Origin of the sequence: Burkholderia sp. BCC0322 (assembly GCF_902833045.1) — a bacterium.
In the GTDB taxonomy this organism is placed as follows: Bacteria; Pseudomonadota; Gammaproteobacteria; order Burkholderiales; family Burkholderiaceae; genus Burkholderia.
Genome location: NZ_CADFDU010000001.1, coordinates 166,638 through 224,308, shown reverse-complemented (window position 1 = coordinate 224,308; position 57,671 = coordinate 166,638). Strand labels below are relative to the sequence as shown.

Here is a 57,671-nt window from a genome sequence, read left to right as displayed (position 1 = left end):
CTGCGCCCGTCAGCGTCTCAAGCGTAATCCGCGGCATCCGCCGCGCGACGCTCACCGAACAACCCTTCTCAAGACTGCCACGATGAAATCCTTGCATGCCATGTCGGCCGTGCTGGCCGCGCTCGCCCTGACGCCTGCCGCCCACGCCGTTACCGTTCCGTCGAACGTCGTGCTCGCTCCTCAACAGGACCTGACGCGACAGGTGCCCGCCGAAGTCGAGTCGCTCGACCCCGCGCACATCGAGTCATGGACCGGCAACACGATCGGCCTCGACCTGTTCGAAGGGCTGGCCCGCATCGATGCGGCCGGCCAGGTCGTGCCGGGCGTCGCGCTCTCGTGGGAGCGAAAGACGCCGCAGACGTGGATCTTCAAGCTTCGCCACGACGCGAAGTGGAGCAACGGCCAGCCGGTGACGGCCGCCGATTTCGTCTATGCGTGGCAGCGCCTCGTCGATCCGAAGACGGGCTCGAAATACACGATCCTCGTCGAGTTCGTGAAGAACTCGAAGGACATCATCGCCGGCAAGGCCGCGCCGTCGACGCTCGGCGTGCGTGCGATCGACCCGTACACGCTCGAGGTGACGACCGACGTGCCGGTCGCGTTCTTCCCGGAGCTGACCGCGATGGTGCCGCTCGCCCCGGTGAACAAGGACACGGTGACGAAGCTCGGCGACGCGTGGACGCGCCCGGGGAACATCGTCAGCAACGGCCCGTTCCAGCTGGTCGACTGGCAGCCGAACAACCGTATCGTGATCTCGAAGGACGCGAAGTACTGGAACGCGCCGAAGGTCGTGATCAACAAGGTCACGTACCTGCCGATCGAAAGCGACGAGACCGCGATGCGCATGTACCAGGCCGGCCAGATCGACTACAGCTACTCGATTCCGTCGGGGATCTTCCAGCAGGTCAGCAAGCAGTTCGGCGGCGAACTGCGCCAGGGCCTGCAGCTCGCGACGTACTACTACTACCTGAACAACAACGATCCGGCGCTGAAGGACAAGCGCGTGCGCCAGGCGCTGTCGATGGTGCTCGATCGCGACGTGCTGACCTCGAAGCTCACGCAGGCCGGCGAAAAGCCGATGTACGGGCTGATGCCGAACGGCACGAAGGGCGTGCAGCCGTTCACGCCGGACTGGGCGTCGTGGCCGATGGCCAAGCGCGTCGACTACGCGAAGAACCTGCTGAAGCAGGCCGGCTACTCGGATGCGAAGCCGCTGTCGTTTACGCTGACCTACAACACCAACGACCTGCACAAGAAGGTTGCGTTGTTCGCCGCGTCGGAATGGCGCACGAAGCTCGGCATCAACACCAAGCTCGAGAACGTCGAGTTCAAGGTGCTGATGAAGGAGCGGCATGACGGCAAGGTGCAGATCGCGCGCGACGGCTGGTTCGCCGACTACAACGACGCGATGACGTTCTTCGACCTGCTGCGTTGCGGCAGCGCGCAGAACACCGTCGGCTACTGCAACAAGCAGGCCGATGCGCTCGTCGACGAAGGCAACCAGAAGCTCGACGACAAGGCGCGTGCCGCGCTGCTCACGCAGGCACACGACCTCGCGCTGAACGACACGCCGATGGTGCCGCTGTTCCAGTACTCGGCAGACCGCCTCGTGAAGCCCTATGTGGGCGGCTACTCGCTGAAGAACGTGATCGACATGCGTGCTTCGCAGGACATGTACCTGATCAAGCACTGAGCGGAGCAATCATGCTGGCCTACGCACTGAGACGCACGTTGTGGGCGGTGCCGACGATCCTCGCGGTCGTCACCGTCTGCTACCTGCTGCTGCACTTCACGCCCGGCGGCCCGTTCGATACGGAGAAGCAGCTTTCCGCGGCAACGCTCGCGAACCTGAACGCGAAGTACCACCTCGACCAGCCGCTGTGGAAGCAGTACCTGCTGTATCTCGACGCGCTGCTGCACGGCGATCTCGGTCCGTCGTTCCGCTATGTCGACTGGTCCGTGAACGATCTCGTGCGCAAGGCGCTGCCGGTGAGCCTCGGCGTAGGCGGCGTGTCGATCCCGATCTCGATCGGGTTCGGCGTGCTGCTCGGCACCGTCGCGGCCGTGCGCCGCGACAGCTTCATCGACCGCGTCGTGATGCTGATCGGCAACGTCGGCAACGTCGTGCCGCCGTTCGTGCTCGGCCCGGTGCTCGTGTGGATCTTCGCGATCCTGCTGAAGACCTCGGCCGGCAACGGCTGGCTGCCGGCGGGCGGCTGGGGTGACGGCGGCTGGCAATACCGGCTGCTGCCGATCGTGCTGCTGACCTTCATCAACATGTCGCTGCTCGCCCGCGTGATGCGCGGCTCGATGATCGAGACGCTGTCGAGCAATTACATCCGCACCGCGCGCGCGAAGGGCCTGCCGGGCTCGACGATCGTGCTGCGCCACGCGCTGAAGCCCGCGCTGATGCCGGTCGTATCGCTGTTCGGCACGGTCTGCATCTCGTCGATCACGGCGGCCGTCGTCACCGAATCGGTGTTCGCGCTGCCGGGGCTCGGGCAGCTCGTCGTGAACGGCGCCATCAACCGCGACTACACGCTGGTGCTCGGCCTCGTCGTGCTGACGACCGTCTGCGCGGTGCTGTTCAACCTGCTGGTCGACCTCGCGTACGCGTGGCTCGATCCGCGCATCCGTTATTGAGCGAGGCACAGCGATGACTCCGACTACTCCTGTCGTCGGCCTGCCCGTGCAGACCGACTCGCCGCCGCGTTCGCGCTCGCCGCTCGCGCTTGCGATGGCGCGCTTCCTTCACAACCGTGCGGCCGTGTTCAGCCTCGTGCTGCTCGCGCTGATCACGCTCGCATGCTTTGTCGGCCCGTGGCTGCTCGCGGCCGACCCCGCCGCGAGCGATTGGGGCTCGATCAGCCTGCCGCCGACCTGGGCGAACCAGCACTGGCTCGGCACCGACGAGCTCGGCCGCGACCTGCTGGTGCGTACGCTGATCGGCGGCCGCGTGTCGATCGAGGTCGGCGTGCTCGGCACGCTCGTGTCGGGCCTGTTCGGCGTCGCATGGGGCGCCACCGCGGGCTTCGCGGGCGGCCGAGTCGACTCCGTGATGATGCGTATCGTCGACATGATGTATGCGATCCCGTACCTGCTGATCGCGATCCTGATGATGACCCTGTTCGGCCGCTCGTTCATGCTGGTCGTGCTGACCATCAGCGCGTTCTCGTGGATCGACATGGCGCGTGTCGTGCGCGGCCAGACGCTGTCGCTGCGCAGCCGCGAGTTCGTCGATGCGGCGCGCGCGATCGGCGTGACGCCGACGTCGATCGTGCTGCGTCACATCGTGCCGAACCTGCTCGGCGTGGTCGTTGTATATGCAACTGTTTCGGTGCCGGGCATCGTGCTGACCGAATCGGTGCTGTCGTTCCTCGGCCTTGGCGTGCAGGAGCCGATGACGAGCTGGGGCGTGCTGATCCAGGACGGCGCGCAGAAACTGGAATCGATGCCGTGGCTGCTGCTGGCTCCGGCCGTCATGCTGTGCGTGACGCTCTACTGCGTGAACTTCGTCGGCGATGGCCTGCGTGACGCGCTCGACCCGAAGGATCGCTGAAATGGCTGCACTGCTGGAAGTAGACAACCTCGGCGTGCGCTTCACGCGCAAGGACGCACCGCCGGTCGACGCCGTGAGCGGCGTGTCGTTCTCGCTCGAAGCCGGCAAGACGCTCGGCATCGTCGGCGAATCGGGCTCGGGCAAGAGCCAGACCGTGATGGCGCTGCTCGGCCTGCTGGCCGGCAACGGCACGACGACGGGCGTTGCGCGCTATCGCGGCGACAACCTGCTCGAGATGGATACGCGCGCGCTGAACAAGGTACGCGGCGACCGGATCGCGATGATCTTCCAGGATCCGATGACGTCGCTCAATCCGTTCCTGACGATCGAGCGGCAGATGACCGAGACGCTGCAGCTGCATCGCAAGCTGTCGCGCAGGGAAGCCACGAAGCGCGCGATCGAGGCGCTCGAATCGGTGCGCATCCCCGACGCGGCGCGGCGCATCCGCATGTATCCGCACGAGTTCTCGGGCGGCATGCGCCAGCGCGTGATGATCGCGATGGCGCTGCTGTCCGAGCCGGAAATCCTGATTGCCGACGAGCCGACCACCGCGCTCGACGTGACCGTGCAGGCGCAGATCATCGACCTGCTGCGCGAGCTGAACCGCGAGCGCGGCACCGCGATCGTGCTGATCACGCACGACATGGGCGTGGTCGCCGGCCTCGCGGACGACGTGATGGTCATGTATGCGGGCCGCACGGTCGAATACGCGCCGGCCGATTCGATCTTCGCGGCGCCGTCGCATCCGTACACGATCGGCCTGCTCAACGCGCTGCCGCGCCTGACCGACGCGGACGATGCGCCGCTCGTCGCGATTCCCGGCAATCCGCCGATGCCCGGCACCGCGCCGGCCGGCTGCGCGTTCGCGAAGCGCTGCACGTATGCGGAAGAACGCTGCGGCTCCGCGCGCCCAGTGCTCGAAACCTATGGCGCCACGGGCGCGGTGCGCGCGTGCCACCGCCCGGTGGCCGATCTGACGGGAGGTCTGCGATGAGCGTCGATGAACGCCGCCAAGCCGGCGCGACGGACGACACGCTGCTGTCCGTCGATGGTCTGAAAGTGCATTTCCGTGTGCCGCTCGGCGGCTATCCGTGGTCGCCGAAAGGCACGCTGCGCGCGGTCGACGGCGTGTCGTTCGACGTGAAGCGCGGCGAGACGGTCGGGCTCGTCGGCGAATCGGGCTGCGGGAAGTCGACGCTTGCGCGCGCGCTGATCGGGCTCGTGCCGATGACGGCCGGCACCGTGAAATGGCGCGGCGAAACCGTCGAGCCCGATCACCTGCGCGGCAACGCGATGCGGCGCGAAGTGCAGATGATCTTCCAGGATCCGCTCGCGTCGCTCGATCCGCGCATGACGATCGAGCAGGTCGTCGCCGAGCCGCTCGTCACGCACCAGGCCGGCCTCGGCCGCACCGAAGTGCGCCGCCGCGTGGTCGCGATGCTCGAACGCGTCGGCCTGAACGCGCATCACCTGCTGCGGTATCCGCACGAATTCTCGGGCGGCCAGTGCCAGCGCGTCGGCATCGCACGCGCGCTGATCGGCGAGCCGAAGCTCGTGATCTGCGACGAACCCGTATCGGCGCTCGACGTGTCGATCCAGGCGCAGATCGTGAACCTGCTGCGCGACCTTCAACGCGAACTGTCGTTGTCCTATCTGTTCGTTGCGCACGATCTGGCGGTGGTGAAGGCCATCAGCCAGCGTGTGCTCGTGATGTATCTCGGCCGCGTGATGGAGTTCGGCACGCGGCATGACGTGTACGGCGTGCCGCAGCACCCGTACACGAAGGCGCTGCTCGATGCGGCGCCGACGCCGGAGCCGGCGCGCGAGCGTGCTCGCCGTCCGATGCTGCTGGCGGGCGAGATGCCCTCGCCGCTCAACCCGCCGTCCGGCTGCGCGTTCCGCACGCGCTGCCCGGTCGCGATCGAAGCGTGCGCGCAGGACGTGCCGCTGCCGGAGGTTCGGCAGGGGTCGGCCGCGCGTGTCGCGTGCATCCGCGCGGGTGTGGCGTGAGCTGAAGTGACGCAGCAAACATAACCAAGGCAGGTCAACAGGGGTAGGTGCGGCGCGAACGATCTTCGCGCCGCGGGTACAGGCGCGTCCTTAACCGGGCGCGCCGGGGGGCCGGGCGCGGATCGCAACCGGCGTGGACGATATCAACACAAGACGAGAATGACGATGAAAAAACAGAAGACGATCGGGACGGCATCGAAAATGCTGCTTGCGTGGGGGTTGCCGGCACTCGCCGGTGTTTCGCTGACCGGCGTCGCGCACGCCGACGACGCGGCCCCCGCACCGCTGACGGTCGCACAGGCCGCACCGGGCACGACCGTTGCGCAGGCAACCACCCCGAACGCCGTTATCAACGCCGAAGCAACCCAGGCCGTTACGCCGCCCGATGAGCCGTCGGCCCAGTCGAAGTCGAAGGGCTTCATTGCCGACAGCCATCTCGACTTCCTGTTCCGCAACTATGCGGACGTGCTCGACGCCAAGGGCGGCCCGCATCGCCACGCGTGGGTCCAGGGCGCGATGGCGAACTTCGAGTCGGGCTATACGACGGGCCTGATCGGTATCGGTTTCGACGCATCGCTGTATGCGGCGCTGAAACTCGACGGCGGCCAGGGCGCCGGCAGCATGGTGCACATCGCGAAGGGCGGCGGTGGCGGCAACCAGCTCGCATGGGCCTATCCCGGCATCTACGACGTGAAGGCGCGCATTTCGAACACGGTGGTCAAGTACGGTCTGCAGGCCGTCGACAACCCGTTCATGGAGCAGCACGACAACCGCGCGCTGCCGCCGACGTTCCTCGGCGCGACCCTCGTCAGCAATGAATTCAAGAACGTGATGCTCGAGGCCGGCAGCTTCACGAAGACCGACGCGCGCGGTCACACGACGCTCACCAACCTGACGACGCAATACGGCGGCACACGCATCAACCGCCTGTCGTACGTCGGCGGCACGTGGGATTACTCGCCGAACGGCGAAATCGCGCTGTACGCGAACCAGGCTGACGACGTGTGGCACCAGTACTACGCGTCGGTGAAGCACAGCATCGGCAGCCCGCAGACGATCAAGTGGACGGGCTTCGGCAACGTCTACTCGACGCACGACACGGGCGATGCGCTGCAAGGCAAGATCAACAACAACGCGTACAGCCTGTCGCTGGCCGCGCAGCACGGCCCGCACGAGCTGCTGCTCGGCTTCCAGCAGGTGCTCGGCGACCAGTTCTTCGACTACCTGAACGAAACGAACGGCATCTTCCTGACCAACTCGATGGACGTCGACTACAACGCGCCGCACGAAAAGTCGCTGCAGCTGCGTTACACGTTCTACGGCAAGGAAGCGGGCCTGCCGGGTTTCAAGGCGATGGTCTGGGGCGTCACGGGCTGGGGTGCGGACGGCAGCGCGGGCGCGGCGAACGACCCGAGCAAGTCGAGCATCTACTGGAGCAACGGCGCGCCGGTGCAGGGCCGTCACCACGAGTTCGGCTTCATCCCGTCGTACACGTTCCAGAGCGGCAAGCTGAAGGACACGAAGGTCACGTTCATCGCAATGTGGCACGCCGGTTCGGCACACTACTCGGACGCGACGAACACCGAGTACCGCCTGGTCGTGAACCTGCCGCTGCACGCGTTCTGATCGCGGGGGGCGCATGCGCCCCCGCATCGCACGGCCGGCCTTCGATCGAAACGATCAGGCCGGCTTGTGCAGCCCCGCGACCGGATCGTTCGCAGCGGGCATGTCTTCCACGAGCGACGTGAGCTGGCGGCCGGTATCGCGCCATGCATCGAGGCCGCCGCGCAGCGCGAGCGCATCGGTGAAGCCGGCGTCGAGCAGGCGCTTCGCCATCAACGCGGCCGTGAACTCGTTCGGGCACGAGCAGTACACGACGAACTTCTGCGTGAACGGATAGCGCGCGACGATGTCGCCGATCTGGCGTTCGTCCGCGAACTGCGCGCCGGGAATCGTGAACGGGTCGAGCTTGCGGTGCTCGGGCGAGCGCACGTCGAGGACCACCGGCGCGGCTGTATCGCGCAGCATCGTGTCGAGCTCATCGACGCCGATCCGCGCGCTCGCGAGCTGGCGGATCAGTGCGCGGCGGCGCATCCAGCGGATCGCCGCGTACACCGCCAGCACCGCGACGGCCACCAGCAGCGCCACGCGGCCGAGCTGGCCCGCACCGGCGAACAGCCAGTCGATCTGGCGATAGAACATCACCCCGATCACCAGCCCGACGATCGTCCACAGCGCGGCGCCGAGCGCATCGTAGCCGACGAACGTGCGATAGCGCGTGCCGAACGCGCCGGCCATCGGCACCGACACGAGCGACAGCCCCGGAATGAAGCGGGCGACGGCGAGCACGCGCACGCCGTAGCGGCCGAAGAAGCGTTCGGTTTTCTTCACGCAGCTGTCGCGCGACAGAGACAGCCGGCAGATCGTCTTCAGCGTCGTGCCGCCGAAGCGCCGGCCGGCGAGATACCACACGGTGTCGCCGATCAGTGCGCCGAGCACCGACAGCGCGACCACCGTGACCAGTTGCGAGCCGATCATCGCCGGATGCATCGCGGACATCGCGCCGAACAGCACGAGCGTCGGCATCGCGGGCACCGGCAGCCCGATGGCTGCCGCGAGTACGTTGGCGAAGACGAGAAGCGGCCCGTATTGGGCGACGAGGTCGCGGAGGAGCATGACGGCTGGCCGAAGTGAAAACGCGTGCGGAAGGCACGCAGATGGGCCGATTATCGGCCTTTTTCAAGTCAGCGGCGGGAATAACGCAAAGCGCCTGACGGCGGCAGGGGGATGTCGGTGAGCCGGCGACCTGCGTGCGGCTCACCGTCCGAGATCAAATCAGGAGGAGGTGCGGGCGAGCGACGCTGCGCCGTGGTTTTCGCCGGGCAGCTCGGCGCCGTGCGAGCGGATCGCCGCGATCAGTTCGGCCGGCGTGATCTCGTAGCGGACTTCGCGGTGGATGCCGGGCTTGCGTTCGTCGATCTCGATCAGCAGCACGCTCTTGCCGTCGCCGGTTGCTTCGAGCCGGAGCGAGCGCAATTCGCGGCCGTCGGCCGGGTCGTGTTCGGTGAGCAGGGTCATTGCCCCGGATGAGCCGGTAGTGCGCATCGAACCTATCCTCGTATCGTGGATGCCGTCGTGGCGAAGATGTCGTTGTTGAATACAGCTTGACGCAGTTTAACGCGAACGGGCTGCAATTCGGAGCATTTTCGTTTGGCGAAATGAGGGCTGAAGCATCGATCCTTCTGATGTTTGAGCCGCGCGGGGCGGGCGTTTGCGCCGGATCGGGCGCAAGCGCGGCCGGCGCCTGAGCGCCGTTCGCGGCCGGGCCGGCCCGGGCGGCGACGCGCGGCGCAACGCGGGTCGCCGCGGCGGCATCGGAAGCGCTCGGCAAGCCCCATCGCCGGGTCGCTGACCGAGTGGCGGCCGGTTTCGACGCGGCGCGAGAAACTTGCGTCGCTGTTCGCGGTGACGATGAAGTCGTACCAGTGGCCGGTTGAGTCGAGTTTCCAGTGCAGCTCGGCCTGGTCGCCGGCGCGCACCGTGACCGTCCACGTGGTACCGGTGCCGTGATCGTGGCCGCGAGCCTGGCTGTTGCCGTCCTCGTTGCCGTGGCCGTGATCGCGATCATCGTGTGCGCCGCGCGCCGGACAGCTGCCTGCAGACCTGGTTCGACTTCACGGTGAAGCGCACCGCGCCGCCGCCGTGGTTGCGCAGCCGCGGATGGAGGTTGCCGCTCGCGCCCGCATGGCCGGCGCGCACTTCCGGATGCGGCGCGCGCGTCCCGGCGAGGCGGCTGAGGTCGCCGATGAAGCGGCGGTGACAGCCGTCCGGGCCCGGCACCCACAGGTCATATTTACCGCCATGGTCGGCGCCCGTGGCCCAATCGCCGTGCAGTGTCTTGCCCGGTTCGACGACGTAGCGCCTCGGCAGGCGGTCGAGCTGCAGCGTGTCATCGACGTGGAACGCGGCGGCGGCGCGTCCCGTGTTTGCGAACTTCAGCGTGACCGTGCCGTTGCCGGCATCGGTACGCGCGCTCGCATGCAGTTCGTAAGGCAGCGCGCGACGGGCGCATGCCGGTCGCCTGCGCGGGCTGCGACGGCACGGCCGGCGGCGCGATCTTCGGCGCGGCCTGTTGCGCGGCGCTCAGCGCGTCACCTGGTTTTTCGTCGTATGGCCCGCGAGCGTCGGCAGCGGTTCGTTGTTCGGCGAGCGGAAGTTACACGCGCTCGTCAGGTCGCCGCACACCGCGCGGCGGTCCGCGCTGATCTGCGGCTTCGCGACGCCGAAGCGTTTTTCGGGCAAGAGCGGCGTCGACGTATGGTCGAACACCTGCGAGTTGACCCAGCCGCCACGGCTCCATGGCGACACGACCCACATCGGCACGCGCGGGCCCGGCGCATGCCCGGTTGGGCGGCGCCCAGTCTAGGGAGGTGGCGTGACGTCGGCGTGATGAAGACATGACATCGCATGTCGCGTGCGTGACGTTGCGTGCGCAACGATCGATCGGAAAGCAATGTGCGCCGGAAGCGGGTTGGGAATTACCGATTGCAGTGTGTGGAATCGGTCGGATTTTTCCTGTTCGCGGTGGCGTCGCGTGATCGCGTGTCGTTGCGGGTGCAACGGCATCGCATGACACCCGTGTTTCAAATGCGTGAAATCGGATAAGCTCGATCCGTTGCTGCGCACGTGCGCAGTCCGCGCGACTGGCGCGACTTTTCGGAACCGGCCCACCCATGACCGACATCACGATCCGGCACAGCGAGACGCATGACGTCGACGCGATCCGGCAGATCGCCGCGCATCCCGCGGTGTACGCGAATACGTTGCAGCATCCGTTTCCGTCGCTCGAGAAATGGCAGAAGCGGCTCGAAGGCGCACGCGAGCACGGCGTGAGCCTCGTCGCCGAAATCGACGGCGCGGTGGTCGGCCATCTCGGCCTGCATCCCGAACAGAATCCGCGCCGGCGCCATGCGGCGGGGCTCGGCATGATGGTCGACGCGGCGTGTCACGGGCGCGGCGTCGGCAGCCGGTTGCTCGCGGCCGCGATCGACCTCGCGGAAAACTGGCTGAACATCGCGCGTCTCGAGCTGACCGTGTTTACCGACAACCGCACGGCGATCGCGCTCTACGAGAAGCATGGCTTCCGGATCGAGGGTGAATCGCCGGGCTATGCATTGCGCGACGGCGTGCATGCGTCCGTGTATCACATGGCGCGGATCAAGGCGCGACAGTGAAGGCTCGGCCGACGCGTATCCGACAGCGCGTGCAGCCGCGATGCCGCGCGTCATATTCATTCGAGAATTCGTTCGTTTTCTCCCGGCTGTGCCCGTCGTATCGTTGAACGATTTGCCGGTCGCCGCGGCCGGCGTGCGCTTTTCCGTAACGATCGTGCGCGGCGTTGCACGCCGGCCGGCTTCATCGTCACCGCTTCATGGCTGTTAATTCAAAGCCATCGCTTCGCGCGCCGCGCCTTCCCGCAACCGTCTCTTTCAACGGACCCGCTTCGATGAAAACCGCTCTCCGCAATCTGACTGCCGCCTGCCTGCTCGCCGCCGCGGGTGCGGCGTTTGCCGCTGCTACGCCCACTGGCGCCCCGGTGGCGAGCGCATCGTCTGATGGCACGCACCTGCCGCCCGGCATCGCGTGGCAGCACGGCGATGTCGACGCCGCCTTCGCGTTGGCGAAACGCACCGGCAAGCCGCTGCTGCTCTACTGGGGCGCGGTGTGGTGCCCGTCGTGCAACCAGGTGAAGTCGACGATCTTCAGCCAGCAGGCATTCAAGGCCCGCTCGTCGTTCTTCGTGCCCGTCTATCTCGACGGCGATACCGAAAGCGCGCAGAAGCTCGGTGAGCGCTTCAAGGTGCACGGCTATCCGACGATGATCCTGTTCCGTCCCGACGGCACCGAAGTGACGCGGCTGCCCGGCGAAGCCGATCTCGATCGCTACATGCAGGCGCTGTCGCTCGGGATGACGGCCGCGCACCCGGTGCGGCAGACCCTCGCGACCGCGCTGAAGAATGGCGCATCGCTGACGCCGGACGAATGGCGCCTGCTGGCCGACTATTCGTGGGATACCGACGGCGCGCTGCCGGTGGCGGCGGATCGCGTCGCCGAGACGCTGCAGTCGCTCGCGCAACGCGCGCGGGCGGCCGGTGCGAAGGCCGAATCGGCGCGCTTCGCGCTGAAGTCGGCCGTGGTCGCCGCGTCCGACGATCCGGCGCAGGCCGGCGCGCTCGACAAGGCGGCGCTTGCCGGTTCGTTGCGCACGGTGCTGCAGGATCCTGCGTTGTCGCGCGCCGATTCGGACGTGCTGGTTGCGGCACCCGCGCGCGTGGTCGCGTACCTCGGCGCGGACGACGCGCAGCGCGCGAAATTGCGCGGCGCGTACGACGCGGCGCTTGAGCGCCTGTCGACCGACACGACGCTGTCGTCGATCGACCGGCTGATGGCGCTGCACGGCCGCGTACTGCTCGCGCGCGGCGATGCACGCAAGGGGGCACCGCTGGCCGCGCCGGCACTGGCCGACGCCGCGCGCAAACAGATCGCCACGTCGGTGCAGGGCGCCGCGAATGCATACGAACGGCAGGCGCTCGTCAGCGAAGGCGCGGACACGCTGACCGACGCAGGGCTGTACGACGAGTCGGATGCGTTGCTGAAGGCCGAGTTGCCGCGCTCGTCCACGCCGTACTACTTCATGTCCGGGCTGGCCGCGAATGCGAAGGCGCGCGGCGACAAGGCCGCGGCGCTCGAGTGGTACCGCAAGGCATATGACTCGGCAAGCGGGCCGGCGACGAAGCTGCGCTGGGGCGCGAGCTATTTCGCGAATGCGGTCGAACTGGCGCCGGACGATTCGGTGCGCATCGAAGGGATCGCCGCGAGCGTGCTCGCGCAGGCCGGCAAGACGCGCGACGCGTTCTACGGCGCGAACCTGCGCGCGCTGACCAAGGTCGTCACGCAGCTGAACCGCTGGCGCGGCAGCGGTGCACACGATGCATCGGTCAGGTCGATCGCGAAGCAGTTCGACGGCATCTGTGGGAAACTGCCCGCCGGCGATCCGCAGGCAAGCGCCTGCGCGCGCCTGATCCAGCCGGTCAAGGCATAGCATCCGGTGGCGCTGCGCAGGCTTTCGGGATGCCGTCCGGCGTTTTTCCCGATACCAGCGAGGCCACCGACACCATGCCCCACCTGACGCTCGAATATTCCGCGAACCTCGACGGGTTCGACGCCGGCGCGACCCTGCGCGCGCTCAATGCCGCGCTTGCCGCGTCCGGCCATTTCGACGAACGCGACATCAAGAGCCGCGCGCTGCGGTTCGATACGTTCGCGGTCGGAACGTCGCCTGCGCCGCGCGCGTTCGTCCACGCAAAGCTCGCGGTGCTGAGCGGCCGGACGACCGACGTCAAGCGCGAACTTTCGGAGCAGGTGCTGGCGGAACTGAAGCGGCACGTCGTCGCGCCGCCCGGCACGCACCTGCAGCTGTGCGCGGAAATACTCGAACTGGAGCGCGAGTCCTACGCGAAAGCGAGCATCGAGCCGCGCTGAGCGGGCGGCGTGGTGCGCGCTGCGCAGGCCGGGAACGCGGCGCTGACGCGCACGCTGCCGGTGGATTCGAAACCGGGCTATTGGCCCGTGGCGTACGCGCCGCGATTGTCGTAACCGGCGCCCGTGGCCCGCGACGCACCCTGCTGCCGGGCGATCTTCGCCTCGGCGGCCTGAATGCTGGCCGGGTAGAACCAGTCGCTCGGCTGGAAGCCGGCCTTTCTCAATGCAGCCACTTCAGCGTGAACCTCGGCCCGCGTGAGCGGCTGGTTGGCTTGCGCGTGCGCGGCGAGGGGAGCGGCGAATGCGGCAGCCAGGGCGATGGTGCGGATCAGCGGATTCATGAGCGGATACCTCCAGGTTTTCGACGGTGCCGATCGCATACGGCGACCGTCGAAAGCAGTGTAGGCCTCGCCCGACTCGCGAAAAATGCCGCTACGCCCAACGTAGTGTTCTGCTGCAGACAACAATGCGTGAGCCGGCGGAGCGTGCCTGGACGGCGCCCGGCAAAAGGGGGGGAGCGGAGGAGCAGCCGGCCGCATGTGCGCAGCCGGCGGACAGCGGCCCGGCGGCGGGCCGCTGTGGCGGGTGTTACACGAGCCCCGTCGTGTAGTACACGGCGATCACGAAGAACACCGCGAGCGTCTTGATGATCGTGACCGCGAAGATGTCGCGATACGACTCGCGGTGCGTGAGGCCCGTGACCGCGAGCAGCGTGATCACCGCGCCGTTGTGCGGTAGCGTGTCCATGCCGCCGCTCGCCATCGCGACGACCCGGTGCAGTACGTCGAGCGGGATATTGGCGGCCTGCGCACCCTTGATGAACAGGTCCGACATCGCGGCGAGCGCGATGCTCATGCCGCCCGACGCCGAGCCCGTGATACCGGCGAGCGAGCTGACCGACACAGCCGCGTTGACGAGCGGGTTCGGGATGCTTTTCAGCGCATCGCCGACGACCAGGAAGCCAGGCAGCGCGGCGATCACGCCGCCGAAGCCGTATTCCGACGCGGTGTTCATCGCGGCGAGCAATGCGCCGCCGACGGCGGCTTTCGAGCCGGCCGCGAAGCGGTCGCTGACGCGATTGAACGCGGTCAGCACGACCAGCACGATGCCGAGCAGCAGCGCGGCCTCGACCGACCAGATCGCGACGACGGTCTTGATCGACGTCGTGACCGGCGCGTGCACGCCAGGCAGCACGTCCGGCGCGACCGTGTACGACGCGGCGCCGTACCACTGCGGAATCAGCTTCGTGAACGCGAAGTTCGACACGCCGACGAGGATCAGCGGCAGGATCGCGAGCGCCGGGTGCGGCAGCGACGTCGCCTCGACGCGTTCCGGCTCGTTGACGAGCGACGTGCCGTAGCCCTCGCCCTTCGCCATCGCCGAGCGGCGGCGCCATTCGAGATACGTGAGGCCGACGACGACGATGAACAGCGAGCCGATCGTGCCGAGCGCCGGCGCGGCCCAGGCGGTCGTCTTGAAGAACGTGGTCGGGATGATGTTCTGGATCTGCGGCGTGCCGGGCAGCGAATCCATCGTGAACGAGAACGCGCCGAGCGCGATCGCGCCGGGCATCAGCCGTTTCGGAATGTTGCTCTGGCGATAGAGTTCGGCCGCGAACGGATACACCGCGAACACCACGACGAACAGCGACACGCCGCCATAGGTGAGCAGCGCGCACACCGCGACGATCACCGCATTCGCGCGCGAGCGGCCGATGTAGCGGATCGCCGCATGAACGATCGATTCGGAGAACCCGGACAGTTCGATCACCTTGCCGAACACGGCGCCGAGCATGAATACCGGGAAATACAGTTTGACGAAGCCGACCATCTTCTCCATGAAGATGCCGGAGAAGACCGGTGCGACGGCGGCGGGTTCGGTCAGGAGCACCGCGCCGAGTGCGGCGATCGGCGCGAACAGGATCACGCTGTAGCCGCGATACGCGGCGTACATCAGGAACGCCAGCGCGGCGAGGACGATCACGAAAGACAAGGGGAGTCTCCTAATGGCTTTGATAGTTGTTCGATCGCGCGACGCGTCGCGGACCGGCTCAGGTTCGTGCAGGTTTCGTGCCATCGGCCGGATTGCGCCGCCGGACGTGGGTCCGCCGGAGACCGGAGGGCCCGCGCCGGTCGTTGTCTGAGGATTCTACATAAAACGTCTCCATCCGGAGACGAAATGGCCGTCCGGCCAGCCCGTGGAATCGGACAGGGCTTTCCCGGGCAACGCCTTGCGGCATGTCTCCAGAGTGAGATAATCCGTCTCGTTCTGGAGACAGCCGGTCGAAAATACACGGAGACGAAGACACGATGATGAACGACTGGGTCCGCCTGCCCGTCAACTACGGCGACGTGTTGCGGCGCGCCGCCGAGTCGCTGTTCCGGACCTTCGAGGATTCGAGTGCGGGCACGGTGGTCGTCGATCGCGATGCGCGCGTCGTGTGGATGAACGAGCGGTACGCGGCGCGCTTCGGTTTCGCCGATCCGCAGCAGGCCGTCGGCCTCGACTGCGAGGCCGTGATCCCGAACAGCCTGATGCGCGAGGTCGTCTCGACCGGGCAGCCGATCCTGCTCGACATCATGGAGACGGGCCGCGAGCCGCTCGTCGTCACGCGCCTGCCGCTGAAGAACGAGGCGGGCGAGACGGTCGGCGCGATCGGCTTCGCGCTGTTCGACCAGTTGAAGACGCTCACGCCGATCTTTTCCCGCTACGCACAGCTTCAGCAGCAGCTGATCGCGACGCAGCGATCGCTCGCGCAGGCGCGCCGCGCAAAATACACGTTCGCGAGCTTCGTCGGCACGAGCGCCGCGAGCCTCGAAACCAAGCGCCAGGCGCGCCGCGCCGCGCAGGTCGATTCGCCGGTGCTGCTGCTCGGCGAGACGGGCACCGGCAAGGAACTGCTCGCGCATGCGATTCACGCGGCGTCGGCACGTGCGCTCCAGCCGCTCGTGACCGTCAACGTTGCTGCGATTCCCGATACGCTGCTCGAAACCGAATTCTTCGGCGCGGCGCCCGGCGCCTACACGGGCGCCGATCGCAAGGGGCGCGTCGGCAAGTTTGAGCTGGCCGATCGCGGCACGCTGTTTCTCGACGAGATCGGCGACATGCCGCTGCCGCTACAGGGCAAGCTGCTGCGCGTGCTGCAGGACAAGGAATTCGAGCCGGTCGGCTCGAACCGGATCGTGCGCGCGGACGTCCGGATCATCGCTGCCACCAGCGCCGACCTGCCGGCGCTGGTCGCGGCCGGGCGTTTTCGCGCGGATCTCTATTACCGGCTGAACGTGCTGACGATCCACGCGCCGCCGCTGCGCGAGCGCGCGTCCGACATCGCGGCGCTCGTCTACGCGGCGCTCGAGGAGCTGGCCGCGCAGCACGGGCGCGCCGCCCATTGCGAGCTGACCGACGATGCGCTGCGGATGCTGTGTGCGTATCCGTGGCCGGGCAACGTGCGCGAGTTGCGCAATACGCTCGAACGCGCGCTGATGCTGTCCGACCGGTCGGTGATCGATGCGCGCGCGCTCGCGCCGTTCCTCGGGCCGGTGCGCGTATCGACGGACGGTGCCGCACCGGCTCAGCCGCTCGTCGTGTCGCCGGTCGACCGGCGCGCGGGCGAGGTGCCTGCTGCGCCGGCCGCCTCGTATGCCGATGCATTGGCGGCGTGGGAGCGCCAGTTCCTGACCGATGCGCTGGCGGCATGCGGCGGGAAGGTGGTGGAAGCGGCGGCACGCATCGGGATCGGTCGCGCGACGCTCTACAAGAAACTGGCGGCGCTGGGCATCGACCGGTAAGCCGATCGGCAAAACCGACGCGCTCGGACGAGAGGCATCGAACAGGAGATCACGATGAAACGGATCGGCATCGCGGGGTGGTTGACCCTGTTGCTGGCGACCTCTGCGTTCGCGCAGTCCGGCGACACCGATGCGCCCGAGGCGCGGCGCAACTGGTACAACGATCCGTTCATCGCGCTGTCGCGGGACGTGGCCGAATGCCCGTTGCCGCTCGGCCCGTGGATGACCCGGGCCGAGATGACGGACGACGCGCACTACCGCGCCGAACGCGGCACCACCTGCTGGCTCGCGCATCGCTGCACGAAGCCGAATTCTTATATGTATGACGCACCGATCGCCGACGCCGTGAAGGCGCACTTCGCCGGCTCCGACCGACTGCATGGCACGAGCCTGTGGATCACCGTGCAGCGACGTTTCATCTATGTCGAAGGGTGTGCCGACACGGCGTTCGATCGGCAGGCGTTGCAGCGCGAACTCGAGGCGCTTCCCGACGTCGAGCAGGTGTTCGTTCGCATCACCGACGATCCACGCAAGAGCTTGCCGTACAAGGCGCGCGGGCAACCCGGCCGTACGCCGAACTGACGGCCGAAGGGCTGCGCATGGCATACTCGCGACATTCAAAAAAAGGTTGACGGGAACAACGATGAAACACATGCTTGCGTCGGTCTGTCGGCGGCCTCGGGCGGCCATCGTGTTGGCTCTGGTTGCAGGGCTCGGCGGGTGTGGCGGCAGCGCGCCGCTGTTCACTTCGGACGGGCGTCCGACTACCCAGGTGCAATGCACCGGGAGCGACTGGAGCAATTGCACGGACAACGCCCGGGCGATCTGCAACGGGGATTTCGAAGTGCTTCAGCAATCGAGTGATGACGCCACGCGAAATCTTCTCTTCGCGTGCAAGAAGAAGAGCGGTTACTGATCCCGAGATAACCCGCCGAGGGGACCACGAGCGGGCGAAGCGTTTTACTGTTGGCTGAGAGTCATCTATTTTTCACGAATAACACTCACGGAGTCCCATCGATATGGCGACCTACAGGCAACTGACCGCGCAGCTCGAACGGCTTCAGGAAAAGATCGACAAGGAACGCGAAAAGGCGATTGCCGATGCGATTGCCGATATCCGCGCGAAAATCGAGGAATACGACATTACGCCGGAAGAGCTCGGGTTTCGTCCGGTGAGCGCGGCCGCTGCCAAAGCAAAGCCGAAGCGTACGTCGCCGCCGAAATACCTGAACCCGAAGACGGGCGAAACGTGGAGTGGCCGCGGGCGCTCGCCGGCGTGGCTCGGCAAGAACCGCGCACGTTTCCTGATCAAGGACTGACTCCCGAAAAACCTCACCTTTCGCGTATTGACTGACGGTGCGAACGGCCATGCGGCCGTCGCACCGTTTTGTTTTTGTGCATTCCCGGCGCGATTTCCGACGGCGTACTGAATGGCGACACCGCGCAATTAACGAATCACGTTTTGCGTATTCGCTGCGATTCGACGGCATATCGCGGCGAATTCCGGTAAACAGCCGCGCAATTGCGCAGCCCATGCGCATTGGCCTGCGCCATTCTCGTGGTGCACGCATGCAGCGAATTCCGATCACCTTTCGCGTGTTTGCGCGTGGCGCCGTGCATTTCCCGAAGATACTCACCATGGCTCCCGTAAATCCTCACCTTTGAGGAAGCGGACGCAGCGTCGCGCCGCATGCCTGCACCGGGTGCGCCGAGCGAATCTGCTCGGCCGGCGCGCGGCGATGGCTTCCGTGCTCGTATTGCAGGCCCATGGTGCAAGCGTTGACGTGGGTCGAACAGTCGGCCGTTCGGCATATAGGCAGCCGCATGCGCTTCGCCTATGCTTGGGGTTCGCGTCGATCGGCGTACGGGCTGTCCGTGCCGCATGCCGATCGGGTCGTCTTTCGTTACCGCAGGGAGCCGATGTGACCGTTCGCCATCTCGACGCGTTGTTCCAGCCCAAGTCCGTTGCGGTCGTCGGCGCGTCGTCGCGCGCGGGCAGTATCGGCGCGATGGTGTGGTCGCGCGTGCTCGACGGTGCATTCGAGGGGCCCGTGTGGCCCGTCAATCCGAAGTATCGCGACCTGCACGGGCATCCGGTCGTTGCCGATGTCGGCCGGTTGCCCGCGCCGCCGTCGGTGGCCGTGATCTGCACGCCGCCCGCGACCTGGGCCGGCATCGTGCGCAAGCTCGGCGAGCTTGGCACGCGCGCCGCGGTGATCGTCGGCGAGGCGCGCACCGACGCCGATCGCGCCGCGCTCGATCGCACGCTGAAGGCGGCGAAGCCGTTCGTGCTGCGTATCGTCGGGCCGGGCAGCCTCGGCGTGCTGTCGCCTGCGCGGCATGCGCATTTCGGCGCGCCGGCCTATACGGCGCGATCGGGCGGCGTCGCATGGGTGTCGCAATCGAATGCGCTGACGAACGCGGTGCTCGGCTGGGCCGATGCACGGGGCCTCGGCTTTTCGCATGTCGTCGCGCTCGGCGGCGAGTCCGATGTCGATGCAGGCGACGTGCTCGACTATCTCGCGAGCGATCCCGGCACGCGCGCGATCCTGCTCGAACTCGATACCGTGTGCGCCGCGCGCAAGTTCATGTCGGCCGCGCGCGCGGCCGCACGCAACAAGCCGGTGCTTGCATTGCGCACCGGTCGCACGGATCCCGGCGACGCACTCTATACGGCGGCGTTCCAGCGCGCGGGGATGGTGCGTGTGGATGCGCTCGACGATCTGCTCGACGAGATCGAGACGCTCGGCGTCGGCCGCGTCACGGCGCGCGGCGCGGCCACGCTCGTGACGAGTGATGCGGGTGTCGCGAAACTCGCGGTCGATGCGGTGGCCGAGGTACGCGACGTGCTGGCCGACTGGTCGCCCGCGGCCACGTCGGCGGTGTCGGCTGCGCTGCCGCATCTCGCGTCACCCGGCAATCCGCTGGCGCTCGGCGACGATGCGCGCCCCGAGCATTTTGCCGCGGCGCTCAAGGCGCTCGCGCCGTTCCCGCAGACAGGCACGCTGTTCGTCGTCCATTCGACTTCCCACAGCGCGCCGGCCGATGCGGTTGCGCACACGCTGATCGAATCACGGCAGTACGCGCATCGCGGCATCCTCGCGTGTTTCTTCGGCGCGGTCGACGCGGCGACGCGCGATGCACTGCACGCGAACGGCATTCCCGTGCATACCACGCCGAAGCGGCTCGCGCGCGCGCATGCGCGTCTCGTCGACTACAACCTCGGGCGGCAACTGCTGATGCAAACGCCGGAGGGTACGCCGCTGCAGCCGGCCGAGCGCGTTGCATCCGCGCAGGCCGATGCGCGCCGGATGGTCGAAGCCGGTCAGCATGAGATGACCGGCGAAGCCGCGCTGCGCTGGCTGTCCCATTTCGGCCTGCAGGGCGAGCCGGTCGTCGAGCCGGCCGGGAGGAAAGTCGTCGATGTCACCGTCGACATGTACGACGATTCGAACTTCGGCCCGGTGTTTCGCTATGCCGTGCCGCCCGCGGACGGTGTATCGGCGCCGTTCGTCGTCTATGGCCTGCCGCCGCTGAACACCGTGCTCGCCCGCGCGGTGATGGAGCGCTCGCCGTATGCACGCAGCACGCCCATCGAGCCGACGCTCGACGCGTTGACGGCGCTGTCGCAGGTGGTCTGCGACGTGCGCGAAGTCGTTGCGATGTCGGTCACGCTGCGGGTGCTGTCCGACCGCGCGCAGGTGATCGCGCCGCGCATCACGCTGGCGGCGGGGCGCAGCCGGCTCGCGATCATGCCGTATCCGCGTCATCTCGAGCAGACGCTCGAGTGGCACGGCGAGACGGTGACGATCCGCCCGATCCGTCCGGAGGACGAGGCCGCGCACAACGAACTGCTCGGCGCGATGACACCGGACGATCTGCGGATGCGTTTCTTCGGTGCGGTGCGCAGCTTCGATCATTCGCAGGTCGCGCGCATGACGCAGATCGATTACGACCGTGAGATGGCGTTCATCGTGTCGTTCACCGATGTGTCGGGGCGCGACCACACGCTCGCGGTGGTGCGCGCGGTGGCCGATCCCGACAACGAAACGGCGGAGTTCGCGATCGCGGTACGACCCGATCAGAAGGGCAAGGGGCTAGGCCGGCTGTTGATGACGCGCATCATCGACTACGCGCGCTCGCGCGGAACCGCATGGATGATCGGCGAGGCGCTGCGCGAGAACTCGGCGATGATCTCGCTGGCGAAGGCGTGCGGGTTTGCGGTGTCGACGACGGAGGAGCCGGGCGTCGTGGGCTTCAGGATGAAGTTGCAGCCGTAGCGGGTGTCGTCGGCGCGACGCACGCAGAGGTTGCATGCAGTCGGCGCCTCCGCCTCCCGGCACGTTGTGGATGGTTTCCGACAGGAATGCAGGGCAGTCGAACCTGCCTGGCGAGCGAAGCAACCGCGAACGTGTCGGCGCCTGTTCGCAACGGAAATATCGACGCACGCATGGCGCCGATCAGGCACCGCGAGACGCGTACCGCGCGCCGCGATATCCGTCCTGCGTCGCTGCTTTCCGCAAGGCGTCTGCACGCATTGACTGCCGCATTCCACCCTCGAAAATTCGAACTTGCCCAAAAGGTGAGATTTTTCGGGAGCCGCCGGTGAGCTTCTCCGGGATGGCGGTGGTGAGCCGATACGGGAGCGCTTGGTGAGCCTTCCCGGGAAGCGCCGGTGAGTGTCTCCGGGAGGCATTGGGAAGCCTTTCCGGGGCGCATTGGTGAGGATCTGCGGGAAGCGTCGGTGAGAACATCCGGGAGACTTGGGTGAGGGTCTTCGGGAGTCTTGGTGAGCTTTTTCGGGAGGCTTGGGTGAGCGCTTGCGGGATGCCAAGGTGAGACTTTTCGGGAGCATCCGGACGCACGGTTCCCGCAAGCGCAGCGCCGGCCAAGGCCGGCGTCACGCAGGGGGCGGGCACGCATGAACCGTGCCCGTGACTACATTCAGGCAGCGAGTTTCGATGCCGCGTCGTTCACCTGGTCGCGCGAAATCGCGAGTTCCTCGAGGTGCGGATCGGCATAGACAGCGCCGGTTTCGCGCTCGAGGCGGGCGATCGTCAGTGCACAGCGCGCGGTGTCCTTCGGCATCGCGATGAAGCGCTTGACCGATTCGCCGGACGTGAATGCTTCGAACAGCGCGCCGCGCACGTCGTCCGGAAGCGTCTTGGTCCACTGGTACGGCTTGCCGTTGAACGTGATCGACGGCGGCAGCGTGCGTTCCTTCTTGGTCGCCGTGATGAGCCCGTAGGTGCGGGCCGCGTCGCCGATCTGCTCGGGCGAGAAGAGTTCGTCGGGCGTGATGTCGAACTGCTCGATGTAGTTCTCGATCGCCTGCATTGCGGCGGCACGATCGTCGCGCTTCTTCTGCGCGCGCGCGACGATATCGCGCAACTCGTCCGCCTCTTCGGGCGTGATCGTGAAGCTTGCCTGCTTCTGCTGAAGTTCGGAGAAACGCTGGAATTCTTGATCGTTCAGAAGTTTGGCCATGACATCCATCGGACACGGCGGCCCAGACAACCGGCCGCCGTAGTTTTTGAGAGGGCCGCTATTTTAGCGTAGCGCCGTGGGCGCACGATATGGCGCCGTGCGCCGCGCCGCGCGCAGGTGTTGCGCGCGACCGGGATCGACGCAACGGCGCCATACCCGGTGCGCTCCGCCGAGCCTGCGCGTCAGCAGGTCTCGTCGCGGCACATCGACAAACGGGCGGCCGTGTCGCGCAACCCTTCGACGACCGCGTCGACGGACGGCGCCATGTGCGTATCGATCCGGCGCATGTAGGGGCACGTCAGCACCGCGATCGCATGGCCGGACGGCCCGAGGATTGGCGCGGTCAGGTCGGTCACGCCGTACGCCTGGCGGCTGTCCTGGCGCAGGTAACCGTCCTGCCGGATCGACTGGCACGCGTGCGCGAGCTCCTGCTCGTTCAGCGGCGCTTCGCCCTTGACCTTGCGGTGCTCGACGAGCATGTGCGCGCGCTGCTCGGCGCTCTGGAACGCCAGCATCACGCGCCCCGATGCCGTATCGGCGAGCCCGACGCGCGAGCCGAGCCGGACCGACACGCCCCACGGGCCGGGCCCGTCGACCTGCGCGATCACGAGCAGGTTGCCGCGATCGTAGACAGACAGGTGGCACGATTGTTCGGAGGCGTCGGCGAAACGCTGCATCGGCGGCAACGCCTCGGCAATGAGCCGGCTCATCGGCGGGTGCCGGTGCGCGAGCGAGAACAGCTTGAGACTGAGCGTGTAGCGGTCGCCGCCGGTCGAGCGCATCACGTAGCGGCGCGCGACGAGGCGTTCGAGCATTCGGTAGATCTCGCTCGCGTTGCGGCCGAGTTCCTTCGTGATTTCGGTGCGGGTGAGGCCTTCTTTCTGCTCCGACAGGAGTTCGAGAATGTCGAGACCCTTGTCGAGCGCGGGTGCGCGATAGCGGTCGATTGCGCCCATCGATTCCCGAGCGTCGCAGCCGGGAAGCAGGTCGTTGGTTGTTTGCATTGTCGGTGTGAGGTTGGGGGATTGCCGTCGGTCGGTTGGCGACGCACGCTGACTAATTCTGCAACCCGCTTGTGTCGAGCCCGCGTGTGGCAACGAAGGCCGCCGTTCGAGCTTAACAACAAACATTTAGTGTGCAATGCAGCGTCTTTTTACCGATCGTTACCGGATAAGAACGGATCAGTTGATTTTCAGGATGACAGGGAAGCCCCGAATACCCAGTATTTGTAACAGGTGGCACCGGTTCAAGGTGTTCGAAAGGAAATCGGGCGGCGGCGCTATCCGTGATGCTGCGCCGCAGCGTCCGCGGGCGCACCAATAGTCGGTATCCGTCGCGCGTCATTTCATCGCGCACGGCCGGTGGTACAAAGGTTGGCGGGCCAGCGACGGTGCGGCCGCGCATGAAGCCGGCCGGTACGGGCCGGACCATGTCGCGGGTGCCGGGCCGTCGTCGCCGATGCGCAGACCGGCGGCCGCCCGTTCGATGTGCGCCATACTTCCGTGCGGCGCCACGATCGCTGCGCCCGCGCGACCCTCGCGTGTCGACGGCATGCCGGATGCGGTGCCGACGCGCGCAATCGACGATCGACAATCAGTCCGGCGCGCGGCCGCGAAGGGCCGCGTCGGCCGGAATCCTGTCCCATTCGACAACAGAGGTTGACCACGATGAAACTGCTTCGCTATGGCCCGTCCGGCCAGGAAAAGCCCGGTATTCTCGACGCGGACGGCCGGATTCGCGACCTGTCTGCCCATGTGCCGGATTTGTCCGGTGACGTGCTGTCCGACGCGGGGCTCGCACGGCTGCGCGCGATCGATCCGGCCACGCTGCCGCTCGTGCCGGGCGAGCCACGCATCGGCGCGTGCGTCGGGCACGTCGGCAAGTTCATCGGCATCGGCCTGAACTACGCCGATCACGCGGCCGAGGCCGGCATGCCGGTGCCGAAGGAGCCGGTCGTGTTCGGCAAGTGGACGAGTTCGATCTGCGGCCCGAACGACGGCATCGACATCCCGAAGGGTTCGGTCAAGACCGACTGGGAAGTCGAGCTCGGCGTCGTGATCGGCGCGACCTGCAAGGACGTCGACGAAGCGCGCGCACTGGATTACGTCGCGGGCTACTGCGTCGTCAACGACGTGTCCGAGCGCGAATGGCAGATCGAGCGCGGCGGCCAGTGGGACAAGGGCAAGGGCTTCGACACGTTCGGGCCGATCGGTCCGTGGCTCGTCACGCGCGACGAGGTGCCCGATCCGCAGCGTCTCGCACTGTGGCTCGAAATCGACGGCCACCGTTACCAGAACGGCAACACGCGCACGATGGTGTTCACCGTCGCGCAGCTGATCGCCTATCTGTCGAGCTGCATGACGCTGCAGCCGGGCGACGTGATCACGACCGGCACGCCGCCGGGCGTCGGCATGGGCATCAAGCCGTCGCCGGTATTCCTCAAGGCCGGCCAGGTGGTGCGCCTCGGTGTCGAAGGACTCGGCGAACAACAGCAGCGCACGCGCGACGCGCGATAACGCGCTGCCCGGCGAAACCGTCGAACGACCGCCGGATACAGGTCGTTCAATGCCAGGGGCCCGAATCCGCGTAATGCGGAATCGGGCCCTTGCCGTTTGTACGCGGTGTACGCGAGTTCGATCACACGACGTTGTCGAGTTCGCAATGCGCTTCCAGCCGATACCCGTCGGGATCGACGACGAACGCCGCGTAGTAGCCGGGGCCGTAATGTTCGCGCTTGCCGGGTCCGCCGTTGTCCTGGCCGCCGTGCTCGAGTGCGGCACGGTAGAACGCGTCCACCTCGACGGGCGAAGCGGCCTTGAACGACAGGTGCATTCCCGAGTCGGGATCAGGGGCGACGGGGCGAGGCGCATATTGCAACCACAGCTGCGGCTCGGTCGCGCCGTATCCGATCGAGTCATCGTCGCTGTACAGCCGCTTGTAGCCGAGCGCGCCGAGCGTGCTGTCGTAGAACGCGCGGCTGCGGCCGATGTGGGCAACGCCGAAGGAAAGGTGATCGATCATCTGTTGGCTCCTTGGACTGAAGGGGGGACGTCAGTGCGGCAAACCCGCCTATAAGCACCATGCCAGCCGCTTGTAGCCGAGCGCGCTGTCGTAGGACGCTCGGTTGCGGTCGTTGTGGATAACTCCGCAGGAAAGGCGATCGATCATCTGTGGCTCCTTGAACTGAAGGGGGACGTCAGTGCGGCAAACCATTTTTAACCACCATGCCGGTTATGCTAGGAAGCGCCCGCGAGCTTGTCAACCGGCATGGTGGTTAGATACGATCCAGGCATGAGCGATACGCAACCTTCCGTCACGATGGACTGCCTGATCCCGACACCGCCCGAAACCCTGAGCCTCGATTTTGCGAACTCGCTGTACTGGCGTGGCAGCGACCCGCCGACGGAAACCTTCGGCACGATGGACGACCTGCTGACGTGGTGCCGCGAGCAGGCAGGCGTGCCGGTTGCCCTGGCCGAAGCGTGCCGCGCACACGGTGAAGAAGAGGGTGAGCCGGCGATGCTGGCGCGCGCGCTCGCATTGCGCGAGGCGCTGTATCGGCTCTTTCGTGCGCAGGCGGAGCAGCATGAGCCGCTCGCCGACGATCTCGCGCTGCTCGGCGGCTTCCTGGCGGAAGCGGCGCCGCGCGTCGCGCTGGCACGTATCGATGGCGGCTACGCGTGGCGGATCGGGGAGGGGCGTGCGACGCTGGCCGGGCTGCTGAGCCCGGTACTGTGGTCGGCAATCGACCTGCTCGGCGGTGCGCGTCTTGCGAAGGTCAAGCGTTGCGCGAACGACGCCTGCCAGTGGCTGTTCATCGACGACAGCAAGAACGGCAGCCGCCGCTGGTGTTCGATGTCGTCGTGCGGCAATCGCGCGAAGGCGTACCGCCACTATCACAAGGCCGACTGACGGTCGGCCCGTTCACTGCGCGTCAGCCGCGCTACTTCGCCGACAACTTCCGCCACAGCGTCGTCTTGCTGATGCCGAGCATCGCGCACGCGCGGTCGCGGTCGCCGCCGCATGCGTCGAGTACCGCGCGGATCTCGTCGGCTTCCGCGCGACGGCGGCGCGCCTGCAGTGTCTGCGCATCGTCGCTGTCGGCCGCGTCGGGTGGCGCCGCGAACAGCTCGGGTGCGATCGCCCGCAGCGCGTCGGCATCGAGCGCGGCGCATGCGGCGGCGGCATCGTTTTCATCGGCTTCCTCGGCCAGCTCCACCGCGATCCGCTCGATCACGTTCTGCAGTTCGCGAACGTTGCCGGGCCACCGGTAGCGCGCGAACGTTGCCTGCGTCGCGCCGAGCACGCGCGCGGCATCGCCGGCGTCGCGCAGGCGTTCGGCGAGGCGCGGCTCGCGCCGCGCGGCCTGCACGAGCAGCGTGGCCGCGAGCGCCGGGATGTCGGCTGCGCGCTCGCGCAGCGGCGGCAGGCCGACGTTCAGGATGTTGAGCCGGTAATAGAGATCCGCGCGGAACGTGCCGGCCTCGACGGCCGCGAGCAGCGGACGGTGCGTCGCGGCGATCACGCGCACGTCGATGCGGATCGGCTCGGTCGAGCCGAGGCGGATCACCTCGCGCTCCTGCAGCGCGCGCAGCAGCCGACTCTGCAGCGACGGCGGCATTTCGCCGATTTCGTCGAGAAACAGCGTGCCGCGATGGGCGGCTTCGAACAGGCCGGTCTTGCCGCCGCGCCGCGCACCGGTGAACGCGCCTTCCTCATAGCCGAACAACTCGCTTTCGAGCAGCGCTTCCGGAAACGCGCCGCAGTTGACCGCGACGAACGGGTAGCTGCGCCGCGCGGACAGCGCGTGTAGGCTTTGCGCGATCATCTCCTTGCCGGTGCCGCTTTCGCCGAGCACGAGCACGGTCGCGTCGGATTTCGCGTAGCGGCGCACGAGATCGCGCACGCGCGCCATCGGCGCCGATGCGCCGACCACGTCGTCGAGCGCGTAGCGCGCCGCGAACTGCTGCGTGGTGGGCTGCGAACGAAGCGCACGATCGAGCCGTTCGACCGCGCGCGATTCCTGGAACGTCAGCACGCTGCCCGACGTGACGCCCCGATCGACGAGCGGCCCGCGATGCACGACGTAGCGCACGCCGCGCACGGTCGCGAGCGCGTCGCCATCCTCGCCGCGCAGCGTGCGCAACTCGGGCCGCAGGTCGACGAGCGCGCGGCCGACGGCCGCCGCGGGTTCGACCCCGAGCGCCGACGCAAGGCGCTCGTTGATCGCCTCGACACGGCCGCGCGCATCGAGCGCGACCACGCCGTCGCGCAGGTGCTGGAGCAGGTTGTCGAGCCGCTGGCGGCGGAACGCTTCGGCATGGGTCGCATACGCGACTTCGAGCGCGGTATCGACCGCCTTGCGTACCGATGCGTGCGAATACAGGAACACCGCGCCCATGCCGACGCTGGCCGCAAGATCGGTGACGAGGCCGGGGCCGACGATCGTCTCGATGCCGCGGTCGCGCAGCTCGTGCACGCAGGCTTCCGCTTCCTGTGCGGACTGATATGACGCAAACTGCACGTCGAGGCCGTATGCGGCGACGAAGCGGCGCACTTCGGGCGGGGTTTCCCCGGCGCTGACGAGCGCGATCCGCGACGCGTCGCGCCGTGCGCGCGCGAGCGCCTGCATCACGTCGAAGCCGGTCGGCGACACGACCACCACCGGCACCGGCGCACGCGTCTTCAGGAAGCCGCCGTTCGAGCCGGCCGCGACGATCACGTCGGGCCGCGCGGCGCCGGCCTCGGCGATCGCGCTGAGCGCATCTTCATAGGCGCGCGTGACGATGCGCACGTCGGCGCGTTCGTCGAATTCGCCGGCGATCTCGCGAAACAGATCGCGCAGGCGGCTGATGCCCATCGCCCAGATGCGCGGGCGCACCGCGCGATCGGCCGGGCCGACGGGCTTGGTCGAGGAGAGGTCCATGGCGGTCGATTATGCGCGCGAGATTTCATTTTTGAAACATGAAATTGCCAAATTGAAATCATCAGCCGCTGTCTCGCCCGTGCCGGGTGCTTAAGAATCAGTGAGTTAGCGACGTTACGTGAGCTGGCCCGGTCCTTGCTGTTAATGGTCGTTCCTTCAGGAGGCCGTTCATGAGCAATACGCATCTTCAGAGCGCCGGCGCGAAATTCCGCGCGGCAGTCGCGGCGGAGCAGCCGCTGCAGGTGGTCGGCGCGATCACCGCCTACGCCGCCAAGATGGCGCAGGCCGTCGGTTTCAAGGCCGTGTACCTGTCGGGTGGCGGTGTGGCCGCGAACTCGCTCGGCATTCCCGACCTCGGTATCAGCACGATGGAAGACGTGCTGATCGACGCGAACCGGATCACCAACGCGACCGACCTGCCGCTGCTGGTCGACATCGACACGGGCTGGGGCGGCGCATTCAACATCGCGCGCACGGTCCGCTCGTTCATCAAGGCCGGCGTCGCGGCCGTGCACATGGAAGACCAGGTCGGCCAGAAGCGCTGCGGCCACCGCCCGGGCAAGGAAGTCGTGCCGATCGAAGAAATGGTCGATCGCGTCAAGGCCGCGGTCGATGCGCGCACCGACGACCAGTTCGTGATCATGGCGCGTACCGACGCCGCTGCCGCCGAAGGGATCGACTCGGCGATCGAGCGTGCGGTGGCCTATGTCGAAGCCGGCGCGGACATGATCTTCCCGGAAGCGATGAAGACGCTCGACGACTATCGTCGTTTCAAGGCCGCCGTGAAGGTGCCGATTCTCGCGAACCTGACGGAGTTCGGTTCGACGCCGTTCTTCACGACCGACGAGCTGCGCGAGGCGAACGTCGACATCGCGCTGTACTGCTGCGGCGCGTATCGTGCGATGAACAAGGCCGCGCTGAATTTCTACGAGACGGTGCGCCGCGACGGCACGCAGAAGGCGGCCGTGCCGACGATGCAGACCCGCGCCGAGCTGTACGACTTCCTCGGCTATCACGAATACGAGCGCAAGCTCGACGAGCTGTTCGCGCAGGGCAAGAAGTAACGCGCCCGCGCGCCGGGACACGATTCCGGAGAGCTTTGCACGGGGCCGCACCGGGCGCTGAAGCGCCAAGTCCGGCCGACGGCTTTGCATCGGTCGGGCCCGGCGCCGCGGCGCCGGTTCAACCGACCGCTGATACCCCCGATACACATTGGAGAACGGAAACATGAGCGAGACGAAAGACGCAGCTGCACCGGCCGCCGCAGGCGCATTCAAGCCGAAGAAATCGGTGGCGCTGTCGGGCGTGACGGCCGGCAATACCGCGCTGTGCACGGTCGGCAAGACCGGCAACGACCTGCACTATCGCGGCTACGACATTCTCGACGTCGCCGAATCGTGCGAATTCGAGGAAATCGCGCACCTGCTCGTGCACGGCACGCTGCCGAACATGACCGAGCTGGCCGCGTACAAGACCAAGCTGCGCGCGCTGCGCGGCCTGCCGAGCGCGCTGAAGGCAGCGCTCGAGCAGATCCCGGCGTCCGCGCACCCGATGGACGTGATGCGCACGGGCGTGTCGGTGCTCGGCACCGTGCTGCCGGAGAAGGACGACCACAACCTGCCGGGCGCGCGCGACATCGCCGACCGCCTGATGGCATCGCTCGGCTCGATGCTGCTGTACTGGTATCACTTCTCGCACAACGGCAAGCGCATCGAGACGGAAACCGACGACGACTCGATCGGCGGCCACTTCCTGCACCTGCTGCACGGCAAGACGCCGTCGAAGTCGTGGGTCGAGGCGATGCACACGTCGCTGATCCTGTACGCGGAGCACGAATTCAACGCGTCGACGTTCACCGGCCGCGTGATCGCGGGCACGGGCTCGGACATCTACTCGGCGATCACCGGCGCGATCGGCGCGCTGCGCGGGCCGAAGCATGGCGGCGCGAACGAAGTCGCGTATGAAATCCAGAGCCGCTACAGCTCGCCGGACGACGCCGAAGCCGACATCCGCCGCCGCGTCGAGAACAAGGAAGTCGTGATCGGCTTCGGCCACCCGGTCTACACGATCTCCGATCCGCGCAACAAGGTGATCAAGGGCGTCGCGCACAAGCTGTCGAAGGAAGCGGGCGACCTGAAGCTGTACAACATCGCCGAGCGCCTCGAATCGGTGATGTGGGAAGCGAAGAAGATGTTCCCGAACCTCGACTGGTTCAGCGCGGTGTCGTATCACATGATGGGCGTGCCGACCGCGATGTTCACGCCGCTGTTCGTGATCTCGCGCACGTCCGGCTGGAGCGCGCACATCATCGAGCAGCGCATCGACAACAAGATCATCCGCCCGAGCGCGAACTACACCGGTCCGGAAGACCTGCAGTTCGTGCCGATCGAGAAGCGCTGAAACGCCAGCCGCGCGCCGGCCCCGCGAGACGGGCGCCGGCGCGCGCCGGACGTCATACCCTGATTTCCCGCCCCACACCATGAATACCGCCCACCGCAAACCCCTGCCCGGCACGTCGCTGGACTATTTCGACGCGCGTGCCGCGGTCGAAGCGATCGCGCCCGGCGCCTACGACACGCTGCCGTACACGTCGCGCGTGCTCGCCGAAAACCTCGTGCGCCGCTGTGATCCGGCGATCCTCGCCGATTCGCTGAAGCAGATCGTCGAACGCAAGCGCGACCGCGATTTCCCGTGGTTCCCGGCGCGCGTCGTGTGCCACGACATCCTCGGGCAGACCGCACTCGTCGATCTCGCCGGCCTGCGCGACGCGATCGCCGACGGCGGCGGCGACCCGGCCAAGGTGAACCCGGTCGTGCCCGTGCAGTTGATCGTCGACCACTCGCTCGCCGTCGAATGCGGCGGCTTCGATCCGGACGCGTTCGCGAAGAACCGCGCGATCGAGGATCGCCGCAACGAGGATCGCTTCCACTTCATCGAGTGGACGAAGAAGGCATTCGAGAACGTCGACGTGATCCCGCCGGGCAACGGCATCATGCACCAGATCAACCTCGAGAAAATGTCGCCGGTGATCCAGGCGCAAGACGGCGTTGCGTATCCGGACACCTGCGTCGGCACCGACAGCCATACGCCGCACGTCGACGCGCTCGGCGTGATCGCGATCGGCGTCGGCGGGCTCGAAGCCGAGAACGTGATGCTCGGACGCGCATCGTGGATGCGCCTGCCCGACATCGTCGGCGTCGAGCTGACCGGCAAGCGCCAGCCCGGCATCACCGCGACCGACATCGTGCTGGCGCTGACCGAGTTCCTGCGCAAGGAGAAGGTGGTCGGCGCATACCTCGAATTCCGCGGTGCGGGAGCGGCGAGCCTCACGCTGGGCGACCGCGCGACGATCTCGAACATGGCGCCCGAATACGGCGCGACGGCCGCGATGTTCTTCATCGACGGCCAGACGACCGACTACCTGCGCCTCACCGGCCGCAGCGACGAGCAGGTGAAGCTCGTCGAGACCTACGCGAAGGCGGCGGGCCTGTGGGCCGATACGCTGGACAACGCGCAATACGAGCGCACGCTGACGTTCGACCTGTCGAGCGTCGTGCGCAACATGGCCGGCCCGTCGAATCCGCACAAGCGGCTGCCGACGTCCGATCTCGCCGCGCGCGGGATCGCCGGCCAGTGGGAAGAGAAGGCGGGCGAGATGCCCGACGGCGCGGTGATCATCGCCGCGATCACGAGCTGCACGAACACCAGCAATCCGCGCAACGTGATCGCCGCGGGCCTGCTCGCGCGCAACGCGAACGCGAAGGGCTTGACGCGCAAGCCGTGGGTGAAGAGCTCGCTCGCGCCCGGCTCGAAGGCGGTCGAGCTGTACCTGGAAGAAGCGAACCTGCTGCCGGAACTCGAGAAGCTCGGCTTCGGCATCGTCGCGTTCGCGTGCACGACCTGCAACGGGATGTCGGGTGCGCTCGACCCGAAGATCCAGCAGGAGATCGTCGATCGCGACCTGTACGCGACGGCCGTGCTGTCCGGCAACCGCAACTTCGACGGCCGCATCCATCCGTATGCGAAGCAGGCGTTTCTCGCGTCGCCGCCGCTCGTCGTCGCGTATGCGATCGCCGGCACGATCCGCTTCGACATCGAGAAGGACGTGCTCGGCCACGACCAGGACGGCAAGCCCGTCACGCTGAAGGACATCTGGCCGATCGACGAGGAGATCGATGCGATCGTCGCGTCGAGCGTGAAGCCCGAGCAGTTCCGCAAGGTCTACGAGCCGATGTTCGCGCGCAGCGCCGATGCGGGCGAGCGCGCGGCGCCGCTGTACGACTGGCGGCCGCAGAGCACGTACATCCGCCGCCCGCCGTACTGGGAAGGGGCGCTGGCCGGCGAGCGCACGCTGCAGGGGATGCGCCCGCTCGCGGTGCTCGGCGACAACATCACGACCGACCACCTGTCGCCGTCGAACGCGATCCTGCTGGACAGCGCGGCCGGCGAATACCTCGCGAAGATGGGCCTGCCGGAAGAAGATTTCAACTCGTACGCGACGCACCGGGGAGACCACCTCACGGCGCAGCGCGCGACCTTCGCGAACCCGACGCTGGTCAACGAGATGGCGGTGGTCGACGGCGCGGTGAAGAAGGGCTCGCTCGCGCGCGTCGAGCCGGAAGGCAAGGTCATGCGGATGTGGGAAGCGATCGAGACGTACATGAATCGCAAGCAGCCGCTGATCGTCGTGGCCGGCGCCGACTACGGCCAGGGCTCGTCGCGCGACTGGGCCGCGAAGGGCGTGCGGCTCGCGGGCGTCGAGGCGATCGCCGCCGAAGGGTTCGAGCGGATCCACCGCACGAACCTGATCGGGATGGGCGTGCTGCCGCTCGAGTTCAAGCCGGGCACGAACCGGACGACGCTCGGCATCGACGGCACCGAGACCTTCGACGTGATCGGCGAGCGCACGCCGCGCGCCGACCTGACACTCGTGATTCACCGCAGGAACGGCGAGCGCGTCGAGGTGCCGATGACGTGCCGGCTCGATACGGCCGAGGAAGTGTCGATCTACGAAGCGGGCGGCGTGCTGCAGCGCTTCGCGCAGGACTTCCTCGAATCGTCGCAGGCGGCGTGACCCGCGCAACTTGAGAACACAGACATGGCTCACATTCCTCAAATCAGGATTCCCGCGACCTATATCCGCGGCGGCACCAGCAAGGGCGTGTTCTTCCGGCTGCAGGATCTGCCGGAAGCCGCGCAGGTGCCGGGCGCCGCACGCGACGCGCTGCTGCTGCGCGTGATCGGCAGCCCCGATCCGTACGGCAAGCAGATCGACGGGATGGGCGGCGCGACGTCGTCCACCAGCAAGACGGTGATCGTGTCGAAGAGCACGCGGCCCGGCCACGACGTCGACTACCTGTTCGGGCAGGTTTCGATCGACAAGGCGTTCGTCGACTGGACCGGCAACTGCGGCAACCTGTCGGCGGCAGTCGGCCCGTTCGCGATCGGCGGCGGGCTCGTCGATCCGGCGCACGTGCCGCGCGACGGCATCGCGACCGTGCGAATCTGGCAGGCGAACATCGGCAAGACGATCGTCGCGCATGTGCCGGTGACGAACGGCGCGGTGCAGGAGACGGGTGATTTCGAGCTGGACGGCGTCACGTTCCCGGCCGCCGAGGTGCAGCTCGAATTCATGGACCCGGCCGCCGAGGAAGAGGGCGCGGGCGGGTCGATGTTCCCGACCGGCAACCTCGTCGACGATCTTGCGGTGCCGGGCGTCGGCACGCTGAAGGCGACGATGATCAACGCGGGCATTCCGACGATCTTCGTCGAAGCGGAAGCGATCGGCTATACGGGCACCGAGCTGCAGGACGCGATCAACGGCGATGCGAAGGCGCTCGAGAAGTTCGAGACGATTCGTGCGCACGGCGCGCTGCGCATGGGCCTGATCGACACGCTCGATGAAATCGCGACGCGGCAGCATACGCCGAAGATCGCGTTCGTCGCGAAGCCGGCCGATTACGTTGCATCGAGCGGCAAGCGCGTGAACGCGGGTGATGTCGACCTGCTGGTGCGCGCGATGTCGATGGGCAAGCTGCACCACGCGATGATGGGCACGGCGGCGGTCGCGATCGGCACGGCCGCGGCGATCCCCGGCACGCTCGTCAACCTGGCGGCGGGCGGCGGCGAACGCAACGCGGTGCGCTTCGGGCATCCGTCGGGGACGCTGCGCGTCGGCGCGGAAGCGCAGCTCGAGAACGGCGAGTGGACCGTCACCAAGGCGATCATGAGCCGCAGCGCACGCGTGCTGATGGAGGGCTGGGTGCGGGTGCCGGGGGATGCGTTCTGACGCATGCCGGTTTCGGCGTGCCAACCGGTATGCGCGCCGGTTTACCCGATCCCTGCAAAGCGGATTCCGCCGCGCGGGGATTTTTCGTTTGACGCGCGCGTGGCGGACGTGATCCGTTGCGCCACGCACGGGACCGGAATCCGTGCCGAAGTGCGGGCGCTGGTCGACCGCGAAGCATGGGACCAGCGTAAGCGCTAAAGCGCTAACGCTGGTCGACAGGAGAATCGCATGCCGCTCGATGCGCCGCTTTCCGGCATCCACATCGTCGAATTCGAAGGCCTCGGCCCCGGCCCGCTCGCGGGCTGGATGCTCGCCGGGATGGGCGCGTGGATCACGCTGATCGCACGCCCGTCCGGCCGCACGAGCGCGCCGGACGCGCTGCGGGGGCGCGACGGCGACCTGCTGCGCGAAGGCAAGACGATCGTCGAACTCGACCTGAAGGCGCCCGCCGGCCGCGATGCGGCGCTCGACCTGATCGCGCAGGCCGACGCGCTGATCGAGGGGCTGCGGCCCGGCGTGATGGAGCGGCTCGGCCTCGGGCCCGAGGATTGCGCGCGCCGCAACCCGAAGCTCGTGTACGGGCGGATGACCGGCTGGGGCCAGCACGGCCCGCTCGCGGCCGCGGCCGGGCACGACCTGAACTACGTCGCGCTGACCGGGTTGCTGTCGCTATCGGCACCGAACGACGGCCGGCCGGGCCTGCCGCCGACCGTCGTCGGCGATGCGGGCGGCGCGCTCGGGCTCGCGTTCGGGATCGTCTGCGCACTGTTCGATATGCGCGGCGGCGGGCCGGGGCGCGTGGTCGACGGCGCGATCGTCGACATCGTGTCGATGCTCGGTTCACTTGCGCTGTGGGCGCGCGCGAACGGGCAGCTCGACGGCGCGCAGCCGAGCCTCTTCCACGACGCACCGTTCTACGATGTCTATCGCTGCGCGGACGGCGAATGCGTGACGATCGGCGCGCTCGAACCGCCGTTCTATGCGCTGCTGGTCGACCGGCTCGGGCTCACCGACGTCGATCCGGCGTCGCAGTACGACCGCGCGCGCTGGCCCGCGCTGAAGGCGCGTTTCGCCGACGTGTTCGCGCAGCAGTCGTCCGCGCACTGGCGCGCGCTGCTGGAGGGCACCGACGCGTGTTTCGCGCCGGTATTGAGCGTGGCCGACGCGGCCGCGCATCCGCACAACGCGGCGCGCGGGATCTATCGGACGGATGAGAACGGCAACGTGCGGGCGCGGGTGGCGCCGCGGTTTCTACCGCTGGCGGGGGGCGGGGCAGAGTAGGAGCGCCAGCATGTCGAGATCATTGAGTCAGTCGCGAAATACACATAAGCGAAAGGCTGCGAGAATATTTGATGCCAATTTGAGATCTAAATTTGGTGCCAAATAGAGTACGGTCGATTTCCTGTTGAAGAAGGAGTCGACATGCCTCATACCATTCTGGCCAACGTTACGGCGAGCGTTTCGGAACTGAAGCGGAATCCGATGGGCACGGTCGCGGCGGGAGAGGGTTTCCCGGTCGCGATCCTGAATCACAACGAACCCGCGTTCTATTGCATCCCGGCGAAGACGTGGGAGGCGATGGTCGAACGCCTTGAAGATATCGAAGACAACGCGCTTGCCGACAAGCGCGCCAAGGAGAAGGTCGTCAAGGTCAAGCTGAATGACCTTTGAGCTTGCCTTTCTCGAACCTGCTCTGAAAGAGTGGAAGAAGCCCGATCGCACCGTTCGCGACCCGTTCAAATCCCGGCTCGCCGAACGGCTCGAGAATCCTCGGATACCGTCTGCAAAGCTGCAGGGTCATCCGGATCGCTACAAGATCAAGCTACGCAGCGTCGGTTACCGGCTTGTCTACGAAGTGAGCGATTCGGAAGTGCTCGTACTGGTCGTGGCGGTCGGTCGACGCGAGCGCGATGCGGTCTATCTTGCCGCGATCAAGCGTTAGAACCACATGTGCCTCGCACGGAGGCGGCAAGCTTGTCCACATATCTGACCGCTCGGCTCGACTACGCGCTCATCGTCTTCTGGATGAACGGGCGATCCTTCGAGCGCGGAGAACTGCTCACGCCGTTTCCTCAGGCGCATCCGGCATCTTGCCGTCGCCGACGCGGTTGATCGTACCCTGCGCGATCGCGACGAGCCGCTCGTGATCGCCGTCGATGACGAACACATGACACTGGCAGGTCGCCTGGTGCCGGCCCGCATAGACGAGCTTCGCGCGGGCGACGAGCGTGCCGTTCACGGCCGGCCGCAGGTAGTTGATCTTGTATTCCGCCGTGATCACGCGCGGGCCGAGCACGAGCGCGCCGGCGAACGTCAGCGCATTGTCCGCGAGGTAGCTGATGACGCCGCCGTGCACGAAACCGTGCTGCTGCCGCAGTTCTTCGCGCACGGGCAGGCACAGCGACACTTCGTTGTCGCCGATGTGCATCAGCTGCGTGCCCAGCAGCATGCTGAACGGTTGCGCACGCAATGCGCCGCGCGCGTGGTCCGTGATGTCGGTCATCGACTTTCCTCGAAATGAGTGCCCGCTTGCGCTGAACTCTAGGAAGGGGGATGCGGATAAGCAAGGAAATTCGTCCGCATTTCGTGCAATTTCCGGCGCGAGGCGACGCGATTATTGCGTCGAATGTCGTAGATTTCCCTGTTTGCGGGCAATTCGACGGGAATGCGCGGGCAACGCGCACTTCGCCGCCGTCCGCACCTAAAGTCCGACGAAGAAATGCCGCTAATGCCGGGGCATTGCCTCATCGTCCGCTTTCCAGGAATCTCCCCCATGTTTGGAAAAATCAAGCTCGCGTCGGGTCTGCTCGGCGTGTTGACCGTGTTCTGCCTTTTCCTGTTCGCGATCGAGGCGCTCGGTTTCTGGGCGCTCAAATCGACGCGCAGCGGGGTCGACGATCTGTCGAACGTCGCGATCACGCAGGTCGAGGCGGCCAGCCAGGCGACCCAGCAGTTGCTCGACGCGCGCATCAACCTGTCGCGCGCCGGCACGCGGATGGTGCGCGGCGGCCCGAAACCCGAGGACATCATTCGCCATGCAGGCGTTTCGCTCGCGGAAGCGGACAAGGCGTTCGCCGCGCTGACGGCCGCGCAGCCGGTCGACGATGCGAACCGCGCGCGCGTCGCGGCGCTCGCCGAGCGCTATCGCGCGCTGCGCGGCGCGCTGGGCGAACTCGTGCAGTTCCTCGGCGCCGACAACATCCAGGCATTCCTCGATCAGCCGACGCAGAGCATCCAGGACGCCTATATCGCCGAGCTGCGCCGCTTTACCGACTATGGCGGCGCATCGAGCCGCACGGCGCTCGACACGATCGACGGTGGCATGCTCTGGTTCAAGTCGGTCGGCATCGTGCTGCTGGTGGCGATGCTCGCGGCGAGCGCGGCGATCTACGCGGCCGCGCGGCGCGCGGTCGTCGCGCCGCTGGAAGAAGCCGGCCGCCATTTCGAGCGGATCGCGCAGGGCCGGCTCGATGAAGTCGTGCGGGCAGGCGGCGTGTTCGAGATCGACCGGATGCTGCGCGGCCTCGCCGCGATGCAGACGAGCATCGCGGGCACCGTGCGCACCGTGCGTCAAGCGTCTGACGCGATCCACCTCGGTGCGGGCGAGATCGCGGGCGGCAACGCCGACCTGTCGGCGCGCACGGGCACCCAGGCCGCATCGCTCGAGGAAACGGCCGCGAGCATGGAGGAACTGACGGCGACCGTCCGGCAGAACACCGACAGTGCGCGCGCGGCGAGCGCGCTGGCCGACGCGGCGCTCGAGGCGACGAGCCACGGCGGCGGCGTGGTCGACAGCGTGATCGACCGGATGCGCGGTATCGCGCAAAGCTCGGGGCGGATCGCGGAGATCATCTCGGTGATCGACGGCATCGCGTTCCAGACCAACATCCTTGCACTGAATGCGGCGGTGGAAGCCGCGCGCGCAGGCGAACAAGGGCGCGGCTTCGCGGTCGTCGCGGGCGAAGTGCGCTCGCTCGCGCAGCGCAGCGCGCAATCGGCGAAGGAGATCAAGGCGCTGATCGAGGATTCGGTCGCGCAGATCAACGGCGGCGCGGAACTCGTCGAGCGCGCCGGCGACGCGATGCGGACGGTGTCGGCGTCGATCACGCGCGTCGTGCAGACGATGTCCGAAATCACGGCGGCGTCGGTCGAGCAGAGCGTCGGGATCGAGCAGGTGAACCAGGCCGTCACGCAGATGGATCAACTGACGCAGCAGAACGCGGCGCTGGTGGAGGAGGTCGCGGCGGCGGCCGCGTCGCTGAACGACCAGACCGCGCACCTGATGCAGGCGGTGTCGGTGTTCGAACTCGGCGATGGCCGCGCCGCACGCGGCGAACGCGCGGCGCCGTCGTTCGCCGACGCGGGTTACGAACCGGCCGGCAGCGCCGCGTAGGCGGTCGCGAGGTGGTAGGGCGTCGTCGACGGCATGTCGGCGCGCGACACCTGCCCGTCAGCCGTCTTGCACTCGAACCAGCCGCGCGGATGCAGGAAGCGCGCGGCGAAGCGTTCGATCTGCCGCGCGAGCGGCGCGGAGGCCGGCGTGCCGCCGTGCGTCGCGAGCGCGCGCAGGTACTCGGTCTGCGCCCAGATCCGCTGTGTGCCGTCGATACACGCGCCTTGCGCGTCGAGCGCCGCGCAGACGCCGCCCGTCTGCGTGTCGACGCCGTATTGCTCCGCGAACGCGAACGCACGCGCCAGCGCGCCGGGGAGCCCGGTCTGCGCGAGCCGCACGCCGGCCGCATTGACCAGATAGAACCACTCGAACTGATGGCCGGGCTCGAAACGGTTGTCGGCCGCGCCGAGCGGCAGCTCGGCCACGCAGCCGGTTGCCGGGTCGACGAACGTGCGCTCGACGGCCTGCGCGGTGTGCGCGAGTGCATCGTCGAACGCCGCGTCGCCGAATGCATCGGCCGCCGCGAGCCACGCTTCGGTCAGGTGCATCAGCGGATTCTGCAGCGCCCCGCTGCCGGATGACGAGAAATCGGCGCGGCGCGCCGCATCGAGCAGCGCGTCGCCGGGGCGTGGCGCGAAACGGTCCTGAATCAGCGCGGCGGTGTCCTCGGCCGCCCGGCGCGCGGCGGCGTCGCCCGATGCCGCATACCACGCGGCGCACGCGAACACGATGAAGGCGTGCGTATAGAGATCCTTGGTCGTGTCGAGCGGTGCGCCCTGCGCGTCCACGCTGTAGTGCCAGCCACCGTGGCGCGGGTCGCGAAAGTGCCGGCCCAGCGCGTCGAACAGCGTGGCTGCGTGCGCGGTGTCGCCGGCCTGCGCGAACACGAACAGTTGCCGCGCGCAGGCCATTGCGCGATAACGGGTGACAGGCAGCGGCGCGTGGGTGGCCGGATCGACGGCCTCGAACGGTAGCTGCAACGCGTGGTCGAACCCTGAACCCCGCCAGATCGGCAAGACGACGTGCGCGAAATGGTGGCGCACCTGGGCGGCCTGGGCGGAAGCGGAGTCGGAAACGGACATGACGGGGTTGAGCGCTTGGATCTGAACGTGTCGGCGCGGCCCGGAGGATCGGCGCGGCCGGGGCCAAGGATAAAACATTCCGCGCGGCCGGCACCAAAAAAGGAGATAAATCGCATGCTGAGCAACCTGGAGCTCGTGACGCGGCTCGTTCTCGCGGCGGCGCTGGGCAGCGTCATCGGCTTCGAGCGCGAGCGCCTGGCGTGGGCGGCCGGCCTGCGCACGCACATGCTCGTCTGTGTCGGTTCGACGCTGATCATGATCGTGTCGGCGTTCGGGTTCGCCGACGTGCTCGGCAGCAACGAGCACGTCGTGCTCGATCCGTCGCGGATCGCCGCGCAGGTCGTGTCGGGCATCGGCTTCCTCGGCGCGGGCTCGATCCTGCTGCGCGGCGAGATCGTGCGCGGGCTGACGACCGCCGCGAGCCTGTGGTCGGTCGCCGCGATCGGCCTCGCGGTGGGCGGCGGGCTCTACGTCGCGTCGATTTCGGCGACGATCATCATCCTGATCATCCTGGCCGGCATCAAGCCGCTGGAGCGACGCTACTTCACGGTGCGACAGCGGCGCCAGCTCGCGCTGACGGTCATGAGCGGCACGCTGAACTTCGATTCGCTGCACGCGGCGCTCGGCCCGGACAGTGCGCGCGTGAAGCAGTTCATCGTGCAGCGTGCCGACGACACGGGCGAGCACGACGAGGTGCGCATCGCGCTCGCGCGCGTGTCGGAACTCGAATACCAGGCGATCTGCGACAAGCTGCGTGCGCTGAACGGTGTGACGCGTTTCGACGAGGGCAACGGGTTGTCGGGCGACGAATAGGCTGAATCGGCAACGGGGCATGCGACAATGGCCGACCACCGATTCCGTTCGACATCCGGGTCCGCGCTTGCGGGCCATTCCATCCGATTTCCATGACCGAATCCGTTTCCTCGCCTCGCTCCCGCTTCCGTTCCAATCGTTCGTCGGCCCGTTCTCGTCAGCGTTCGGCTGCCGCCGCGGGCAGTACATCCGCAAGGGCGACGGCGCGGCCTGGCAGTGCCCCGGCCGGTGAGGCGTCGCGGGACGAACGGACGCTCGACCTTTTTGGCGATCCGGTGCCCGAGCCGGGTGAGCGCGCGCCGGCTGTGGCGCGTGACGAAGCGGGTGCGCAATTCGACGCGGCCGTCGATGTCGCGGACGATGTGGCCTCCGGACGGCAGGCCGCGCTGGACGGGTTCAGCGCGCCGGAAGGGGTGGCCGCGGCAGGACAGGTGGAAGCAGCAGAAGGTGCGGCGACGCCGGCAATCACGACGGTGGCGCATGGCGCTTCGGCGCCTGAAGGCGACGATGTTGCGAACGCCGGCGTCGTGCCGGCTTCTGGCGCCGCTGCGATGAAGGCTGTCGATATTTCCGTGGGCGATGGCGTTGCGACGAAGGGCGCCGATGTGCCTGCGGACGATGGCGCCGCCACGGTGGCGACCAAGCTGCAAGCAACCGATGATGCTGCGGCGAAGGCGACCGAATCTCGAGCGGCTGGCGGTGAAGTCGAGAAGGCTGTGGCTGCTGCTGCCGCCGGCAAATCCCGCGAACGGCAATCTTACGATGGCGCCGTGAAGGAACGTCGTGCGTCGTCGGGCGGCAAGCGCCGGGCGGCGGCCGGTGCAAGCGACGCGACAGCGGGGCCATCCGCGCCGGTCGTGACGAGCGTCGACACGGCGCCGGAGGCGGCCGGCGCGAGCACGACGCCGGACCCGGTGGCGCCGGTCGAGCCGCAGATGTCGACGCAGCCGGCCAAGCCGGCAGTCACCGCGAACACCGCGAACACCCATGACGCCGCGCCGCGTGCCGACGCCACCGTATCCCCCGTCACGCAGCCGATGGCTTCCGCTGCCTCCTTTGTCACGAAGCCGTCGGCGGAGCGCGCGCAACCGGCCGTGCCAGCCTTCGATCCGGATATACACCTGCGCCCGCTGACCGACCGGCTCGCCGCCCTGCAGGCCGACGTGGACGGCCTGACGCGCATGGCCGATCGCGAGATGCGCCGCGTCAACCGCCTGCTGCTGGCGCTGGCCGTCGTCGTGTTGGCCGGGCTCGTCGCGCTGGTGATGCAGACGCGGCAGATCGCGCACCTGAAGCAGGATGCGGCCACGAAGCAGCAGCGGATCGATCGCCTCGCGGCCGATCTGTCGACGCAGCAGGCAACGCTGATGACGCTCGAGGAGCATCACGAAGCGCTTCTTTCGCAGGTCGACAGGCTTCAGCGCAACGCGAATCGCGAGGCGGCCGTCGCGAAGCGTGCTCGCCGTACGCGTTAATCGTTTCGACCCTATCCTGGGAGCCCGACGGCGCAAGGATCGCCGTCATGTACTGGCGATCGGCCATTGCGTCCATGCGGCAAACTGATGCGGTGTGCTGGCAGAGTTCAGGGAAAACCCTTAGAATGGAGTCAATCTAAGGGAAAACCCTAGCCACATCTGTCAGGAGTCTCACATGAGCTTCATCCTCGCCCTGCTGCAAAAGATCGACGACCTTTTCGTGTCCCCGCACCTGCCGCTCGACGCCGAATACTCGTACGCTGCGCGTCGTGCCGAAGCTGAGCGCGTGCGCCGTGCGCACCTCGTGCCGATCGTTCTGTACCGTCGCTGATTCGCTGATTCGCTGATTCGCTGATTCGCTGATTCGCTGTCAGCGCGGCGCTCGGCGCACCTGCCTGCCCGCTTTCCGCCGCCGCATCGCGCGCCGGTGCGACCGTCCCGCTACACTGGAAGTCCGATTCCGTTCAGGGTGACCGGGCCATGCTGCAGATGCGACCGATGACGGCCAGCGAATTCCACGCATACCGCACGCGAGCCATCGACGGCTACGCGAACGATCTCGTTTCATCCGGACAAAATGCTGTCGAAGACGCGGCCGACCGGGCGCGCGCCTGTTTCGACACGCTGCTGCCGGACGGCCTGCGTACTTCCGGCCAGACCCTCGTAGTGCTCATCGACGGCGCCAGCGGCGACGCGGTGGGCGACCTCTGGTACGCGATCGTGCCCGAAGGGCCGAACCGCACGCTGTTCATCTACGACCTCGACATCGCCCCGTCCCGGCGCCGCCAGGGCTGGGCCACGCGCACGCTCGAGGCGCTCGACGCCGAGGCGCGCCGGTACGGCGTCACCGAGATCGGGCTGTCGGTGTTCAATCACAACGCGGCGGCCCGCGCGCTGTATCGTGCTTGCGGTTTCGCGCCGATCACGACGACCTTGATCAAGTCAGTCATTTCGGACTGAAGCCGCCGCCGGCCCCGTGTCGTCATGCGCTGGCGATTCGACTCGCCGCGATCGGCCAGCGCGGGCCCACTCTCTCGCTACTTTCGCCTGCCGAAAGTGTCGAACGGCCATCCGGCCGTTCGACATACGTCCCCGGCACGCGTCACCGCGCGCGCCCCTTCCATCTCCGCAACAGCAGCGCGTTGGTCACGACGCTGACGCTGGAAAACGCCATCGCCGCGCCCGCGATCACCGGGTTCAGCCAGCCGAGCGCCGCGAGCGGCACGCCGACCAGGTTGTAGACGAACGCCCAGAACAGGTTCTGCTGGATCTTCCGGTAAGTGCGCCGCGAGATGTCGATCGCGTCGGCGACGAGCGCCGGGTCGCCGCGCATCAGCGTGATGCCGGCCGTGTGCATCGCGACGTCCGTGCCGGTCGCCATCGCGATGCCGACATCGGCCGCGGCGAGCGCGGGCGCATCGTTGATCCCGTCGCCGACCATCGCGACGATCCCGCCATGCGTGCGCTTCAACTCGGCGACGACGCGCGCCTTGTCGTCGGGCAGCACCTGTGCGTGCACCTCGCCGATGCCGAGGGTCGCCGCGACGGCGGCCGCGCTGCCGCGGTTGTCGCCCGTCACGAGCACGCTCGCGACGCCGCGCGCCGACAGCGCCGCGATCGCGTCGCGGGCGCCCGGCTTCACGGTGTCGCCGAAAGCGATCAGCGCGAGCAGCGCGCGCGGCGCATCGGCGCGCATCAGCCACGAGATCGTGTTGCCCGCGCGTTCGAGCTCCACCGCGCGGGCGTCGAGCGCGGGCGGCACCGCGATGCCGAGTTCGTCGCGCCAGCGCGTGCTGCCGAGCGCGAGCAACTGGCCGCCGACGCGTGCTTCCACGCCGCGTCCGGCCACCGCACGCGCCTCGGCGACGACGGCCGGCGGCAGCACCGCAGCGCCGCGTGCCGCCAGGTCGGCATCGTGCGCGGCGACGACGGCGCGCGCGAGCGGATGGTCGCTCCGGCGCTGCACCGCCGCCGCGAGCGCGAGCGCTTCGTCATGCGGCACGCCGATGGCTTCGAACGCCGTCACGGACGGCTTGCCTTCGGTCAGCGTCCCGGTCTTGTCGAACGCGATCACGGTCGTGCGCTGCGCGAGTTCGAGCGCCTGCGCATCCTTGATCAGCACGCCGTGCCGGGCCGCGACGCCCGTGCCGGCCATGATCGCCGCGGGCGTCGCGAGACCGAGCGCGCACGGGCACGCGATGACGAGCACCGCGACCGCGTTGAGGATCGCGGTTTCCGTGCCGGCCCCGGCGACCAGCCAGCCGACCAGCGTCAGCAAGGCGATGCCGAGGATCGTCGGCACGAACACCTCGCTCACGCGATCGACGAGCCGCTGGATCGGCGCCTTCTCGGCCTGCGCGGATTCAACGAGGCGGATGATGCGCGCGAGCGTCGTTTCCGCGCCGATCGCGGTGGTTTCGACGACGAGCGCGCCCTCGCCGTTGATCGAGCCGGCGGTGACGGCGTCGCCGTCGTCCTTCGGCACGGGCAGGCTTTCGCCGGTGATCAGCGATTCGTCGATGTGCGAGCGGCCCGACACGATCCGGCCATCGACGGGCACGCGCTCGCCGGGGCGGATGCTAACGTGCGTGCCGACGCGCACCTGCGCCAGCGGCACGTCGCGCTCGACGCCGTGCTCGATGACGCGCGCCCGGTCGGGACGCAGCGCGTTCAGCGCGCGGATCGCGTCGGTGGTCTGGCGCTTCGCGCGCGATTCGAGCCATTTGCCGAAGCGCACCAGCGTGACGATGACGGCCGACGCCTCGAAGTACAGGTGGCCGGGATGCGCGGGGTCGCGCAGCAGCATCCACAGGCTCAGCCCGTACGCGGCCGACGTGCCGAGCGCGACGAGCAGATCCATGTTGCCGGTGCGCGCCTTCACCGCATGCCAGGCTGCGCGATAGAAACGCGCGCCGAAGCCGAACTGGACGATCGATGCGAGCACGAGCTGGAGCCAGCCGTGCAGCATCAGGTCGATGCCGAACGGCGCGACGAGCATCGGTGCGACAAGGGGCGCGCTCAGCATGGCGGACCCGATCACGAGGTTGCGTTCGCGAATCGCTTCGCGGCGCTTGCGGGCGTCGGGGTCTTGCGGCGAGCTGGCCGGTTGCGCGGCAGTGCCGGTCGTCGCACCGTCTGAAGACGCGGCGGCGAGCGACGCGCGGTAGCCGGCTGTGGTGACGGCCGCGATCAGCGCGGCGGCATCGAGCGCGCCGGCGCCGTGTACCGACGCACGCTCGGTCGCGAGGTTGACGGAAGCGCGCGCGACGCCCGGCACGGCGGTCAGCGCCTTTTCGACGCGGCCGGCGCAGGACGCGCAGGTCATCCCGCCGATGTCGAGTTCGAGATCGGCGGGGGCGGTGGCGGCTGCCGGTGGGATCGTCCCGCCGGCAACCGGCGTTGCGCCATAGCCGGCTTCTTTCACGGCTTCGGCGAGCCGGGCGGCAGTCACGTCGGGCGCGGCGTCGACGGTGGCCCGTTCGGTCGCGAGGTTGACCGATGCACGCGTGACGCCCGGCACCTTCGCCAGCGCTTTCTCGACGCGCGACACGCAGGACGCACAGGTCATCCCGTCGATATCGAGTTCGATGCTGGCGGGCGCGGCAGGCGACGAAGGTGCGAACGCGGCGACGCCGGCATCCGTTACGGTCGGCGTCGCGCCGTAGCCGGCCTGCTTGACGGTGTCCACCAGTTGCGCGGCGGAAATGTTCGCCGCGGCGTCGACGGTGGCCCGTTCGGTCGCGAGGTTGACCGACGCGCGCGTGACGCCCGGCACCTTCGCCAGCGCCTTTTCGACGCGCGACACGCAGGACGCGCAGGTCATCCCGTCGATATCGAGTTCGATGACGGTACTGTCGGCCGGCCGCTGCCGGCTGGCAATGGCAATGGAAGTGGCCGCAGCCATCGGCGTGGGCTGCGCTTCGACAGGATGGGCATGCGCTGCCGTGGCGGCTTCGAGCACCGACGCACGCACGGCGGCGCGATAGCCGGCCGCGCCGACAACGTCGATGAGTTGTGCGGCGTCGACCGTTTCGTGCGCGGTCACGGTCGCCGTGTGAGTGTCGAGGTCGACCGTCGCTTCGACGACGCCCGGCACCGCGGCCAGCGCCCGCTGCACGCGGCCCGTGCAGCCGCCGCAATGCATGCCGTCGATGCTCAATGCGATCGTATGCAGCGCTGCGGAGCCAAGTGGTTCAGTCATGTCGGATTCCCTGAATGCGCGGCTCTTGCCGCCAATGATCCCAGTATCAACATTCCCATGATGGTAAGGTCAAGCGGTGCATGACGATGCGATGCAAGGCGGGCGGATCGACGCGAGGCCATGACTGTTCACAGGGTGCCACGGACTGGAAAAAGCGAACGCCCGGCTTGCGGGCGGAAAGCCGGGCGTCAAGTGCCTGCCCGCGATCGTTCGGTTCGCTCGAGGGGCGCCTTGCCACCATGTCTTGAAAATGGCGTGGCTTGAACCGGATTGGGGGGCGGTCCGACGTGTGCCTCGCAGACCTCGAACGGATCGTCGAATCGCGGGCTCGCGCCCCATTTGCTCGAGGATCTTCCAATCGCTTGCCGTGCGGAATGGCGTCGATAGTGGCGCCACTGGTCCATCCGGATGCCGGCTCGAGCGGCGCCGAGACAGATCCGAAGCCGGCCGAAACCGCCTCGATGGCACCCCGATTTGCCTGAGGATCCGGCGGAAGATTTCGGACCTGATCGGCCCCCAAATACGCGCGGCCAGCTAATCGGCATATTGGGGGATGCCCTGAGGCGCTATGATACCGCCCTGACATCAGCGCCCACCGTTACGAACCGTACCGAAACGGTTGTCCGGGCAGGCTGGGGTGCCTTGTTTTCGCCATTCGCAAGTCGAACAAGGCGTTGACTGAAAAGAACGATATTCGGCCAGTAATCGATGATTGAAAACCAGCAGGAATCAGTTTCTCTGCGGCGCGTGTGCGCGTCGCTGGCCATGGCGGCGTTGCTAGCAGGGTGCGCGTCGCAACCGGATGCGATCCAGCGGAAAACCGGCTGGATGCGCGCGGAAGTCGCCGACTCCTACGTCTACGCGTATCCGCTCGTGCTGATGGACGTCGCGAAGGAAGCGGCGACGGGCGGCGACGGTGCGCAACCGGGGCAGGCGCCGCTCAACACGCTGCGCCACGCGCAGGCGCTGCCGCCTGTCGGCGCAGTCAATCCGCCGCTGCCGGGCGTCGATACGCTCGACTCGACCGGCTGGCTCGACGTCGCTACCGAACCCGTGATCGTCACGTTGCCCGACACCCGCGGCCGTTACTGGGATGCGCGCGCACTCGACATGTGGACGAACGTGCTGTGGTCGTCGTCGAGCGTGGCCGGACGCGGGGCGCGCGGCGGCGCGCGATCGCAAACGATTGCCTTCGCCGCGAAGGACTGGCAGGGCACGCTGCCGAAGGGCGCGGTCCGGATCGACGTCCCGTCGGCCAACGCGTGGCTCGAAGTCCGGCTGCAGACGAGCGGCGGGCGCGACCTGACGAACGCGAAGAAACTGCAGCGTGCGATCCGCGTGGTGCCGCTGTCTGTCTACACAGGCGCGGCGCGCGGCGCGTCGGTCGCGGTCCATGCGGGCAGCGCGCCGTCCGAAGCGGTGGGCGGCGGCACGCCGGCCGAGCAGGTGGCGGCGCTCGATCCGAAGGCGTTCTTCGCGCGCTTCGCGCAGGCGCTGCAGGACAACCCGGCACCGGGCGACGACGCGCACGCGCTGGAACTGCTCGGCGACATCGGCGTGTCGGCCGGCTACCCGGTGCTGTGGACGGGTGACCGCCTCGCGGCCGCGACGGCCGGCGTCGCCGAGGCGCGCGCGCGGCTCGCGACCCCGCCGTCGAACCTGCTGAACGCCAACGGCTGGAGCTGGATCGGCGATACGGCCGGCAAGTACGGTCAGGACTACACGCTGCGCGCGTACGCGGCCTACACGCAGTTCGGCACCGCGACGCGCGACGACGAAACGCTCGCGGTCGTCCGCGTCGACAGCGACGGCCATGCGCTGAACGGTGCGAACCGCTACGTGCTGCATTTCGCGCCGGGCGCGCTGCCGCCGGTGCACGCGTTCTGGACGCTGACGCCCTACACGACGAACGGCGCGCTGCCCGACGTCGGGTCGGCGCGCCGCTCGCTCGGCGATCGCGACCGCCTGCGCCGCAACCGCGACGGCTCGATCGACATCGTCGTGTCGGCGTCGCCGGGCGGCACGCATGCGGCCAACTGGTTGCCGGCGCCGCGCACCGATTTCGCACTCGCATTGCGCCTGTACGCGCCGAAGCCGCAGGCGAGCGACGGATCGTGGATGCCGCCGGTCATCGTCCGGAAATGAACGGACGACCGGCGGCGTTGTCCGACCGGCGGGCGCGACGGCGCCCGAACCCCGTACCGTCACCTCCTGAGCCTATACTTTCGGCATAGCGTGCGCGGCTGCCCGGTTGTCCGGTGCGGCCCGGCATCCCATCCCGAGACATTCAAGCATGGCAAGCGCAGACAAAGAAACCGTATCATCGACCCTCCATGCCCTCGGTGGCGTTGCACGCTCGCGCCGGACCCGGCGCATCGGCATCGGCCTGCTGATCTTCCTCGTTTTATTCGGACTGCTCGGGTTCTTCGCGGCGCCGCCGCTGATCCGCCATATCGCCGAGCAGCAGTTGAGCAAGCAGCTCGACCGGCCCGCCACGATCCAGCGCATCGCGCTGAACCCGTACACGCTGAACCTCGAAGCCGACGGCATCCATCTCGGCGACAAGAGCGGGCAGGGCGACTTCATCGACATCGCGAAGCTCGTCGTGCGGCCGTCGTGGTCGTCGCTGTTGCGCGGCGCGCCGATCGTCAATGAAGTCCGCCTCGACTCGCCGCGCTTTCATATCGTCCGCTACGACGCGCAGCGCTTCAACTTCACCGACCTGATCGAGAAGTTCTCGACGCCGTCGCCCAAGCCCGAAAGCAAGCCGACGCAGTTCTCGGTATCGAACATCCAGGTCAACAACGGCCGGATCGATTTCGACGACCGCCTGCTGAACGAAAAGCACGTCGTCGACAACTGGACGCTCGGCATTCCGTACATCGCGACGCTGGCATCGAAGACCGACATCTTCGTCGAGCCGAAGCTGCGGGCGCGCTTCGACGGCAGCCCGATCGCGATCGACGGCAAGACCAAGCCGTTCGCGCAGTCGCGCGAATCGGAGATCGCGCTGAAATTCGACGGCCTCGACGTGCCGAAGCTGATCTCGTACGTGCCGGCGAAGCTGCCGGTGGCCGTGACGAGCGGCCTGCTCAGCAGCGACCTCAAGATCGATTTCGTGATGAGCGGCGAGACGCCCGCGCTGCGCGTATCGGGCACCGTCGACCTGAACGACGCGAAGGTGACCGACCACGCATCCGCGCCGCTGTTCGCCGCGCGCGGCGTGCACGTCGCGGCGGCCAGCCTCGAGCCGCTGCGCAACGCGCTGCACTTCGACGAGATCCGGATCGACCAGCCGGTGGTCGACCTGTCGCGCGACAAGCAGGGCGTGCTGAACGTCGAGAAGCTCGCCGCGCAGCCGGCAGCCGCACCGAAGGCTGCCGAAGGCAAGACGGCGGCGTCGGGCGCCGCGGGCGCTTCCGCCGCCGCCGAAACGGCCGCCAGCGGCGCCAAGGCCGAAGCCGTCGCGAAGGAGGCGCCGCCGCTCGACCTGACGATCCGTCACTTCGCGATCGACGGCGGCACGGTCAACGTGGACGACCGCGTGCCGGCGACGCCCACCGCGCTGTCGCTCACGAAGCTCGCCGCGACGCTCGACGGCTTCTCGATGCAGGGCAAGACGCCCGCGAAATACACGCTGTCGACGTCGCTGTCGCGCGGCGGAGACGTGACGGCCGAAGGCGCGTTCAATCTCGCGGAAAAGCAGGTGGAGAGCAAGCTGACGGTCGCCGCGCTCGCGCTGCCGGCGCTGCAGCCGTACCTCGGCGAAGCGACCCGTGCGCGTGTGCTCGACGGCACGCTCGGCGCGACCGTCAACGCGAAGGCCGACTGGGGCAAGACGCCGCTCGCCGCGCAGGTCGCCGACAGCACGGTCAGCCTGAAGTCGCTGAAGATCGCGACGCCCGACGCGAAGGCGCCCGCGATCGTGCTGCCCGACGCGAGCGCGAAGATCGCGAAGATCGACGTGGCCACGCGCACCGCGGAGATCGCGAGCGTCGACGCCAGCGGGCTTGCGCTCGACGTGCAGCGCCTGAAGGACGGCAAGATCGACCTCGCGGCGCTGGCCGAACCCGCGCAGGCGTCGGTGCCGAAGCGCACGGTCGCACGCAAGGCCGCGGCCGCCGCGCCGTCGTGGCATTACCGGATCGACGCGCTGAACGTGAAGGATGCGTCCGCGAACTTCACCGACCTGTCGACGCCGCGCCCGGTGAAGCTGGCGTTCAAGCCGCTGGACCTGTCGGTGCAGAAGATCAGCGACGACCTGACCAAGCCGCTGCCCGTGCAGCTGAAGGCGACGCTGAACCGCAAGGGTTCGCTGAACGTGACGGGCGACGTGACCGCGCAGCCGCTGAAGCTCGGCCTGAAGATCAACGGCAACCGCCTCGACGCGGCCGCATTCGAGCCGTACTTCGGCAGCGCACTGAACGCGACGATCGCCAGCGCGCTGCTCAACGCACAGGGCAACCTGACGTTCGCGCAGGTGAAGGACGCGCCGCGCGCGACTTATCGCGGCGACGTCGCGCTCGTCGACGTGCGGATGCTCGACAAGGCAACCTCCGACCCGTTCGCGGGCTGGCGCTCGCTCGCGCTGACGAACCTGAAGGCGAACTATGACGAGAAGGGCACCGACGTCGACGCCGCGCGCGTGACGTTCTCGAACTTCTACGGCCGCGTGCTGCTCGACGCGCAAGGGCGCCTGAACCTGAAGGACGTGGTCGCGAAGGAGTCGGGCCCCGCGCAATCGCTCACGCGAGACGCGAGCAAGGGCGAGCCGGTGCCGCTGTCGCCGCAGGCCGCACCTGCGCCGGCGGCCGCGCAGCAGGCGTCCGCGCCGGCCGCCGCGTCGGCGACGGTGGTCGTGAAGGCCGCGCAGCCGCCGCAGAACCCGGTGCGGATGCATTTCGGCGAGCTGCTGCTGCAGAACGGCCGCGTCACGTACACCGACAACTTCATCAAGCCGAACTACACGGCGAACCTCGTCGCGATCAAGGGCACGGTCGGCGCGTTCGGCACGGATTCGACGACGTCCGCGCCGGTCGACGTCGCCGCGAACCTCGCGGGCAACGGGCCGATCTCGATCAAGGGTTCGGTGAATCCGCTGATCGAGAAGCCGGCGCTCGACCTCACCGCGACCGCGCACGACATCGAGCTGACCAACCTGACGCCGTATTCCGCGAAGTACGCGGGCTATCCGATCACGAAGGGCAAGCTCAACGTCGACCTGCATTACGCGCTCGAGAACGACCAGCTGAAGGCGAACAACCACATCTTCATCGACCAGCTCACGTTCGGCGACCACGTGGAGAACGACACGGCGACCAAGCTGCCGGTGAAGCTCGCGATCTCGCTGCTGAAGAACACGCGCGGCCAGATCGACGTGAACCTGCCGGTGTCCGGCTCGCTGTCGAATCCGGAGTTCAGCGTCGGCGGGCTGATCTGGCGCGCGGTGCTGAACCTGATCGCGAAGGCCGTCACGTCGCCGTTCTCGCTGCTTGCGCATGCGTTCGGCAGCGGCGGCGAGGATCTCGGCTACGTCGAATTCGCGCCGGGCTCGTACCGGCTCGACGACGCGCAGCAGAAGAAGCTCGACACGGTCGTGAAGATGCTGACCGAGAAGCCGTCGATCCGCCTCGACCTGATCGGCCGCGTCGATCCGGCGAAGGACACGTCCGGGCTCGGCGAAGCATACGTCGAGCGGCTGGTGCGCCAGCAGAAGCTGAAGGACGTGGTCGGGCAGGGCGAGAGTATCGACCCGATGTCGGTGAAGGTCGAGCCGGCCGAGTACAGCAAGTACCTGACGCGCGCGTACAAGGCCGCCGACTTCAAGAAGCCGCGCAACCTGATCGGCCTGCAGAAGACGCTGCCCGACGCCGACATGAAGCAGGCGCTCGCCGAACATGCGCCGGCCGACGACAACGCGCTGCGTGCGCTCGCGCAGCAGCGCGCACAGGCCGTGCGCCAGTACCTCGACGGGAAGATCGATTCGAGCCGCGTGTTCGTCGTCGCGCCGAAGCTCGATGCGAAGGGCATCGAGGACAAGGGCGCGACCACCCGCGTCGACTTCGGCCTGCAGTAAGCAGGCCATCCGCCGCCGCGTCCGGCCATCCGTTCGGGCGCGGCGGCGTGCTTCCTTCAGCGCGCGGCGATCGCCGGTTCCTCGCGCTTGCCCAGCTCCTTCTTCGCGGCCAGCGGCAGACGCGCGTCGTCCCACTGCGCCAGCCATTCGACTTCCTTCGCCGTGAACACCTGTCCGTAGTTGCGCAACGCGTACTGCAACGCGTCGACGACGTGGTGGCGAATGATTTCGGGGGTGCGTGCATCGTCCAGCACGAACCGGAGGGCTTCCAGGGTCGACATACTCGTGCTCCGGGTCAGGGAAAACCCTTTATCACACGCCAATAGTCGCGCGCCAAGCCGGAAAAAAAATCATGCGGCAAGTGACGCCGCGTCAGGTTTGGCCGATGCCTCCGCGCGGTGCAGGCAGGCAAACGCGCACATTGCAGCGTGCGCCAGGTCACCTTGCTTTGCGACCGCTTCGTGTCACTTGCGATTGGTTACGTTTGATAGAAAACAGAAAGCCCCGCTTCATGCGACCGCCGCACGATCGGGCGATATTTTGCGCGCCTGACGGCAAGTCACGCAGTTCAACGTCAATCGATGAGGTGGGGTGATCATGTCTTTCCTTGGTAAGCAGCGGAGGTTGGTGGCGGTGGTGGCGGGCGCGCTGGCGCTTGCCGGCGCGGGTGCGCACGCGGCGCAGCAGGACGGCGACGGTCAGCGCGAGGACCGCGACCACGCGAGCCGCGTCGTGAAGCACGTGCTGCTGATCAGCGTCGACGGCCTGCACGAGCAGGATCTGGCGCGCTGCATCGGCGCGAACACGTGCCCGAACATCGCGGTGCTCGCGAAGAGCGGCGTGACGTACACGAATGCCTATACGCCTGGCCTGTCGGATTCGTTCCCCGGCCTCGCCGCGCTCGTGACGGGCGGCTCGCCGAAGACGGCCGGCCTGTTCTACGACGTGTCGTATGACCGCAACCTGTACGCGCCGGGCGACACGAGCTGCTCGGGCAAGCAGGGCTGGAACGTCGTGTTCGACGAGACGACCGGCATCGATGCCCAGAACGGCGGCGCGCTCGTCCACCTGGACGGCGGCGGCGCGTTCAACCCGCAGGCGATCCCGAACGCGAAGATCAACGGCAAGTGCGTGCCGGTCTATCCGCACAACTACGTGAAGACCAACACGGTGTTCGAGGCCGTGAAGGCGGGCATCCCGAACGCGACCACCGCGTGGGCCGACAAGCACGCATGGGGCTACGACTGGCTGAACGGGCCGTCGGGCACCGGCGTCGACGATCTGATGCGCACCGAGATCAACTCGATCGACCCGGCCACGGGCACGAACTACACGGATGTCTACTCGCACACCGCGCGCTTCGACAACCTGCACGTGCAGGCGCTGATCAACCAGATCAACGGCCGCGACTCGACGGGCACGAAGCGCGCACCGGTGCCGACGCTGTTCGGCGCCAATTTCCAGACGCTGAGCGTCGCGCAGAAGGCGACGGTCGCGACGGGCGGCGGCTATCTCGACGCGAACTTCACGCCGAACGGGCAGGTCGCGAACGCGATCACGTACGTCGACAATTCGATCGGCCATATCGTCGCGGCGCTGAAGCAGGCGAACCTGTATTCGTCGACGGCCGTGATCGTCACGGCGAAGCACGGCCAGTCGCCGACCGATCGCACGAAGCTCGTGAAGAACGGCGACACGCTGACGAAGCTGCTCGAAACGAACAACTACCTCGACCCGAACGGCAACTTCGGCCAGAACAACACGAAGACGGGCAACCTGAACGATGGCTCAGGCCTGGTCGACACGGGCTTCGTGCAGACCGACGACGTCGGCCTGATCTGGCTGCGCGACCGCAACCAGCGCACGGCCGTGGTGCAGACGCTGAAGGCGAACCTGGGCTGCAATGCGCCGGGGATCTGCGCGGATGGCTCGCAGGCCGACATCCTGTACGGCGCGGCGCTTGCCGAGCGCTTCGGCGATCCGGCCAACGGCCGCACGCCGGACATCATCGTCCAGCCGAATCCGGGCGTGATCTACACGTCGAGCACGAAGAAGGACGAGGAGCACGGCGGCAACGCACCGGACGACAGCCACCTTGGCCTGCTCGTGTCGTATCCGGGCCTGCATCGCGCACGCACGGTGACCGACACGGTCGGCACGAAGCAGGTCGCGCCGACGATCCTCGGGCTGCTCGGTGCGAACCCGCGCCTGCTGCATGCGGTGGTGGCCGAGGGCACGGAGGTGCTGCCGGGGCTCGGCATCCGCCGTTGACGGCGGCTGCCGGACGCCGCCGCCCGGCGATGTCCGGCAACGCGGGGCGTGCGGCGGTGCGCGTCCCGTCGGATGACGAATGCGGGCCGGCTTACGCCCGCGCGCATTCGTCCAGCATCCATTCCCTGAAGTGCCGCAACGCTTCGCTCGTTTCTAGGCGATCCGGCGCATAGCACAGGTAGTGCCCCTGCGCGTCGACCTCGACCGGCGCGTCGAACGGTTCGACGAGCGTGCCGGCCGCGAGATTGTCCGCGATCAGGAAGCGCGGCACGAGCGCGAGCCCGAGGCCCGCCTGCGCGGCCTGGATCAGCACCGAATACTGTTCGAAGCGTGGCCCGGCGAGCGCGTTCATCTGCGTCGCGCGATGGCGTTCCGCCCACGCGGACCATGCGATTTCGGCCTGCTCGTGCACGAGGCGCGGCGCCGTGACGGCGTCGGCGGGGGTGCGCAACGCGTGCCGCTCTCGGAATTCGCTGGCACAGACCGGCACGAAGGTTCGCCCGTCCAGGTAATCGCTTCGGACCCCTTCCCAGGCGCCGTCGCCGTAGCGGATCGCCGCGTCGAGCCCGAACGGAAAAATGTCTCCGTGTGCGAGATGGCGGCGAAAGCTCAGCGTGACGCTCGGCGCGACGGCCAGAAAGCGCGACAGCCGCGGGACGAGCCACTTGGTCGTAAACGTCGGCACGCTGGCGATCGTCAGCAGGTCGCCGTTTTCGCGCGCGCTCAGCAGTTCGATCGACGCGTTGCCGATCTCGCGCAGCGGGCCGGCGACACGTGCGTGGTACACCTGCCCGGCGCGCGTGAGCGCGAGGCTGCGCCCCTCGCGCACGAACAGCTTCACGCCGAACAGCGCCTCGAGATTCGCGATCTGCCGGCTGACCGCGCTGGGCGTCAGGCCGAGTTCACGGGCCGCGTAGGAGAAATTCAGGTACTTCGCGGAACAGGTGAATGCGTGCAGTTCCGACACGTTCGGATACAGGTGCTTCATCGCGACTATTCCCTCGGCGCACGGATCGATGCGGGCTTTGTACGTTTTTTTCATGACGATGCCATGTCGGATCCGCACACTCCGGCCATCCGTAAAACGCGTGATGGCCCCGCCCGGCGGGCGTTGCGCGGCGCCTTCGTCTCTTGTCCGCGAGTGTTTCCATGCCTGCGTCTACCGCCCCGGCCCCGGCCGATGGTGTTCCGATTTCGCGTAACAGGCCCGTGCGTCCGAGCGCCGGACGTCTCGTGCTGAACGCGCTCGTCGCGGTATTCGGGCTCTACCTGTTGCTGCCGATCGCGCTGCTGCTGATCGGCTCGGTGGGCCAGTCGTGGACGAACACGCTACTACCGACCGGTATCACCGGGCACTGGTTCGCCGACCTGGCCGGCAATCGCAGCTTTACGCGCGCATTCGGCGTGAGCCTGACGGTGGCGCTGGCGTGCTGCGCGCTCAACGCGCTGATCGGCGTGCCGCTCGCCTATGCGCTGCATCATCGCGCGCAGGCCGGACGCGGCATGGCGACGCGCATCGTGATGCTGATGCCGGTGGCCGTGCCCGCGCTGACGCTCGGCTTCGGCTACATCGCGATCTTCAGCGGCGACACGCTGCCATGGCTCGGCACGCTGCCGCTGATGATCGCGGCCCACGCGGTGCTGACGCTGCCGTACCTGCTGCAGACGCTGCTCAGCGATCTGCGCCACCTCGGGCTCGCGCGCCTCGAGGCCTGCGCGGCGACGCTCGGTGCGACGCCGCTGCGCCAGTTCTTCACGATCGTGCTGCCGAACCTGCGGCACAGCCTGTTTTCGGGGCTCGTGATGGTGGCCGCGCTGTCGATCGGCGAATTCCAGATCTCGAACCTGATCGCCGGCTTTCGCTACCGCAATTATCCGATCGTGCTGCTGCAGGCGTTCTACGGCGCGTCGGGGATGGCATGCGCGGCCGCTGTCGTCCTGCTCGTCCTCGCCGTGCTCGCGACGCTCGTGTCGGTCGGCACCGTGCAACGTATGAAGTGAGTCCGTCATGAGTCTCGAGTTCGAACACGTCAGTTTCCAGTATCCCGGCGCGCGACACGGCGTCGACGACGTCACGCTGTCCGCCGCGCAAGGCGAACTGCTCGCGGTGATGGGGCGCAGCGGTTCCGGCAAGTCCACGCTGCTGCGGCTCGCGGCCGGCCTGCTCGAGGGCGGCCGCGGCCGCATCGCGATCGGCGGCGCCGACATGGCGGGCGTGCCGGTGTGGCGGCGCGAGGTGGGCATGGTGTTCCAGCACTACGCGCTGTTCCCGAACCTGTCGGTGGCCGACAACGTCGCGTACGGGCTGCGGATGCGCGGCGTCGCGGCGGACGCGCGACGGCGGCGTGCGCGCGAAATGCTCGAGCGCGTCGGCCTGGCGGCGCATGCGGAGCGCGGCATCGCGATGCTGTCCGGCGGGCAGCAGCAGCGCGTCGCGCTGGCGCGTGCGCTCGTGATCGAACCGAAGCTGCTGCTGCTCGACGAGCCGCTGGCGGCGCTCGATGCCGGCATCCGCCATCAGTTGCGCGACGAAATCCGCGCGCTGCAGCGGGCGTGCGGCGCGACGACGCTGCTCGTCACGCACGACCAGGACGAGGCGCTGAGCATGGCCGATCGCGTCGCGATCGTCGACGGCGGGCGGGTGCTGCAGGTCGGCACGCCGCGCGACCTGTACGAGCGGCCCGCATCCGCGCAGGTCGCGCGCTTCGTCGGGCATTCGACGCTGCTGCGCGGACGCGTGATCGCGCACGACACGGTCG

Annotated in this window: 46 protein-coding genes and 1 pseudogene (1 of these 47 only partly in view); 33 read left to right on the top strand and 14 right to left on the bottom strand. The window is 67.8% G+C overall.

Annotated elements, in window-relative coordinates:
• Positions 1 to 82 precede the first annotated feature (82 nt).
• The 6 genes from HWX39_RS01040 to HWX39_RS01015 all read left to right on the top strand — a co-directional run bounded on the left by HWX39_RS01040 (position 83) and on the right by HWX39_RS01015 (position 7,195).
• Positions 83 to 1,693 carry a peptide ABC transporter substrate-binding protein gene (locus tag HWX39_RS01040; RefSeq protein ID WP_175965168.1) on the top strand — a complete coding sequence of 537 codons (1,611 nt, stop codon included), beginning with the start codon at positions 83 to 85 and terminating at the stop codon, positions 1,691 to 1,693.
• 11 nt (positions 1,694 to 1,704) lie between these two features.
• Positions 1,705 to 2,643 (top strand): ABC transporter permease subunit, encoded by a 939-nt coding sequence (locus HWX39_RS01035; protein ID WP_175965167.1) that lies wholly within the window; start codon positions 1,705 to 1,707, stop codon positions 2,641 to 2,643.
• Positions 2,644 to 2,656: 13 nt separating this feature from the next.
• A complete protein-coding gene (locus HWX39_RS01030) occupies positions 2,657 to 3,559 on the top strand; it encodes an ABC transporter permease subunit (protein WP_175965166.1) in 903 nt (300 codons plus the stop codon).
• Between the two features lies 1 nt (position 3,560).
• Entirely contained in the window at positions 3,561 to 4,553 is a 993-nt protein-coding gene (locus HWX39_RS01025) for an ABC transporter ATP-binding protein (protein WP_175965165.1), read from the top strand.
• A complete protein-coding gene (locus HWX39_RS01020) occupies positions 4,550 to 5,569 on the top strand; it encodes an oligopeptide/dipeptide ABC transporter ATP-binding protein (protein WP_175965164.1) in 1,020 nt (339 codons plus the stop codon). The genes HWX39_RS01025 and HWX39_RS01020 overlap by 4 nt, the downstream gene beginning before the upstream one ends.
• A 165-nt stretch (positions 5,570 to 5,734) precedes the next feature.
• A complete protein-coding gene (locus tag HWX39_RS01015; RefSeq protein WP_175965163.1) occupies positions 5,735 to 7,195 on the top strand; it encodes an OprD family porin in 1,461 nt (486 codons plus the stop codon).
• A 54-nt stretch (positions 7,196 to 7,249) separates the two neighbouring features.
• Here the strand turns inward: HWX39_RS01015 and HWX39_RS01010 are convergent, their stop codons facing one another.
• From HWX39_RS01010 to HWX39_RS01000, 3 genes and pseudogenes are all read right to left on the bottom strand, one after another.
• Entirely contained in the window at positions 7,250 to 8,245 is a 996-nt protein-coding gene (locus HWX39_RS01010) for a DedA family protein/thiosulfate sulfurtransferase GlpE (protein ID WP_175965162.1), read from the bottom strand.
• A gap of 159 nt (positions 8,246 to 8,404) precedes the next feature.
• On the bottom strand, positions 8,405 to 8,674 hold the full coding sequence (locus tag HWX39_RS01005) for a hypothetical protein (RefSeq protein WP_011353737.1): 270 nt from the start codon (positions 8,672 to 8,674) through the stop codon (positions 8,405 to 8,407).
• Positions 8,675 to 8,946: 272 nt separating this feature from the next.
• Positions 8,947 to 9,982, bottom strand: a pseudogene (locus HWX39_RS01000) (phospholipase domain-containing protein); the annotation flags it as partial.
• Between the two features lie 320 nt (positions 9,983 to 10,302).
• Between HWX39_RS01000 and HWX39_RS00995 the strand changes: the two are divergent.
• The 3 genes from HWX39_RS00995 (at position 10,303) to HWX39_RS00985 (ending at position 13,111) form a co-directional block, all read left to right on the top strand.
• Positions 10,303 to 10,803 (top strand): GNAT family N-acetyltransferase, encoded by a 501-nt coding sequence (locus tag HWX39_RS00995; RefSeq protein WP_175965161.1) that lies wholly within the window; start codon positions 10,303 to 10,305, stop codon positions 10,801 to 10,803.
• Between the two features lie 272 nt (positions 10,804 to 11,075).
• Positions 11,076 to 12,671, top strand: coding sequence for a thioredoxin family protein (locus tag HWX39_RS00990; RefSeq protein ID WP_175965160.1), 1,596 nt, complete (start codon positions 11,076 to 11,078; stop codon positions 12,669 to 12,671).
• A gap of 29 nt (positions 12,672 to 12,700) precedes the next feature.
• A complete protein-coding gene (locus HWX39_RS00985; protein WP_244134866.1) occupies positions 12,701 to 13,111 on the top strand; it encodes a 5-carboxymethyl-2-hydroxymuconate Delta-isomerase in 411 nt (136 codons plus the stop codon).
• Between the two features lie 77 nt (positions 13,112 to 13,188).
• Here the strand turns inward: HWX39_RS00985 and HWX39_RS00980 are convergent, their stop codons facing one another.
• Positions 13,189 to 13,452 carry a DUF4148 domain-containing protein gene (locus HWX39_RS00980; RefSeq protein ID WP_175965159.1) on the bottom strand — a complete coding sequence of 88 codons (264 nt, stop codon included), beginning with the start codon at positions 13,450 to 13,452 and terminating at the stop codon, positions 13,189 to 13,191.
• A 247-nt stretch (positions 13,453 to 13,699) separates the two neighbouring features.
• On the bottom strand, positions 13,700 to 15,103 hold the full coding sequence (locus HWX39_RS00975; RefSeq protein WP_175965158.1) for a GntP family permease: 1,404 nt from the start codon (positions 15,101 to 15,103) through the stop codon (positions 13,700 to 13,702).
• Between the two features lie 317 nt (positions 15,104 to 15,420).
• Between HWX39_RS00975 and HWX39_RS00970 the strand changes: the two genes are divergently transcribed.
• From HWX39_RS00970 to HWX39_RS00950, 5 genes are all read left to right on the top strand, one after another.
• Positions 15,421 to 16,899 (top strand): sigma 54-interacting transcriptional regulator, encoded by a 1,479-nt coding sequence (locus HWX39_RS00970; RefSeq protein ID WP_175965157.1) that lies wholly within the window; start codon positions 15,421 to 15,423, stop codon positions 16,897 to 16,899.
• A gap of 54 nt (positions 16,900 to 16,953) precedes the next feature.
• The gene (locus HWX39_RS00965) at positions 16,954 to 17,481 is read left to right on the top strand and encodes a BON domain-containing protein (RefSeq protein ID WP_011353745.1); all 528 of its coding nucleotides are present in this window, start codon (positions 16,954 to 16,956) and stop codon (positions 17,479 to 17,481) included.
• A 61-nt stretch (positions 17,482 to 17,542) separates the two neighbouring features.
• Positions 17,543 to 17,815, top strand: a complete 273-nt coding sequence (locus tag HWX39_RS00960; RefSeq protein ID WP_175965156.1) for a hypothetical protein — start codon at positions 17,543 to 17,545, stop codon at positions 17,813 to 17,815.
• A gap of 103 nt (positions 17,816 to 17,918) precedes the next feature.
• Positions 17,919 to 18,218: an H-NS histone family protein gene (locus tag HWX39_RS00955; protein ID WP_175965155.1), complete on the top strand. Its 300-nt coding sequence runs from the start codon at positions 17,919 to 17,921 to the stop codon at positions 18,216 to 18,218.
• A 603-nt stretch (positions 18,219 to 18,821) separates the two neighbouring features.
• Entirely contained in the window at positions 18,822 to 21,179 is a 2,358-nt protein-coding gene (locus HWX39_RS00950; RefSeq protein WP_175965154.1) for a GNAT family N-acetyltransferase, read from the top strand.
• A gap of 664 nt (positions 21,180 to 21,843) precedes the next feature.
• Here the strand turns inward: HWX39_RS00950 and HWX39_RS00945 are convergent.
• Together HWX39_RS00945 and HWX39_RS00940 are read right to left on the bottom strand one after the other, a co-directional pair.
• On the bottom strand, positions 21,844 to 22,395 hold the full coding sequence (locus tag HWX39_RS00945) for a hypothetical protein (protein ID WP_034181621.1): 552 nt from the start codon (positions 22,393 to 22,395) through the stop codon (positions 21,844 to 21,846).
• Positions 22,396 to 22,568: 173 nt separating this feature from the next.
• On the bottom strand, positions 22,569 to 23,390 hold the full coding sequence (locus tag HWX39_RS00940; RefSeq protein ID WP_175965153.1) for an IclR family transcriptional regulator: 822 nt from the start codon (positions 23,388 to 23,390) through the stop codon (positions 22,569 to 22,571).
• A gap of 663 nt (positions 23,391 to 24,053) precedes the next feature.
• Between HWX39_RS00940 and HWX39_RS00935 the strand changes: the two genes are divergently transcribed.
• Positions 24,054 to 24,902: an ureidoglycolate lyase gene (locus tag HWX39_RS00935; RefSeq protein WP_175965152.1), complete on the top strand. Its 849-nt coding sequence runs from the start codon at positions 24,054 to 24,056 to the stop codon at positions 24,900 to 24,902.
• A gap of 121 nt (positions 24,903 to 25,023) precedes the next feature.
• On the opposite strand, the gene HWX39_RS00930 is transcribed toward HWX39_RS00935, so the two are convergent.
• On the bottom strand, positions 25,024 to 25,407 hold the full coding sequence (locus tag HWX39_RS00930) for a VOC family protein (RefSeq protein WP_175965151.1): 384 nt from the start codon (positions 25,405 to 25,407) through the stop codon (positions 25,024 to 25,026).
• A 246-nt stretch (positions 25,408 to 25,653) separates the two neighbouring features.
• On the opposite strand from HWX39_RS00930, the gene HWX39_RS00925 reads away from it, so the two are divergent.
• The gene (locus HWX39_RS00925; RefSeq protein WP_175965150.1) at positions 25,654 to 26,298 is read left to right on the top strand and encodes an ABATE domain-containing protein; all 645 of its coding nucleotides are present in this window, start codon (positions 25,654 to 25,656) and stop codon (positions 26,296 to 26,298) included.
• 31 nt (positions 26,299 to 26,329) lie between these two features.
• On the opposite strand, the gene prpR is transcribed toward HWX39_RS00925, so the two are convergent.
• Complete coding sequence (prpR, locus tag HWX39_RS00920) at positions 26,330 to 28,312, bottom strand: propionate catabolism operon regulatory protein PrpR (RefSeq protein WP_175965149.1); 1,983 nt, start codon at positions 28,310 to 28,312, stop codon at positions 26,330 to 26,332.
• A 170-nt stretch (positions 28,313 to 28,482) separates the two neighbouring features.
• Between prpR and prpB the strand changes: the two genes are divergently transcribed.
• The 7 genes from prpB (at position 28,483) to HWX39_RS00885 (ending at position 36,543) form a co-directional block, all read left to right on the top strand.
• Complete coding sequence (gene prpB, locus HWX39_RS00915) at positions 28,483 to 29,376, top strand: methylisocitrate lyase (protein WP_175952661.1); 894 nt, start codon at positions 28,483 to 28,485, stop codon at positions 29,374 to 29,376.
• A gap of 163 nt (positions 29,377 to 29,539) precedes the next feature.
• On the top strand, positions 29,540 to 30,712 hold the full coding sequence (gene prpC / locus HWX39_RS00910) for a 2-methylcitrate synthase (RefSeq protein ID WP_175965148.1): 1,173 nt from the start codon (positions 29,540 to 29,542) through the stop codon (positions 30,710 to 30,712).
• A gap of 79 nt (positions 30,713 to 30,791) precedes the next feature.
• The gene (gene acnD / locus HWX39_RS00905) at positions 30,792 to 33,386 is read left to right on the top strand and encodes a Fe/S-dependent 2-methylisocitrate dehydratase AcnD (protein ID WP_175965147.1); all 2,595 of its coding nucleotides are present in this window, start codon (positions 30,792 to 30,794) and stop codon (positions 33,384 to 33,386) included.
• Positions 33,387 to 33,410: 24 nt separating this feature from the next.
• Positions 33,411 to 34,601, top strand: a complete 1,191-nt coding sequence (prpF, locus tag HWX39_RS00900) for a 2-methylaconitate cis-trans isomerase PrpF (RefSeq protein WP_175965146.1) — start codon at positions 33,411 to 33,413, stop codon at positions 34,599 to 34,601.
• Positions 34,602 to 34,829: 228 nt separating this feature from the next.
• Positions 34,830 to 35,882: a CaiB/BaiF CoA-transferase family protein gene (locus HWX39_RS00895; RefSeq protein ID WP_175965145.1), complete on the top strand. Its 1,053-nt coding sequence runs from the start codon at positions 34,830 to 34,832 to the stop codon at positions 35,880 to 35,882.
• A 141-nt stretch (positions 35,883 to 36,023) separates the two neighbouring features.
• Positions 36,024 to 36,272, top strand: a complete 249-nt coding sequence (locus HWX39_RS00890) for a type II toxin-antitoxin system Phd/YefM family antitoxin (RefSeq protein ID WP_039349647.1) — start codon at positions 36,024 to 36,026, stop codon at positions 36,270 to 36,272.
• Complete coding sequence (locus HWX39_RS00885) at positions 36,262 to 36,543, top strand: type II toxin-antitoxin system RelE/ParE family toxin (protein ID WP_175965144.1); 282 nt, start codon at positions 36,262 to 36,264, stop codon at positions 36,541 to 36,543. The genes HWX39_RS00890 and HWX39_RS00885 overlap by 11 nt, the downstream gene beginning before the upstream one ends.
• A gap of 117 nt (positions 36,544 to 36,660) precedes the next feature.
• Here the strand turns inward: HWX39_RS00885 and HWX39_RS00880 are convergent, their stop codons facing one another.
• Positions 36,661 to 37,104 (bottom strand): PaaI family thioesterase, encoded by a 444-nt coding sequence (locus HWX39_RS00880; protein ID WP_128843463.1) that lies wholly within the window; start codon positions 37,102 to 37,104, stop codon positions 36,661 to 36,663.
• Positions 37,105 to 37,374: 270 nt separating this feature from the next.
• Here HWX39_RS00880 and HWX39_RS00875 point away from each other — a divergent pair, with 270 nt between their 5' ends.
• Positions 37,375 to 38,994 carry a methyl-accepting chemotaxis protein gene (locus HWX39_RS00875; protein ID WP_175965143.1) on the top strand — a complete coding sequence of 540 codons (1,620 nt, stop codon included), beginning with the start codon at positions 37,375 to 37,377 and terminating at the stop codon, positions 38,992 to 38,994.
• Here HWX39_RS00875 and HWX39_RS00870 read toward each other — a convergent pair.
• Positions 38,967 to 40,076 carry an AGE family epimerase/isomerase gene (locus HWX39_RS00870; protein WP_175965142.1) on the bottom strand — a complete coding sequence of 370 codons (1,110 nt, stop codon included), beginning with the start codon at positions 40,074 to 40,076 and terminating at the stop codon, positions 38,967 to 38,969. The genes HWX39_RS00875 and HWX39_RS00870 overlap by 28 nt on opposite strands.
• 114 nt (positions 40,077 to 40,190) lie before the next feature.
• On the opposite strand from HWX39_RS00870, the gene HWX39_RS00865 reads away from it, so the two are divergent.
• From HWX39_RS00865 to HWX39_RS00850, 4 genes are all read left to right on the top strand, one after another.
• Complete coding sequence (locus tag HWX39_RS00865; RefSeq protein ID WP_175965141.1) at positions 40,191 to 40,889, top strand: MgtC/SapB family protein; 699 nt, start codon at positions 40,191 to 40,193, stop codon at positions 40,887 to 40,889.
• 92 nt (positions 40,890 to 40,981) lie between these two features.
• Entirely contained in the window at positions 40,982 to 42,364 is a 1,383-nt protein-coding gene (locus tag HWX39_RS00860) for a flagellar hook-length control protein FliK (RefSeq protein WP_175965140.1), read from the top strand.
• A 175-nt stretch (positions 42,365 to 42,539) separates the two neighbouring features.
• The gene (locus HWX39_RS00855) at positions 42,540 to 42,695 is read left to right on the top strand and encodes a hypothetical protein (RefSeq protein ID WP_006481665.1); all 156 of its coding nucleotides are present in this window, start codon (positions 42,540 to 42,542) and stop codon (positions 42,693 to 42,695) included.
• 149 nt (positions 42,696 to 42,844) lie between these two features.
• A complete protein-coding gene (locus tag HWX39_RS00850) occupies positions 42,845 to 43,324 on the top strand; it encodes a GNAT family N-acetyltransferase (RefSeq protein WP_175965139.1) in 480 nt (159 codons plus the stop codon).
• A 142-nt stretch (positions 43,325 to 43,466) separates the two neighbouring features.
• Here the strand turns inward: HWX39_RS00850 and HWX39_RS00845 are convergent, their stop codons facing one another.
• Complete coding sequence (locus tag HWX39_RS00845; RefSeq protein ID WP_175965138.1) at positions 43,467 to 46,565, bottom strand: heavy metal translocating P-type ATPase; 3,099 nt, start codon at positions 46,563 to 46,565, stop codon at positions 43,467 to 43,469.
• 708 nt (positions 46,566 to 47,273) lie between these two features.
• Here HWX39_RS00845 and HWX39_RS00840 point away from each other — a divergent pair.
• Both HWX39_RS00840 and HWX39_RS00835 read left to right on the top strand, forming a co-directional pair.
• Complete coding sequence (locus tag HWX39_RS00840; RefSeq protein WP_175965137.1) at positions 47,274 to 48,710, top strand: DUF1254 domain-containing protein; 1,437 nt, start codon at positions 47,274 to 47,276, stop codon at positions 48,708 to 48,710.
• 148 nt (positions 48,711 to 48,858) lie between these two features.
• Entirely contained in the window at positions 48,859 to 52,641 is a 3,783-nt protein-coding gene (locus HWX39_RS00835; protein WP_175965136.1) for a DUF748 domain-containing protein, read from the top strand.
• A 56-nt stretch (positions 52,642 to 52,697) separates the two neighbouring features.
• Here HWX39_RS00835 and HWX39_RS00830 read toward each other — a convergent pair whose 3' ends face one another.
• Positions 52,698 to 52,922 carry a hypothetical protein gene (locus HWX39_RS00830; RefSeq protein ID WP_027790361.1) on the bottom strand — a complete coding sequence of 75 codons (225 nt, stop codon included), beginning with the start codon at positions 52,920 to 52,922 and terminating at the stop codon, positions 52,698 to 52,700.
• Between the two features lie 310 nt (positions 52,923 to 53,232).
• On the opposite strand from HWX39_RS00830, the gene HWX39_RS00825 reads away from it, so the two are divergent.
• On the top strand, positions 53,233 to 54,912 hold the full coding sequence (locus HWX39_RS00825; RefSeq protein ID WP_175965135.1) for an alkaline phosphatase family protein: 1,680 nt from the start codon (positions 53,233 to 53,235) through the stop codon (positions 54,910 to 54,912).
• A gap of 91 nt (positions 54,913 to 55,003) precedes the next feature.
• Here HWX39_RS00825 and HWX39_RS00820 read toward each other — a convergent pair whose 3' ends face one another.
• Positions 55,004 to 55,900, bottom strand: a complete 897-nt coding sequence (locus HWX39_RS00820; protein ID WP_175965134.1) for a LysR substrate-binding domain-containing protein — start codon at positions 55,898 to 55,900, stop codon at positions 55,004 to 55,006.
• A 161-nt stretch (positions 55,901 to 56,061) separates the two neighbouring features.
• Between HWX39_RS00820 and HWX39_RS00815 the strand changes: the two genes are divergently transcribed.
• Positions 56,062 to 56,913, top strand: coding sequence for an ABC transporter permease subunit (locus tag HWX39_RS00815; protein ID WP_175965133.1), 852 nt, complete (start codon positions 56,062 to 56,064; stop codon positions 56,911 to 56,913).
• A gap of 7 nt (positions 56,914 to 56,920) precedes the next feature.
• On the top strand, positions 56,921 to 57,671 hold the 5' portion of the coding sequence (locus HWX39_RS00810) for an ABC transporter ATP-binding protein (RefSeq protein ID WP_175965132.1). The gene runs 293 nt beyond the window's last position; only the first 751 of its 1,044 coding nucleotides appear in the window; it begins with the start codon at positions 56,921 to 56,923; its stop codon lies beyond the right edge, outside the window.

Excerpts from the sequence above, each read along its gene's own strand:
- HWX39_RS00935 (WP_175965152.1), top strand. The coding sequence starts at position 24,054 with ATGAAACTGCTTCGCTATGGCCCGTCCGGCCAGGAAAAGCCCGGTATT.
- HWX39_RS01005 (WP_011353737.1), bottom strand. The coding sequence starts at position 8,674 with ATGCGCACTACCGGCTCATCCGGGGCAATGACCCTGCTCACCGAACAC.
- HWX39_RS00985 (WP_244134866.1), top strand. The coding sequence starts at position 12,701 with ATGCCGTCCGGCGTTTTTCCCGATACCAGCGAGGCCACCGACACCATG.
- HWX39_RS00875 (WP_175965143.1), top strand. The coding sequence starts at position 37,375 with ATGTTTGGAAAAATCAAGCTCGCGTCGGGTCTGCTCGGCGTGTTGACC.
- HWX39_RS00865 (WP_175965141.1), top strand. The coding sequence starts at position 40,191 with ATGCTGAGCAACCTGGAGCTCGTGACGCGGCTCGTTCTCGCGGCGGCG.
- HWX39_RS00995 (WP_175965161.1), top strand. The coding sequence starts at position 10,303 with ATGACCGACATCACGATCCGGCACAGCGAGACGCATGACGTCGACGCG.
- HWX39_RS01040 (WP_175965168.1), top strand. The coding sequence starts at position 83 with ATGAAATCCTTGCATGCCATGTCGGCCGTGCTGGCCGCGCTCGCCCTG.
- HWX39_RS01020 (WP_175965164.1), top strand. The coding sequence starts at position 4,550 with ATGAGCGTCGATGAACGCCGCCAAGCCGGCGCGACGGACGACACGCTG.
- HWX39_RS01035 (WP_175965167.1), top strand. The coding sequence starts at position 1,705 with ATGCTGGCCTACGCACTGAGACGCACGTTGTGGGCGGTGCCGACGATC.
- HWX39_RS00955 (WP_175965155.1), top strand. The coding sequence starts at position 17,919 with ATGGCGACCTACAGGCAACTGACCGCGCAGCTCGAACGGCTTCAGGAA.
- HWX39_RS00965 (WP_011353745.1), top strand. The coding sequence starts at position 16,954 with ATGAAACGGATCGGCATCGCGGGGTGGTTGACCCTGTTGCTGGCGACC.
- HWX39_RS00895 (WP_175965145.1), top strand. The coding sequence starts at position 34,830 with ATGCCGCTCGATGCGCCGCTTTCCGGCATCCACATCGTCGAATTCGAA.
- HWX39_RS00830 (WP_027790361.1), bottom strand. The coding sequence starts at position 52,922 with ATGTCGACCCTGGAAGCCCTCCGGTTCGTGCTGGACGATGCACGCACC.
- HWX39_RS01015 (WP_175965163.1), top strand. The coding sequence starts at position 5,735 with ATGAAAAAACAGAAGACGATCGGGACGGCATCGAAAATGCTGCTTGCG.
- HWX39_RS00845 (WP_175965138.1), bottom strand. The coding sequence starts at position 46,565 with ATGACTGAACCACTTGGCTCCGCAGCGCTGCATACGATCGCATTGAGC.
- HWX39_RS01010 (WP_175965162.1), bottom strand. The coding sequence starts at position 8,245 with ATGCTCCTCCGCGACCTCGTCGCCCAATACGGGCCGCTTCTCGTCTTC.
- HWX39_RS00925 (WP_175965150.1), top strand. The coding sequence starts at position 25,654 with ATGGTGGTTAGATACGATCCAGGCATGAGCGATACGCAACCTTCCGTC.
- HWX39_RS01025 (WP_175965165.1), top strand. The coding sequence starts at position 3,561 with ATGGCTGCACTGCTGGAAGTAGACAACCTCGGCGTGCGCTTCACGCGC.
- HWX39_RS00885 (WP_175965144.1), top strand. The coding sequence starts at position 36,262 with ATGACCTTTGAGCTTGCCTTTCTCGAACCTGCTCTGAAAGAGTGGAAG.
- prpC (WP_175965148.1), top strand. The coding sequence starts at position 29,540 with ATGAGCGAGACGAAAGACGCAGCTGCACCGGCCGCCGCAGGCGCATTC.
- HWX39_RS00930 (WP_175965151.1), bottom strand. The coding sequence starts at position 25,407 with ATGATCGATCACCTTTCCTTCGGCGTTGCCCACATCGGCCGCAGCCGC.
- acnD (WP_175965147.1), top strand. The coding sequence starts at position 30,792 with ATGAATACCGCCCACCGCAAACCCCTGCCCGGCACGTCGCTGGACTAT.
- prpB (WP_175952661.1), top strand. The coding sequence starts at position 28,483 with ATGAGCAATACGCATCTTCAGAGCGCCGGCGCGAAATTCCGCGCGGCA.
- HWX39_RS00855 (WP_006481665.1), top strand. The coding sequence starts at position 42,540 with ATGAGCTTCATCCTCGCCCTGCTGCAAAAGATCGACGACCTTTTCGTG.
- HWX39_RS01030 (WP_175965166.1), top strand. The coding sequence starts at position 2,657 with ATGACTCCGACTACTCCTGTCGTCGGCCTGCCCGTGCAGACCGACTCG.
- HWX39_RS00870 (WP_175965142.1), bottom strand. The coding sequence starts at position 40,076 with ATGTCCGTTTCCGACTCCGCTTCCGCCCAGGCCGCCCAGGTGCGCCAC.
- HWX39_RS00815 (WP_175965133.1), top strand. The coding sequence starts at position 56,062 with ATGCCTGCGTCTACCGCCCCGGCCCCGGCCGATGGTGTTCCGATTTCG.
- HWX39_RS00890 (WP_039349647.1), top strand. The coding sequence starts at position 36,024 with ATGCCTCATACCATTCTGGCCAACGTTACGGCGAGCGTTTCGGAACTG.
- HWX39_RS00960 (WP_175965156.1), top strand. The coding sequence starts at position 17,543 with ATGAAACACATGCTTGCGTCGGTCTGTCGGCGGCCTCGGGCGGCCATC.
- HWX39_RS00990 (WP_175965160.1), top strand. The coding sequence starts at position 11,076 with ATGAAAACCGCTCTCCGCAATCTGACTGCCGCCTGCCTGCTCGCCGCC.
- HWX39_RS00880 (WP_128843463.1), bottom strand. The coding sequence starts at position 37,104 with ATGACCGACATCACGGACCACGCGCGCGGCGCATTGCGTGCGCAACCG.
- HWX39_RS00860 (WP_175965140.1), top strand. The coding sequence starts at position 40,982 with ATGACCGAATCCGTTTCCTCGCCTCGCTCCCGCTTCCGTTCCAATCGT.
- HWX39_RS00820 (WP_175965134.1), bottom strand. The coding sequence starts at position 55,900 with ATGAAGCACCTGTATCCGAACGTGTCGGAACTGCACGCATTCACCTGT.
- HWX39_RS00970 (WP_175965157.1), top strand. The coding sequence starts at position 15,421 with ATGATGAACGACTGGGTCCGCCTGCCCGTCAACTACGGCGACGTGTTG.
- HWX39_RS00850 (WP_175965139.1), top strand. The coding sequence starts at position 42,845 with ATGCTGCAGATGCGACCGATGACGGCCAGCGAATTCCACGCATACCGC.
- HWX39_RS00980 (WP_175965159.1), bottom strand. The coding sequence starts at position 13,452 with ATGAATCCGCTGATCCGCACCATCGCCCTGGCTGCCGCATTCGCCGCT.
- prpF (WP_175965146.1), top strand. The coding sequence starts at position 33,411 with ATGGCTCACATTCCTCAAATCAGGATTCCCGCGACCTATATCCGCGGC.
- HWX39_RS00945 (WP_034181621.1), bottom strand. The coding sequence starts at position 22,395 with ATGGATGTCATGGCCAAACTTCTGAACGATCAAGAATTCCAGCGTTTC.
- HWX39_RS00835 (WP_175965136.1), top strand. The coding sequence starts at position 48,859 with ATGGCAAGCGCAGACAAAGAAACCGTATCATCGACCCTCCATGCCCTC.
- HWX39_RS00840 (WP_175965137.1), top strand. The coding sequence starts at position 47,274 with ATGATTGAAAACCAGCAGGAATCAGTTTCTCTGCGGCGCGTGTGCGCG.
- prpR (WP_175965149.1), bottom strand. The coding sequence starts at position 28,312 with ATGGACCTCTCCTCGACCAAGCCCGTCGGCCCGGCCGATCGCGCGGTG.
- HWX39_RS00940 (WP_175965153.1), bottom strand. The coding sequence starts at position 23,390 with ATGCAAACAACCAACGACCTGCTTCCCGGCTGCGACGCTCGGGAATCG.